Origin of the sequence: Chitinophaga terrae (ex Kim and Jung 2007), from assembly GCF_900107795.1 — a bacterium.
Taxonomy (GTDB): domain Bacteria; phylum Bacteroidota; class Bacteroidia; order Chitinophagales; family Chitinophagaceae; genus Chitinophaga; species Chitinophaga terrae.
The window spans coordinates 1-41,338 of record NZ_FNRL01000040.1; the positions used below are offsets into that span (position 1 = coordinate 1).

Below are 41,338 nucleotides of genomic sequence, written 5' to 3' on the forward strand. Positions count from 1 at the left end.
CAGAAAAGTCTACAATCGTCTGCGCATATGTATCTGGAAGCAATGGAAAACCATCCGTAACCGGTACCGTAATCTTATAAAACTTGGCTTATCAAAGTATTACGCAAGGATGTGGAGCAAAACGAGTATAGGTTACAGCCGTGCGGCTCGTAGTCCGATACTATGCAGAACCCTCACCAACGCATACTTTAGGAAAGAAGGCTATGTCGGATTTTACGAACGCTATTATCTGAAAACAGAAAGTCAGATTAAATTATTCTAACAAACCGCCGTATACCAGACCGGTACGTACGGTGGTGTGAGAGGACAGTGAGGGAAATAATCCCTCACTTCCTACTCGATTGCCTGCTGTTCCTCAACGCTATCGTGGTATCGATAGTGGTCCGGGAGCATTCCAGTTGTATATGTACGCTGTCTTTCCCGGTTTTCGACATATGCACGTTCCTGAACTGGCTGTAGGTCCTGAATACATCCGGTTTCTTTCTTTCAAACAACAATAGTTTGCTCTCTACGATATTATAATCATAAAAATAACTGAACAGGCCAGTGGATTGGGCTTCCAGGGAGAAACGGGAGTCGATTTTATGCCGTGTCACCTCGTCGGTGAACAGGAACCCAAGTATGAAAACCAGGGCAATGTACCTGGAAGGCGGCAGCAGGAGGGCTACCAGCAATAACACCGGGAACCCAAAAAAGCAGAGCAGGTAGGCGTACCTGGCGCTGGTATCAGGTTTAGACAACCCGTAGAGCATCATGCCGGTGCCGGCATACAGGGAAAAGATCACGCCTTCGGTATTGGAACCCCTGAATCCCCAGTTGTTGAGGAGCAGTAGTCCGCAAAGTGCCGAAAGGCAGGCAAATAAAAGGTGCGTATACCAAAGCAGTAACCTGGCTTCCGGCATATTGGTTTTTTTGATCTTGAAAGAAAGGGCTAATAAAAAGCAGATAGCCAGGATGTAAATGGTTATCATAACCGAAAAAGTTAGCGTTAGGCAGGGATGAATTTAAAAATATAAATATATAAATTTTTAATAATAAAAAATGGTTTATAAAGGCTTGATGTTGTTATAATAATTATTAATCCGTTCTTTCCTTTGCTTTTTCATTTACAAACAATATTTTTGCCCTGCCTTATTATAGGGCATTAAAACTTTTCAATAAGAATAGCATGCGTCAGATAGCTTTCAGACAAGCCTTAAGAGAAGCCCTGCAGGAGGAATTTCGTCGTGATGACAAAGTATTCCTTATGGGGGAGGAAGTAGCCGAATACAATGGTGCTTATAAAGTGAGCCAGGGAATGCTGGATGAGTTTGGTCCAAAACGTGTAATTGACACGCCGATCGCGGAGCTTGGATTTGCTGCCATTGGAGTGGGAGCCGCCCAGAATGGTTTGCGTCCCGTTGTTGAATTCATGACCTGGAACTTTGCTGTGTTAGCATTAGACCAAATACTTAATACAGCTTCTAAAATGCTGGCAATGAGTGGTGGCCAGATCGGTTGTCCTATTGTGTTCCGCGGACCAAACGGTTCCGCAGGCCAGTTAGGCGCTCAGCACTCGACTGCATTTGAAAGCTACTATGCCAATATCCCTGGTTTAAAAGTGATATCAGTATCTAACCCATACGATGCAAAAGGTTTGCTTAAAGCAGCCATCCGCGATGATGACCCGGTTATCTTCATGGAGAGCGAGTTAATGTATGGAGATATGGGTGAAGTTCCTGAAGAAGAATATATCATCCCTATCGGTAAAGCAGATATCAAACGCGCCGGTAAAGACGTGACTATCGTTTCTTTCAACAAAATGATGAAAGTAGCTTTGGGCGCGGCGGAAGAACTGGCAAAAGAAGGTATCGAAGCTGAGGTGATCGACTTACGGACAATCAGACCACTGGATTGGTTTACCATCCTGGAATCAGTGAAGAAAACCAACCGCCTGGTAATTGTAGAAGAACAATGGCCATTCTCCAGCGTTTCTTCCGAAATCACTTACCGTATCCAGAAAGAAGGTTTCGATTACCTGGACGCTCCTATCCGCCGTATCACTGCTGCGGATGCGCCAATGCACTATGCGCCAAACCTGGTAAAACTCTACCTGCCAGATATCGAGCGCACAGTAAAACTGGTGAAGGAAGTAATGTATATGAAGAAGTAGCTTCACGCGAACGTTTCACGCAAAGGGGCATAAGAAGCAAAGAAGCATAAGATATTATTTTAAGTGAAATAAGAAAGCAAAGGAAGGGAGATGGTGTTATATAACAAATAACACCATCTCCCTTCCTTTGTTTCTTAAAATCCGCTTAGGTCAAAAAAATCTTATGCTTCTTTGCTTCTTATGCCCCTTTGCGTGAAACATTCGCGTGAAAACCTCAGGAGAAGAGATCGCTCGATAAATACCTGTCGCCACGGTCGCAGATAATGCAAACAATTGTGCCCCTGCTCAGTTCCTTGGATAGTCTTAGTGCTGCCGCTACGGCGCCGCCGCTGCTCATACCGCAGAAAACAGCTTCCTCCCGGGCCAGTCTTTTACTCATGGCACGGGCTTCTTCTTCAGAAATATCCATTAGCCTGTCAACGCGCGACTTATCGAAGATCTTTGGAAGATAAGCTTCCGGCCATTTACGTATACCCGGTATACGTGAGCCTTCCGTAGGCTGGCAACCAACGATCTGGATACCCTGGTTTTGCTCTTTCAGGAATTTGGAAACCCCCATGATGGTGCCGGTAGTACCCATAGCGCTAACGAAGTGAGTGACCCTGCCGGCAGTATCCCGCCAGATTTCAGGACCGGTGGTTTTATAGTGCATGCCATAGTTATCAGGATTGGCAAACTGGTTAAGCATATAATAACCTCCCTGCGCTACTTTCTCGTTGGCATAATCGATAGATCCTTCCATCGATAATTCCTTAGGCGTAAGCGTTACTTTGGCGCCATAAACTTCCATGGTCAGCACCCGCTCGCGGGTAGCATCTGCAGGCATCACCAGTTCTATCTCCAAACCAAACAAACAGGCGATCATTGCCAGCGCTATACCCGTGTTTCCACTGGTTGCTTCGATCAGCTTCATACCCGGCTTGATATCACCGCGGTCTAAAGCTCCTTTGATCATACCATAGGCAGCCCTGTCTTTTACGCTTCCTGCCGGGTTGTTGCCTTCCAGTTTGGCGAAGATCTGTACGTTGGGATTAACGGATATCTTCCTTAATTCTACCATTGGCGTATTGCCAATGAGTTCTATAATCGATGCCATGTCTTTATATTTTATTCCTGGTACTTGTGTTCGGGCCTGTAATAGATCCTGGAGAAAGGAGCTACGCTCCTGATAAGCCATACGTTTCCGCCAATCACGCTGTGATGCCCGATCACCGTATCTCCGCCGAGGATCGTAGCACCTGCATATATCACCACATGTTCCTCAATGGTCGGGTGACGTTTGCTCCGCGCCATACTCTTTTCTATGCTGAGCGCTCCCAATGTTACGCCCTGGTATATTTTGACATGCGGACCAATCACAGTAGTTTCACCGATCACGATGCCTGTTCCGTGGTCTATGCAGCACCAGGGGGCAATAACGGCGCCGGGATGAATATCCACTCCGGTACGCGAATGCGCCAGTTCCGTGATCATGCGGGGCAATACCGGTATGCTCAACTGGTACAGTGCATGCGCGATCCTGTAAAATGCAATAGCGTAGAAGCCGGGATATGCACGGATGATCTCATAATTGCAGGAAGCTGCAGGGTCGCCCTGGTAAATAGCTTCCGCATCTTTCGTCAGTTCATCGTAGATCACAGGCACCCTGTTCATAAAGGCTTTACCCAGTTCTTCAGCAGAGGAGGGAAGCTGGGGAGCCATCGACTGCAACAACTGTTGCAACTGCGCTTCCAGATCTATGCTATATCGTTCCAGTGCTATCGGATCTTTGATTACCTGGCCGGTATGTTCGGGAAATAACCAATTGAGCAGGTTACTTACAAATTCGTCTACAGCCCCTGTTGCCGGATAAGCATTGGCTGCCGCCATTTGGTGACGCCGCTTCAGTGCTGCTAAAAAATCGTCGTTCATATAAGGAGCGAATTACAGGATCTCAACATTTATCCGTTGTGAAAGTAATGATTATCCTGTAAAATTAGTAGACTAATCGGTAATTAGCAAGCTAAAGGTCCTGCCGTTCTTTCCACAGGTATGCGCCTTCCATAATAAGGTCAAATACGGGGTCCTTTATATCGTAATACGCATCTACATCATCAGGAAAATACTTCGCCAACTGCTTTTTTATTTCTGCATACGCCTGGGCAGCATATTTGTTTGCCCGCAGGTAGTCGCGACACAAAATTGCGTATTCCTGGTTGAATGCTCCCTGCACCCGGACATGTAAATTGACGCGGGGTGTTTCAAGCATATACAAATGCTTTCTCAGCCCCGCCTCGGGGATGTCGTCCCGGCCTGGTGGCCGGTGGTCCTGGTAAATTCCTGTCTTTTTAAACCCCAGCTCTTCCAGCTTTTCCTGTATGGGAGCGTCCAGGGTTTCGACCGTAATCTGCATGTCAATCACATCTTTGGCGGGCATACCCGGCACGCTGGTAGAACCGATATGATCTACACGGATAATCCGGTCGCCCAACGAAGTCCTGACCTGTTCTGCAATTTGCCCGAATTTATCAACCCATTGCGGTTGATAAGGAATGATCTCAATTGTTGCTGACATGTTAAATGAGGTTGACTATACTGCAAGTTTAATTGATTATCTTTATTTTTGCCCGTTACGCAGCAGCAGCTAGCGGTTTTTATACATAACCTAAAACAATTATGGCTAATATTTTAATCATAGATGACGAGAAAAGCATTCGTAAAACCCTTTCAGAAATATTAAGTTATGAAGGATATAAAATTGAAGAAGCTGCAGATGGAATAGAAGGGTTTAAGATGTTTCAGGCTAAAACCTATGATGCCGTGCTGTGTGATATTAAGATGCCGAAGATGGATGGACTGGAATTCCTGGAAAAGGCGAAGGAAGTGAACGCTGATGTGCCTATTATCATGGTTTCAGGCCACGGAAATATAGATACTGCAGTAGATGCCGTAAAGAAAGGCGCTTATGATTATATTTCAAAACCGCCGGATCTGAACCGTTTGCTGATCACTTTGCGCAACGCGCTGGATAAGACCACATTGGTGACTGAAACGAAAACATTGCGTCGCAAGGTGCATAAAGTACCTGAAATGATAGGTCAGTCGGCCCCCATTATAAAGATCAAGGAAACAATTGATAAAGTAGCGCCTACGGATGCAAGGGTGTTGATCACCGGCGATAACGGGGCTGGTAAAGAGCTGGTAGCCCGCTGGCTTCATGAAAGAAGCAACCGCGCAAGCGGCCCGCTGGTAGAAGTGAACTGCGCTGCCATCCCAAGTGAACTGATAGAAAGTGAATTATTCGGTCACGAAAAAGGTTCTTTTACTTCTGCTGTAAAACAACGTATAGGCAAGTTTGAACAGGCCAACGGCGGAACCCTGTTCCTGGACGAGATCGGGGATATGAGCCTGAGCGCCCAGGCCAAGGTACTGAGAGCTTTACAGGAAGGAAAGATCACCAGGGTAGGGGGCGACAAAGAAATCAGTGTAGACGTTCGCGTTGTAGCGGCAACCAATAAAGACCTGTTGCAGGAAGTTGAAGCCAAAAACTTCAGGCTGGATCTTTATCACCGTTTAAGCGTTATCCTCATCCATGTACCATCATTGAACGACAGGAAAGAAGATATTCCTTTACTGGTAGATAGTTTCCTGGAAAGCGTTTGCAGTGAATACGGCATTCCCAAGAAAGGAATTGATAAGGATGCCATGAAAGCATTGCAGCAGCATAACTGGACAGGCAACATCAGGGAACTGCGCAATGTTGTAGAACGGTTGGTGATCCTGTCGGGCAAAACTATTTCTGCGGAAGATGTGAATGATTTCGTGGTACCGAACCGCGAGAGGAAAAAAGTAAGTTCGTAATAGCATGCAGAAACATCTGTATCTGATAAGCGGTTTAGGAGCGGATGAAAGAATTTTTGATAACCTGATCTTTCCTCCGGGCTATAAGGTGACTTATTTGCCCTGGTTCCAGCCGCAACCGGAAGAGCCCATCAGTCAGTATGCCGCCAGGATGGCGCAGCACATACAGGCTGATGGGCCTTGTGTTTTACTGGGTGTTTCATTTGGAGGCATTATGAGCCTGGAGATCGCCAGGCACCGGCCGGTCGATAAAATTATCCTGCTATCCAGCATCAAGAGCAGCAGGGAAAAGCCTTTTTATTATAACCTGATCAGGAAATTGAAGATACACCGTTTGCCAGATCAGCTGATCTACAAGCATAGGGGAGGGATAGTCAGGCGGTTCCTCAACACCGAAACGCCGTATGAGCAACAACTGGTGAACGAATACCTGCAGAAACAAGACCTGACATTTACCAAATGGGCAGTGAACGCAATCCTGCATTGGGAATACGATAACAAACCCGCGGAACTTATCCACATCCATGGGGCCAACGACCTGCCGTTCCCGGCCAGGTACCTGCAACCAACCCACCTGGTGCCCAATGCAGGGCATTTCATGGTTCTAAACCGGGCGGCCATCATCAACCAGATACTGACAGAGGTTTTATAGGCGACAACTTCCGCTTTTTTATTGCAAACCGGTATAAATCAGGGTTTAACCGGGTGAGAACGCCCTACATCTTTAAAAATATCAATATATTATCTTTAAACAGATTTTAAGAAAACTTTTGTTAAATAATAGCTTAAGGGTAACAACAGAATATTATATTTGCCTTTTTAAGCATCTAACAAGCACCTGAATGAATCTGGCATTTTGGAAAAAAAATAAGGACAATCAGCCAAAGAAAAAGAAATCTGTGGCTAGAGAATGGTTAGACGCTGGTATTTTCGCTATAGTAGCTGCCACGCTTATCCGCACTTTCATCTTCGAGGCCTATACCATCCCTACGCCATCTATGGAAAAGACCTTGCTCGTAAACGACTTCCTTTTTGTAAGCAAGATCAGCTACGGCCCGCGTATCCCGATGACACCACTGGCTGTTCCGTTCGTACATCATACCATGCCTTTCACTAAGTCTACCAAAGCTTATTCCGAGGCCATCAAATGGAAGTACAGGCGCTTGCCCGGATTCTCCGATATTAAACGTTATGATGTAGTAGTGTTCAACTTCCCGGAAGGCGATTCTGTGGCGCTAGGTACCGACGAACCAAGTTATTACAACCTGGTAAGGCATATGGGCTGGGAAGCTACTCATAACTCTTACAAGATCATTACACGGCCTGTCGACAAGCGCGAAAACTACATCAAACGCTGCATGGCCCAGGCAGGCGATACCATCAAGATCATCAATGGCGCTGTTTACGTAAATGGCCAGGCTGCACCGGTACCTCCGGGAAGCCAACATAAATACATCGTTGAAACCACCGGCGATCCTATCAATCCAAGCCGCCTGGAAGAACTGGGCGTAAGCTCTGTTGAATCGTTCGTTATGGGCAACAACAGGTATGTTTACAACATGACCCCCGAAGCTGCAGCCGCAGTTGCCGAGCTAAAGCCTGTTGTAAAAAGCGTTTCCGTATATGTAGATTCAGAGGCTTCAGCAATGTTCGATTCTGTGGCTGTATTCCCGCACGATACCGCTCATTTCAAATGGACAGAAGAGAACTTTGGTCCGCTCTATATACCTAAAAAAGGAGTTACTGTAAAGCTGGATGATAGCAATATTGCTCTGTATGAAAGAGTGATCAGGGTATATGAAGGCAATACACTGGAACGCAAAGATGGCAAGATCATCATCAACGGTCAACCTGCCGACAGTTATACTTTCAAAATGAATTATTACTGGATGATGGGTGATAACCGTAACAATTCACTGGATTCCCGTTTCTGGGGCTTTGTACCGGAAGATCATATTGTAGGTAAAGCATGGCTGATCTGGATGAGTTATGGAGAAGGCGGTATTCGCTGGAGCAGGATCTTCAAAAGCATTAAATAAACGTCTTTCAGGATATCAGGTAAAGGACTGGCTTTTGTGCCGGTCCTTTTTCTTTTGTATTTTGTACTCAAATAATAAACCCCGTTAGCGATGGAAAGACATCAGTTGCAGATAAATTTGCTCGTTTATGATTCGATCAGCGAGCTGGAAGACCGGGATGCCTGGTTGTTGCAGGAGGCCAGGGAAGTAACCGCGCAGGCTTACGCTCCTTATTCACAATTCCAGGTTGGCGCAGTGATACGGTTAGTGAACGGCGAGATCATTGCCGGAACGAACCAGGAAAATACCTCTTTCCCCGTTGGATTATGTGCAGAGCGTGTAGCCTTGTCCGCTGCCTCCGCCATTTATCCCAATGAACCCATCGATACCATTGCTGTAAGTTACCGCAGTTTGCACGGCGAAAATGACAGTCCTATTTCCCCATGCGGCATTTGCCGGCAAACCCTGGCAGAGTATGAGCTGCGCCAGGAAACGCCTATCCGTCTTATCATGGGTGGGTTGCAGGGAAAAGTCCTGGTAGTGGAGCGTTCCAACGATCTGTTACCTTTGGGCTTCAACCTGGACGCATTAAACCATTAAAATATATTATTGATTTTTTCTATTATTTCTGTATATATTTGTCGCGCATCTACGCCAGCGATTCATGAAACCCTGCCAATTTACGACCTACCTATGTTGTATTGTATTTTGTACTGCAATTTACAGTACACCGGTATCAGGTTACTTTGTTGAAAAAGAAGTTTCGGCAACAGGCTACCGGGGAAGGTTATACGTGAAAGAAGATTCACTGAAACTGGCATTAAAATATCAACAATTGGCACACGACTTGTATGACAGTGGACACTTTAAAAAAGCTATAGTTCAATGGAAAAAAGTATTACAATTGCAACCCGGTAATGCTTTTGCGATGTTTATGTTAGGAAAGTCGTATATCGGTGTAGGTGATAATAAAAAAGGAACTGCGCTATGTGACCAGGCAGTAAAATTAACAGCCAAATAAATCGTCGTTCCACCAGATAAATAAAATATTTGCCACAGTGTGGGAGATTTAAAAAACCAGCGCATTAAGGATAGGCAAGCTCCTTTTTCGCTGCGCTGCTTGCTGTGGTAGTTTTCTTCGGCAGTTTGGCCACGGTGGCTGAAAGCTGCTAACGCTGTGATCTTACGGGCACAGCGTTTTTTATTTCACGCAGGAGTTTCACGCAGAGGGGCATAAGAAGCAAAGAAGCATAAGATATATTTTTAAGGAAAATAAGAAAGCAAAGAGGAAGATTGTGTTATAATCTTACTTCTTTGCTTTCTTAATATTCGCTCTGGTCAAAAATTCTTATGCTTCTTTGCTTCTTATGCCCCTCTGCGTGAAACAAGCGCGTGAAACTACATGCGTTCGGGTACACGGATACCTAATAGTTTCATGCTTTGTTTGATGGTGTTCGCGGTGAGCATGATCAGTTGGGTACGCAGCAATTTCTTCTCTTCGCTGGATGCGCGTATGATAGAATAGGTTGGCACGCCGTCTACTTTCTCTGCATAGAAGGAGTTGAACAATTGCGCCAGTTGGAAGGCGTAATTCGCCACAATAGATGGACTTAATTCCTTGTATGCTTCGATAATAATATTAGAGAACTGTTCATTTAAAATTATCAGTTCCCTTTCCAGTGGCAGCAGCTCTTCTTTGAATTGAACAGCTTCCAGTGATGGCAGTTCTCCCAGGTCCCGGAGGATGGATTTAATACGTGCGTAAGCGTATTGAATGAACGGCCCCGTGAATCCCTGCAGCTCGATAGATTCGTGAGGGTTGAAGATCATCTTCTTCTTAGGGTCTACTCTCAACAGGAAAAATTTCATTGCGCCGATACCAACGGTATCAAACAATTCACGCAGTTCTTCTTCAGAGAAAGAATCCAGGTTCTTGCCTGATTCTTTTGTTTTCTCTTCAGCTGTTTTTACCATTTCATCTATCAGGTCGTCGGCGTCTACAACGGTACCTTCGCGGCTCTTCATTCTTCCTTCCGGCAATTCTACCATGCCGTAGCTCACGTGTACGATACCATCTGCAGATGGTTCGCCCAGTTTCTTCAGGATCAGTTGCAGTACCTTGAAGTGGTAGTTCTGTTCATCAGCCACTACGTACATGCTCTTTTCCATATGGTATTGGTCGTACTTCAGGCGTGCAGTTCCAAGGTCCTGTGTCATGTAAACGGACGTGCCGTCGCCTCTTAAAAGCAGCTTTTGATCAAGGCCGTCGGCTGTCAGGTCAATCCAGACAGAATTATCTTCTTTCTTAAATAATACGCCTTTTTCTAAACCATCAGCTACCAGGTCTTTACCCAGGAGATAGGTTTCACTTTCGAAGTACATCTGGTCAAAGTCAATGCCCAGGCGTTTATAGGTTTGTTCAAAACCTTCGTATACCCAGCTATTCATTTGGGCCCAGAGTTCCCTGACTTCGGGGTTTCCGGCTTCCCACTGCTGCAACATGATCTTTGCCTGTTGCATGATCTCAGTTTTATTACGGGACATTTCTTTAATGTCGGCCATAATTTTACTGGTTTTCTCTTCGTTTTCCTTTACTTCCGGCTTGTGAAGGGCAGTTACCAGCTTTTCCAGTTTCTCGGCTTCGGCGGCGTCAAAATCCTGGAAGTCTTTTTCCAGTACGCGATCGATGATCACTTCCGCCTGTTCTTTTACCACTGTTTCAAACTTCACGTAATAGTCGCCTACCAGGTGATCGCCTTTAATACCGGTAGATTGAGGCGTATCCCCATGTGCAAAAAGCTGCCAGGCCAGCATGGATTTACAGATATGTATCCCCCTGTCGTTTACCAGGTTGGCTTTTATCACCTCATAACCATTAGCCTTGATGATCTCTGCAATGGAATATCCAAGGAAGTTATTACGCAGATGCCCCAGGTGTAACGGTTTGTTGGTATTGGGAGAAGAATATTCTACCATGATCTTTTTACCGTTGGAAGGTAAAAAGCCTCTTTCCGCGTTTTTATATTGTTGCTGAAGGAAGTTGATCCAGTAAGCATCGTTGATGCTGAGGTTCAGGAATCCTTTAACTACATTGAATTTGGAGATCAGGTCAGGATTATTGGCCACTAAATATTCGCCTATGCTTTGAGCGGTTTCTTCAGGTTTTTGTCGGCTAACCTTAGTAAAAGAGAAAACAACAATGGTATATTCACCTTCAAACTCAGGTTTAGTGGTATTGATAGCAATATCTGCCTCTGAAACCTGCTGATTATACAGTGAATTAACGGCTACTACCGCCGCCTGTCTGATTGATTGTACAACACTCATGCTGAAATTAATTAATGCGAGCAACAAAGATAGGTAAAGAAGTTTTCACGCAAAGGGGGCATAAGATTTTTTATTAGAGCGGTTGTTTCACGCAGAGAGGCATAAGAAGCAAAGAAGCAAAGATTTTTGTTTTAAGGAAAATAAGAAAGCAAAGCAAAGGAGATTGCGTTATATATAACAAATAACGTAATCTCCCTTCTTTTGCTTCTTAAATTCGCTTCGATCCAAAAAATCTTTGCTTCTTTGCTTCTTATGCCTCTCTGCGTGAAACAACCGCTCTAATAAAAAATCTTATGTCCCCTTTGCGTGAAACAACCGCGTGAAACTAGAAGATGTAGAACAGGTCGATCTGGGCTACAGAGTTTTTGCGGTTGATCTTATCGGAGTCGTAAACGTTGGTCAGACCGAAATTGTACCTGGCGCCAATTCCGAGGCCCATATCGAATTTATAACCGAAACCGAAGTTCAGCCCGAAGTCTACGGTTTTCATATTGTCTTTTACATCTACGCTTACACCGCCGCTTTTAGCTTTTGCTGATGTTAAAAAGCCGATCTGCGGACCTCCTTCCAGGTAAAACTCGTCGATAATATGATATTGTGCCAGTACCGGTACATTGATATAATCCAGTTTCATGGTGCCTTCGGTGGTAACAGCGCCCCAAAGGATGTCATTTTTTACTTTGGTACCCTGGGTAGAGTATTGTACTTCCGGCTGGATAGCCCAGTTGTTGTCCAGTTTAAAGTTTACAAGCGCACCTGCATTGAAACCGGCTAACACTTTAGACCCGTTGGTGGAAGTGAGTTTAGAGAGATTTAATCCGCCTTTTACTCCAAATTTTACGTCCTGGGCCTTTACTGCCAGCATACTACCAATTAATAAAACGCCAGACAGAATAAATTTTTTCATGATATGATATTTTTATTGCCGGCAACCTGGCAACAAATGTGCCGGTTTTAAAAAATTGTGAAATATCAGAGCGCTTTCAGCATCCAGTTGTCACAGCCAAAATGACCGGTATTGCCCATAGGACCCGACAAATATTCAAACCCGAACTGTTCATATACTTTCCTTGCGCGGGCCAGTTCAGGGCTGGTTTCCAGGTAACAGTGCGTATAGCCCTGCTCTTTGGCGAATTGCAGGCATAAGGTGATGAGCTTTCCTGCCAGGCCTTTGCCCCGGGCCTCGGGAAGCAGGTACATTTTCTGCAGTTCGCAGATCTCTCCAGGTCCTCCATCCAGGGGATGTATCCCTGCCCCTCCAATTACCTGTCCGTCTATTTCCGCTACATAATAGATAGCCCTGGGTTTATCAAAAAGCGTAGAAAGATGGTCGGTGGCCGGATCCGCATAAGCGGTACCTGGTTTGTTCATCCCGAATTCTGTTAAGGTGGTTCTTACTATGTTGGCTATAATAGGGTCGTCGGCAGTTTGCAATACCCTGATGTTTACAGATTCCATGGGGCGAATGTAATAATTCCCGTTATAAAATAAGGGGTGCGCCTGAAAAGGCACACCCCTGTTATATTTATACTTTTTGCTGTCAGTTAATTAAAAGATATAGAACTCAACTCTCCTGTTCTTCTGGCGACCGGCTGCCGTTTTGTTGCTGGCAATCGGCTGTGTCATGCCATATCCTACTGCCTCGATTTTCGAAGCATTGGCGCCATGGCTTACCAGGTATGCTTTTACGGCTTCCGCGCGTTCTCTTGACAAGGCCAGGTTTCTTTCTTTACTACCTACGTTATCGGTATGACCGCTTAGTTTCAGGTTCAGGTTCTTGCGTTTCAGCAGGTCTGCAACCCTATCCAGCGCCGGGTAAGAAGATGGTTTGATAGTGGCTTTCGCGAAATCAAATTCCAGGTTCTGGATAGCTTCTTTTACTATCCGGTTATCTTCTTCCGTGATCACTACCTTTTCCTCTACTTTCTCCGGTACAGGTAATGGACAACCGGATCCGTCTACCTTGGTATTGGCAGGGGTGCCCGGGCATTTATCGAAGTAGTCGGAAACGCCGTCTCCATCGCTATCTTTTGTCAGTTTATCCACATCAGCCGTCAACCTGGCATTATTAGCGGCTGTAGCCTCCAGGCTGGCAGCCAGTGCGGCTTTCTGTGCCTGCAGTTCATCATATGTCTGTTTTGCAGGGTTATGCCACTGTAGCTGTTTTTTACCTTTCTTGCCCAGTGCAAACTCTAAACCTGCATAACCGTACGAAAATTTGTCTTTATTCGGTCCATGCCAATAGCCGTCGAGGTTATCGCCGTCTGTATAATACATCGTATAGCCCAGGTCGAGGTTTACATATTCAGAAAGCCTGAATTTCAAACCTGCGCCAACAGGGATTACCAGTTCCTGTATGCTTTTGTCGTTCGCCTTATATTTAAAGGTGCTTCCATCCTGGCGGGTTAATTCCGGTTTGTAACCGGCAATACCTCCACCTACGGAGGCGTAGAGCTGTACAAAATTCTCCCTGAACAGCCAGTTAACGGTGGTAATGTTGAAGACTGCATTCAGGGTAGCTGTCCAGTTAAGTTTAGTGTCAAAAGACTTGTAGGGACTGTTAGGAGCGGAACCGTTGCCCAGGTTCTTGCTGTTATCCCCTTTCAGGGTACCTCCCAGGTAGTCGGCCCTCAGGGCAAAAAAGTGCAGGAGCTGGTATTTAACATAAGCGCCATAGGCGCCGCCAGCTTTCCACTTGGTAAAATCGTTACTTCCGCCCGTTGCGGCAACCGGGGCTAACACACCGCCATTGACGCCAATAGACCATGTTTTGTAATCCTGCTGGCCACGAAACAACCGGGGAGTGGAGGTAGTGGTATTGGTTGCAGTTGGTTGATCCTGGGCCTGGCTGACTGCCGGGGTTATTGCTAAAAGCAAAAGGGCAGCGCTCCATAGAGTGGTTTTCTTCATGTGAATAAAAGGTTAATAGTTACAAATAGCTAGTACAGGAAATAAATAGTCAAGCAGGCAGGCGAGGTTATGAACAATTTGGGTTATTATTTATTTAGTTATAGATGGAATATATCCTGGCTGGTTAACACAAAAAAGCAGGTGTATAAATATCTAAGAACTAAATTGATAGGTCAAATATAAACTACCGGACTGACATAATTTCATATTTTTTTGCTTGGCATAATCATTGACAAACCAACGACAAATACATAGACAACTTACAACTAAAGGATAATCTTTTATACTATGGGAAAAATAATAGGCATTGACTTAGGAACTACCAACTCATGCGTTGCCGTTATGGAAGGTAACGAACCGGTAGTGATTGCCAATGATGAGGGAAGGAGAACAACCCCATCTGTAGTGGCGTTTTTAAAGAATGGAGAAAGAAAGGTGGGTGATCCGGCAAAACGGCAGGCTATTACAAACCCCGTAAATACGATCATGTCAGTGAAGCGTTTTATGGGTCGTCATTTCGATGAAGTGGCCAACGAGATCAGTCACGTTACCTATAAAGTAGTTAGAGGAGATAATAACACTACCCGTATAGATATTGACGGTAGATTATATACACCACAGGAAATCTCAGCAATGATCCTTCAGAAAATGAAGAAAACTGCTGAAGATTATTTAGGCCAGGAAGTTAACGAAGCGGTAATTACCGTTCCTGCTTACTTCAACGACGCTCAGCGTCAGGCTACCAAAGAAGCCGGTGAAATTGCAGGTCTGAACGTTCGCCGTATCATCAACGAACCTACCGCCGCTGCATTGGCTTACGGTTTGGATAAAAAACACGCCGACAGCAAAATAGCAGTATTTGACCTTGGTGGAGGTACCTTCGATATCTCTATCCTGGAACTGGGCGACGGCGTATTCGAAGTAAAATCTACCAACGGTGATACTCACCTGGGTGGTGACGATTTCGATAAAGTGATCATGGACTGGCTGGCAGACGAATTCAAGAAAGATGAAGCAGTTGACCTGCACAAAGATCCAATGGCATGGCAGCGTCTGAAAGAAGCAGCAGAAAAAGCAAAAATTGAACTGTCTTCTTCCCAGGAAACTGAAATCAACCTGCCATATATCACAGCAGTAGACGGTGTTCCTAAACACCTGGTTAAAAAACTGACCCGTGCTAAATTCGAACAACTGAGCGACAGCCTGGTTGAAAGAACACTGGAACCTTGCCGCAAAGCGCTGAAAGACGCAGGCCTGAACACCAGCGAGATCGACGAGATCATCCTGGTAGGTGGTTCTACCCGTATCCCTAAAATCCAGGAAGTGGTAGAAAAATTCTTCGGTAAAAAACCAAACAAAGGCGTAAACCCTGACGAAGTAGTTGCCGTAGGTGCTGCTATCCAGGGTGGCGTATTAACCGGTGAAGTAAAGGATGTATTGCTGCTCGACGTTACCCCGCTTTCTCTGGGTATCGAAACAATGGGCGGTGTAATGACCAAACTCATCGAAGCCAATACAACTATTCCTACCAAGAAATCTGAAACCTTCTCTACTGCTGCCGATAACCAGCCAAGCGTGGAAATCAACGTACTGCAAGGTGAAAGACCAATGGCTAACCAAAACAGGTCGCTGGGCCGCTTCATCCTGAACGATATTCCTCCTGCTCCGCGTGGTGTTCCTAAGATCGAAGTAACCTTCGATATCGACGCAAACGGTATCCTGCACGTTACAGCGAAAGACCAGGGAACCGGTAAAACTCAGAACATCCGTATCGAAGCAGGTAGCGGCTTAAGCAAGGAAGAAGTTGAAAAAATGAAAGCAGAAGCGAAAGCTAACGAAACTGCCGACAAAGAACAACGCGAAAAGATCGAAACCCTCAATAAAGCTGATAGCCTGATCTTCCAAACTGAAAAACAAGTGAAGGAATATGGCGATAAATTGCCTGCTGATAAAAAAGCTGCAATCGAATCAGCCCTCAACAAACTGAGAGAAGCACACAAAGCACAGGATGTTGCACAGGTAAATACAGCTATGCCTGAACTGGAAGCTGCATGGACCGCTGCATCTGAAGAGCTGTATAAAGCTTCCCAGGGTCAGCCAGGCGGCGCGGAAGGCGCACAAGCTAACGCAGGTGGCGCTCAGGGCCAGCAAGGCGGCGGTAACGACGGAGTAACCGACGCAGAATTTGAGGAAGTAAAATAATACGATTTCTCAGCATAAATAAAGCGAAAGCTATAAGGGCGTTTAATCCCCTTATAGCTTTCGCTTTTATTGTTTAAGCTTATTTTATTACTTTGGGCCCGGCGTTCAGCCGGAGATCCAGATGAATTATAGAATACGTTTCTACCTCCGCTATCATACCCACTACGGGCAAGATCTCTTCTTGCTGGGAAACCTTGCAGCCCTGGGTAACGACCTGCCGGAGAAGGCTATACCAATGAAATGGCTAAACGAAGAATGGTGGTATGCCGATGTACTGGTGGCCGCAACCGATCTTTCCCTTCTTCAATATCAATATCTTTTAAAACAACAATCAGATACCCATTTCGATGGTATTGTACGCCAGCTGAAATTGCCTGCAACAATAAAGGAACTGGTATTTATTGATAACTGGATGGATGCAGCCGATCCGCGTATTGCCGGTTTGTCGGCCCCTTTTGCAAAGGTGTTTTTTCAACGGCCGGTTGCCGAAACGGCCAATGGCTTTGCCGAAGCCACACATCTTTTCAGGGTACATGCCCCATTCCTGCCAACACGCCAGGTTGTTTGCCTGGTGGGCAACCAACTGCCCGGCGGTAACTGGAATACAAGGGAACCTGTACTCCTGCAATATGATCAGCAAGGCTGGTTTTCAGCGCCCCTCGATCTTAGCGCCGCAGCTATGCCTTTTGAATACAAATACGGGATCTACGACCTGGACCTGCAGCAGTTTGTAAAGTATGAAGAAGGAGAGAACAGGATATTGAACACCGCTGCTGCAAAAGATCGCCAAGTAGTATTGCACGATGGATATATAAGAGTAGAAACGCCGCAATGGAAAGGAGCAGGAGTAGCTATTCCCGTTTTCAGTATCCGAACCCCCGAAGGTTTTGGAACAGGCGAATTTTCTGATCTGCCGGCCCTGGGGCGATGGGCTAAAGCAAATGATCTTCAGCTGATCCAGTTGCTGCCTGTTAACGATACTACCCAAACCCACACCTGGACAGACTCCTATCCCTATGCCGCCATATCTTCCTTTGCCTTGCATCCCTTATATATCAGGCTGGAAGAAGTAGGCAGACTACCTGATAGTCATCCCCTGCAGAAACAATTCGACCGCCTACGTAAATGGCTAAACGAAAGAGAATTTGTGGAGTATGAAACGGTGACAGCCTTTAAGCAGGCGTACCTGAAAGCTTTGCACAGCCAGTTGGGAGCGCAGTTGCAGACGGAAACCTATTGGGAATGGTTTTCTTCCAATGAATCCTGGCTCTTGCCTTATGCAGTATTTTCTTTCCTGAGAGATAAATATAAGACAAACGATTTTCAACGATGGGAGGAACACCAGGTGTATGACGCGGATGCAATTCACCAGTTGATGATCACAAACGAAGCTGTTGCCAATACGGTACATTATCACTGCTTCGTTCAATATCATCTTCATCTTCAACTAAAGAAAGCCACAGAAACCCTTCACCAGATGGGCATTGCACTGAAAGGCGACCTACCTATCGGCGTTGCCAAAGGAAGTGCAGATGTATGGGTCAATCCATCTTCCTATCACCTTACCATGCAGGCGGGCGCTCCGCCAGACGGCTTTGCTGCGGAAGGGCAGAACTGGGGCTTTCCTACCTACAACTGGAAACAGATGCTGGGCGATGGTTTGAGCTGGTGGCAGCAACGCTTAAAGCACATGGCTGTATACTTCGATGCCTTCAGGATAGATCATATCCTGGGGTTTTTCCGGATATGGCAAATACCTGGCGGCGCAGTGAGCGGAATCCTCGGATATTTTGATCCTGCCATCCCGGTGGTAAAGGAAGAATTTATCCAGAGAGGGATTGACTGGAATGAAGACAGGTTTTGTGAACCATTTATTACAGAAGAGATACTGGAAGAACATTTCGGAAACTATGCAGGGATGATCAGGGCCGGACTGATGGAAATATCAGGCGGCCGGTACAGGTTATTGCCTGCTTATGCAACGCAACGGTTGGTACAACAATCATCGCTTCCCGCCGCTGTAAAAAACATCCTTCTGCAATTGCAAACAGACGTCCTTTTTATCAAGGCAATACAGGCGGGTAAAACAGTGTATCATCCACGTTACAGGATGGAAGAAACACGCTCGTTTGCCGCTTTAAAACCCTACGACCAGGCGCAGCTGAGAAGTTTGTACAACAACTATTTCCATAACAGGCAGGAAAATATCTGGCGTAAGGAAGCGTTGAAAAAATTGCCGGTTATCAGGCGGGCAACGAATATGCTGATCTGTGGAGAAGACCTCGGTCCTTTGCCGCATTGCCTGCCGGAAGTTTTGCGGTCGCTGGGTGTTTTAAGCCTGGAAGTGGAACGAATGCCCAAGAAAGCAGGGCAACAGTTTACAGATATCCGGCAGGCCAATTACCTGTCGGTGCTCACACCATCAACACATGATATGTCGACTCTCCGGGGCTGGTGGCAGGAAGATCCGGCAATAACAAATAATTATTACAGGAATATATTAGGCTTGCCGGGAAATGCTCCGCAACTGCCAGGCTACGGCCTGGTCAAAGAGATCATTCAACGTCACAGGGCTGCGCCGGCTATGTGGCGTATCTTCCAGGTGCAGGACTTGCTGGCGGCGTCAGGAAATCATACCTTGCAGGAACCCGACAGCGAACGGATAAATATACCTGCAAACACACAGCATTACTGGCGGTACCGTGTTCCGCATACTTTCACCCTTTATGAACAGACTGTATGAAACTAACGTTATATCCATACGAATTGAAGTTCAGGCATACTTTTACCATCTCCCGTAAATCGAAAGACGTGCAACCTTTGCTGGTGGCTAAATTGGAACAGGATGGAGAACATGGATTGGGAGAAACAGCCGACAATGCCTACTATAACATGACGGTTCCCCGCCTGGTAGCAGATATCGAAGAACACAGGTCATTCATCGAAAATTATCATCTTACCACTCCGCAACAACTATGGGAGGACCTGTATCCACGGTTGAAAAATAACCTGTTCGCACTGTGCGCGCTTGATATCGCGGCCTGGGACCTCTATGCCAAATTGCAGCATAAAAAGCTGTATGAAGTCTGGCAACTGGATATTTCGCATAACCCGCTTACCGACTATACGATCGGGATCGATACGATCCCTAATATGGTAAAAAAACTGAAAGATTTTCCCTGGCCTATTTACAAGATCAAGTTGGGCACCAGGGAGGATATCGCCATTATAAAAGCCCTGAGAGAGCATACCAACGCGGTTTTCAGGGTAGATGCCAACTGTGCCTGGCAGGTAGATGAAACGTTGAACAATGCGCTTGAATTGAAAGAGCTGGGAGTGGAGTTTATAGAACAACCCATGCCGGCGAGCGATACAGAAGGCATGAAAGTTATTTATGAGCAATCAGTTCTTCCTGTGATCGCCGATGAAAGTTGCATCCTGGAATCGGATGTAGCTGCCTGCAGGGGCCTGTTTCACGGTATTAACATTAAGCTGACCAAATGCGGTGGGATCACCCCGGCATTGCGAATGATAAAGGAAGCGAGGAAGTATGGAATGAAAGTAATGACGGGCAGCATGAACGAAAGTACCGTAGGTACTTCAGCAGTGGCGCACTTGCTTCCGTTGCTCGATTACGTAGATATGGACGGGCCATTGCTGCTGGCGGAAGACACAGCATCCGGCATCACTATGAAAGATGGCAGGGTCTTTTACGCTGATCGTAACGGCACCGGCGCCGAGTTGTGGTAAGGCTATACTTCCGGCTCGTACCACGATTCCGCAAGAAAAACATAATCTTCTATTGTGCCCGTTGCAACGATGGTTTTGCCTGCCAGCGGCATCAGTTCGTTAGGCATAAAAGGATTCCCGTCGGCCTGCCTGATAAGGTATTCGCCCTGGTCGGTAACGATATAAACAGCCAGGTGTTCGCTTTTGCTCTTGATAGCAAAAGGACGTAAAACAAGGCGGCCTGTAAGGGTGATGGTATTATTTGCTGACATACTCCCGGTAACCTAAGATTTGATTATTTTTCTCTTTAACAACTAACACCTTCCTGATGGGTGTTCCTTCATGTTCTGCCGGCTCCGAAAATACATGAAATTTAACAGAATGCGCCTGCTGATGATATTTCTTTTTCCTGTTGATAAATACTTTAGGAAGCGTTTTATCTGTGAATTGTTTTTCCTGCAATAATTGACTGATCGCTGAATGCACAGAGGGGTCCACTTCGTCAGTATCTGCCGGGTGTGGAACATGAATAAAATCGTCCAGCATTTTTCCTCTTGCTTCCAGGTTGTCTCTCCTGTTTTGTAATGTATTGATAAATATTTCGCGGGTTTCAGCGACGCCGGGGTCCATATTGTTCACCACGGGTTGCCAGGATGGATCGCCCAGGAGGTTGAACTGTGCTGCTGTTTTCAGTTCGAAGGGGTCCAGGGTCGGCCCCATTTCATTCAGGAACTTCTGGCGGGCTTCCAGGAGCGCTCGGCCTGTAGACGCGCCATTCAGCACATTTTGAAGGAAGAACTGCGTTAGCAGGTCTGCCAGTCCCTGGCCGGTTGATGGTCCATACGCGATGTTGGAGCTTCCCAGGAATCCCAGGGCTTTATTAAGCAGGTAGCTATTGGCAATACTCATTCTTTTTGCCCCGTTCTTCTTTGGATCAAATAACTGGCCGCCATAACAGCATTCGGCGGCAACTACGGTGCCGGGCGAGATCTTGTCTGCGAGGACATCCGACCGGAGAATTAAAGGGAAATCTGTCAGTTTTTGCCCATAATATCCCGGGTTGTTAATGGCGCCATGACAATTAATAAAATGCGTTTTAGGAAAAAGTTCTGTTGTCCAGTTGGTACCGGTAAGTTCATTGTCGCCCGGGGAGATCAGCATTTTATCGTGGTTGCCGAAGATGCCCAGCAGGCTATGGCGGGTTGATTCCTGCCAGTCGTAGGTGCTGATAGAAAAATAGGATTGGTATTCTTCTTTCGCTACCGGGCGGGCATTGATAATATTACTGAGAAGGGTACGCAGGTAATTGACATCAGCAACTGCGGGAATATCCGGGATACGGCCTACTACGCGGGTTGGAGAGATGAATTTGCCCGGATCAGTGTCATACGGCGTATCGCAGGCATACGGCAGATCGCTGGGGATGAAAGCATCCGGATCATGGTCGCCGGGCAGCAGGTTTTTCAGTTTTTGAAGCGGCACTATGTCCTGGGAACCGAGGATCACGATGTAGCCGGGTGTATAGAACCGGTAAAGCTGGTCGATAGCCTGTTTGCATTGTGCTTCATCATTATACACAGTTACCGGGGTGGCATTGGCCGACTGCATTTGAGCGGCATCGTCAAGAAAAATGATCCTGGTATCGAGAAGTTTTTCATTGTCGCGGGCCTGCAGGGCTTTCAGATCATCAAGGATAAGCTGGTAAGGTTCTCCGTATTTCTGCTCAAGTGCAGATCTGTTGGTGATAATAAGTTTCGTCGTCAGCATACGTATAAAAGGGGTAGCCATTACGCTGGATTTAATAGCCAAAAATATTAAATAAACTAATATTTTACGGAAGTTACAGGAGTATTTGCAAACTGTGAAAGTAAAGCGTATTTTTCTGGAAATCGATTTCCATAGTTATGAGAAAAATGATCCTGTTGCCGGTTTTGTTCATTTTAAGCAGTATTATGTCACAAGCCCAGACAATCGCCGTTTTTACAGTGAAAGCGGGGAAGTATGATCGATATAACAGTATAGTATATACGACAATGCCTGACCTTGCTCAGGGGGCTGTGGTGTTGGAAGAAGAAGTGAACGGAAAGAGGCATGCGGTAGCAGGGTACGTGCAGGGTACCCAGTTAAGCTGGATACTGGAAGGAGCAACGCCCGCGGGAAGTGAAAGGAAATTTGTACTGAGCAAGGAAAAAGCGGCTGCGAACGTTTATATGAAGGCGAGAACTGTAAATAACCAGTTGCTGTTGGAGGAAGGCAACCAACCGGTCTTGCAGTATAATTATAACACGGTACCGGCGCCCGGGGGAGTGGATACGCTTTACAACCGTTCAGCTTTTATACATCCTTTATGGGCTCCTAACGGGGTAGTATTAACGAATATTTTCCCTAACGCATCGCATATGCATCATATGGGCATCTGGAATCCATGGACGCATACTTCTTTCGAAGGAAGGGAAACAGACTTCTGGAATATCCAGAAAAAAGAAGGCAAGGTAATTTATGCAGGCGGACTGGAAACATTTTCAGGACCTGTATGGTGCGGTTTCAGATCATCGCAGGATCATATTGCTTTCCTGAAAGATGGGAGTAAAAAAACGGCGATACATGAGACCTGGATGGTAAAGGTCTATCCCGTTTATAAGGAAGGCACCCGGCGGTTATGGGATTTTTCCAGCACCTTCACGCCAGCGACCCCGAGCGGTATTACGTTGCTGCAATACCGTTATGGCGGCGGATTCGGATTACGAACAACGGCATACTTCACACCGGCAACCAGCCAGGTGTCGACATCCGAAGGAAAGACGAGGAAAGATGCAGACAGCACCCGTGCCAGGTGGGTAAAGATTTCGGGCGCCACTCCTGATGGGAAGGCAGGAATGCTGATAATGAATTTCCCGGATAATTACGATTCGCCGGAACCGGTGAGGGTTTGGCCTGAGAATATGGAAGGAGGGGAATTGATGTTTAATTATTCGCCTACCAAAATGAAGAGCTGGCAGCTGACGCCCGGCGCGCGTTACCAGTTAAAGTATCGTGTTATGGTATATTCGGGTGATATTACGGCAGAAGAAGCGGAAGCCGCGTATAACGATTATGCATACCCGGTGGAAGTAAAAGTAGAAATGAAGCAATAAGATGGGGGATATTTGTGAATTACCCCATTTTAATTTATTTTAGTAAGGTGAATGACCCGGGTTTGATTCGGTTAACCTCGAGAGAACCTGTAGATGCGGACATGCAAAACCCTATAGTAATAACCATTTCCTTTTTATGAGTGAACACCTCAATAAGCGTGGACCGGAAACTGATGATCCGCCTTCCTGGGGCAACGTTGTTGCAGGATTGCTGTTAGGTATTGGAGGTGCCATATTGTTTTATTCCAGATACACCCTTTTTCAACATACGGAAAACGCGACGGCAGCTATTACCAGAATAGAGAGTTTGGTTTACCAGGCTAGTGGTAAAAAGGCGATAGTGTTGCTGGCAGTTTATGCGGTTATTTCACTATCCGGTTTCTATCTGGCAATCAGCAATATAGTCAGATTATATAAAGTAAGATCTAAAAGAGATACTTAATGGATAACCTTCCTGAACTGAAAGCCCAATTGTTTGAAGTACACATGAGAGATAAGAAACAGGCGATGCAAGCGTTCCTTATCGTTGAAGTTACTTCTTTACTGATCTTTGCACTGGTTGGCTATGTCCTGCTGGCAGGCCGTCATGGCGCCGTTCCGCCGCCCGTTTTCTGGGTATTGCTGATGCTCCCGGCAGGAGCGGCCATACCTTATCTCATCCGGTTGAATGAAATTGCAAAAAGACCATACAGGATCGTTGAATTGATCGAGTTGCTGGATAGAGGAGAAGTGATCTGCCAACTCATCAACTATACAGATTACAAGATCTTTATCCCGCTGCGATCCGTACGCCTGAAATTTTTTCCTATGGAATATGTACAGATCGTTTTATCCGATCATCCTTCCTTGTTCAAATTGCCTGTTTCGGCTGAAAACGTAGAGTCGATAAAAACTTTATTAAGCAGGCCTGTAGCCCGCCGGTATGGAATTGGTGGAACTACTATACACTGGTCTGCCAACTGAAGGGAAGCAGTTGCGCTTATGATTGATCTTTCGTTAAAAGACTTTTCTCTAAAATGAATGAAAAATAACTGTTAAGAATTAAGGACACATTGCATTTCATAGTTTAAATTCGCCCCATTGTTAACCCGTTAGCAGTTAGTTGAACTGCTAGTTAATTTTCATCGTTTGTTAGCCATGAATAAAAGTATAGGTATTGGTGGAATTGAAGTAACTCCCACCGCCAGTGAGGCAATTGTTGATATTGCACATAACCGGACATTGTTTATTGAACAGTTAACCAGTGACCCACCCGAACAGCCGGTAATAGTTCAGGGGTTGACCAATATTTCCCAGGTATTTGAATATTTCCATCCTGCCGTCCATATCCGCTTCCAGGGGGAGGATGGGCAAGCGGTAGAAGAAAAACTGGCATTTACCCAACTGTCGGGGTTTAGCATAAAAGGGCTTTCCCAGCAAAGTGTTTTCCTGAAAGATCTTTCCTCGGAAAGAGAACAATATGTAAAAATGATGCAGCAATTAGCAGGGAATAAACGGCTGATAGCCGCCCTGGAAGATCCTGCAGCCAGGAGGGCGCTTCTTTCCACTATTCAATCTATGATCTCCACGTTGGAAAATATTAATGTTATTAACCCTTGACTTATTATGGCCAGAACACAACTGCAAAAGGAAGTACCCGCATTTGACATAACCATGCAGGCCGAGCAATTGGTTAAGTTCGGCGGGTTTGACCTGCTTGAAAATACAATTGAAGGAGCCCAGAATTTAAACCCTGAACGGAAAGCAAGAAAGGAGATCTTTCTATCAGAAACTTCCAGGCAAGCGGATAGGGAGGCATTAAAGAAGGCGCTTTATTTGTGGCAGCAACTATTGATGAATTCTGGAACAGTGGATGAAATGAGGAATTATTGCGATAACAAGGTCCAGTCTTTGTCGGGTGTGTTGCTTGCCAACATTAAACAGGCGCTCGACACAATAAAAGAATTAGAAAAAAGCTACCGGAACGTCGCATTATTCTTTGCAAACACCGGCCAGGATAAGGTGAAAAATATTTCTTTTGTCAACGCTTCGTTAGCCCAACTGAAAGATCTGGATAACACCCAGTTCATTGATGCCGTGGAAACAGAGCTGGTAAAACATTACGACAGGTTAGACCTTAAAGAGAATTATAGTTTGTTGGTAATACCTGGTTACCTGGGGGCAAACAAGATCATAGAAAAGTGGGCGCAGATCGCGCACCGGAACAAAGTAATGCTGATAACGGATTTTGCCCACCTGGATGCGCCCGATGATGTGATGGAGATGTTTGATTCAGCTAACCTGACGGGAGGAGAAATACATCGCTCGAATGTGATCATGCTCTGCAACTGGATCATTGGCAGGGAAAAGTACCTGTCTGTAAACGAAGAAGACCATTTATATATACCTCCCTCAGGAGCTTATGCAGGTAAAATATACCAGACATTAATGTCGCAGGTGGCGGCTGGTAAGAAGTTTGGATCATTGGAAGAAGTGGATGCAGTAAAGTTTGCATTGAAGAAAAGCGAGGTAGCGGTTCTGGAGAAAATGGGATTGATCCCGCTGGTGAAAGAGTACGGGAAGGTGATGGCATTCAGTGCGAAAACATTGTTTAACGGCGATAACCTGGGTCTTCAAACCTATTCCGTAGTAAGGGTATTTGATTTTGTTACAAAAGTATTGATGGATTTCCTTAACAGGAGGGCTTTTGAGAACTTTAATGCCAACACAAGAAAGGATGTAGTAAGACAAATAGTCCGCTTCCTGGACGGAATTACAGGGCCCGACAAACTAATAGAAGATTTCAGTATCCAGCGGTTTGAACAGGATCCCCGGCAGAAGGATCGGGTGTACCTGGATGTTCATTTGAAACCTTACTTCCCTGCAAAAAACTTTCTGATCAGGATGGATGGGCAGAAAGGAGATGAAGGAACAGACTGGGATACGGCGTATGAGGAAGATCATAAAAAATAGCATTTATGAGAAAGCATTGGTGTTGTTTGTTAGCTGTTTGTTTGGCAATCCAGGCTCAGTGCCAGGTAAAGCAGGATAGTATTTTTACTGCAAAGGGAACCGTAACGATCATTACATCTGCGCAACCGGTGATCACTTTCCAGTTGGGAGATGGAAAGAATGCAGACTATGACTACCGTATTATAGATGGAAACATAATACTTATCAGGGCAATCAATTCCAATCCTAAGCCTACCAATATTGTTATCAGGGAGGGAAAGGCGCTGCATTATTTTGTCCTGTCGTATAAGGAACACCCGGGGATCGAAGGACTTAAATATTCAATATCAGACGAACAGGAAATACATCCGGTAGCCCGGCCGGATCTTTTCCTGGCTAAAACCATTAAAAGGACAGACCTTGTTCCCATTAATAACCTGTTGAGCAGGCTGGCAGAAAATGAGCAACCTTCAAATGTGGATACTTCAACGGTACAAAAGATTGCAGAGGATTTTGGCAAATACCACAAAGCGAGCAGGAAATACAAAGTGACCGAAGATGGTGTACAGGTGCGTTTCGTTACGACGCTGACCTTGAATGGCTTTACTTATTTCAGTTTGAGGGTTTTTAACAGGCAATCCGCAACCCTGGAGATAGACAGGCCTATCCTCCTGCACAAGCCCCAAGAGCACCCTGCCTTTATGAAATCGCTTCCTGTTATCTTTCAGAGAGCAGGCAGGATTGCCCCGGGGATGCAATCTGATCTGGTATTTGTTGTCAGTTCATGGCAGCACATGAAAAAAGAGCAATTGATCTTTTTATTAAAAGCAAAAAACACGGGTTGGAAGACAGCGATTTATTTACCGGTTAAAGCATTGCGCTAAGTAAAAACTGTATTTAATATTTAGAGATGAAAAGGTATTTAGTATTGTTGATATTTGTACATGTCTTAGATAGGACGTGTGCCCAGGATATCTCTTTTGCAGGCGAGGAATTACCGTTAACAAACCAGTTGGCGCTTCATTACTTCCTGGATATTAGTAATGATAAATTATTTTCTGAACCGCAGCTTAAGGTAATAAGAACCAGGGCCCGGTTGTACTTTCCTATAATTGAGTCGATCCTGGATAAGTACCAAATACCGGAAGATTTCAAATACCTGACCGTAGCGGAGAGTGCTCTACTCAATGTACAATCGGGTAAAAAGGCCAGGGGGATCTGGCAAATTATGCCCGGAACGGCAAAGGAGTTGGGGCTTGCTGTCACTAACGTTGTAGATGAAAGAGAACAGGTTATAAAGTCTACCGTTGCGGCATGCAAACTGCTTAACAAGTTGTATGGCAGGTTTAAGAATTGGACATTAGCGGCCGCAGCTTATAACGCCGGGATGGGGAAGATAAGTAAGGCGGTGAATCAGCAGGGTGTAAATAACTTTTACCAGTTACGAGTGAACAAAGAGACGAACGATTATATTTATAGGATCATCGTTTATAAGTTGTTTTTGCAGGGAAGAATAACAAATAATTCGGTTGTTGACAATGTATTTGATGATGTGTTCAGTGACTGGTCTGTTTTTGCAGGCAACAGTGGTGTGAGGGATTTTAAGTAATGATCGTCTCTCGCTATATCATGGAATATAGCCATATTGATACAACGGGAATAACTACTACTTACGGGCGAAATTGATGCGCCGAAGGAGGTCATTACTTTCTTTGCCATTTCGACGGCGATTTTTTTTGTGCAGCGATGCTACATTGGGAGCAGTGGTGTAGGTAATTTTAGGTAAATGTGCACAAGTTACTCTACCCCCCCGATGAATCTTACATTATACGGAAATACGCCGCATGCTTTTTCTTCAAGTTCAAACCGGATTTCTTCTTCCATTAATTTAATCCTGTCTTTATTAACCTCCCTCGCTATATTATAGTGTATATCAATATTAATACAACGGGAATAACCACTATTCCCCGGCAAGATTGATGTACCGATGGACACAATTACTTTTTTCGCTATTTCGCCGGCGATTTTTTTGCACAGCAATTCTACATCGGAAATAGTGACAATCCGATCTCTCGAAAGCAATTGAAACCTGAAATGGTCGACCTTCCTGGATGGAGAAAGTTGCGCTCTTCCGCCGGTAAGATTACTGAATAGCATTATACTTGAAGATTGGAAATGGCTAGTATTGTATTCCCGGAACCTGCTTCCTTTTTTGGTATTCGTGACCTGGGCGCCGTCAGTTGAACAATATTTTACTGTCAGGTATTTTGCATGAGGCGGGCTTTTAGCAATTAAATGCACACTTGGAACTTTGTTATTTGCCTCGCTGATCTGTTTTTCGATTGCGGAGATGGTTTGTTGCAATGTTTCCAATTGTGATAGGATGTTTTCCCGCCTGCCTAATGTAAAAATGATCTGCTCCGATTTAATTATATCAATCAGCCTGTCGATTTGCGTTATCACCGACCGCTCGTTATGATGAACGATGTTTGATCTAAGCGTCATTTCATGAGCATCAAGGCTTAGGTAACTCTTTTGTGTAATTTCTTTGAACGCTTTATTCTGATCATCCTGCAGGCTGATTACGGCGAAGAATTGGCTATTGGACTCAAGCGGGATAATATTCATTAAAGGATTTGTTTTTATTACTTGTTCTTCCAGCTTCACATTGATTACGGGTATACAATTGATATTGCAAACCATATTTTCTACAAGATCAGGTTCGATGTTCTCAGGAAAGTGCAGTTTTAACCAGAAAGCAGGTTGCTGCAAATTGGGAATATCTAAATGCTCTGCTTCCCTGGTATCGGCGTTTATAAGCCCCGCTAACGGCCGCTCATCGGTGATCGTAATATAATGTTTATTGACCCGCTTGATTGTTCGGTCTATGTATTTATTGTAATGACAGCTGTTCTGCGGAAGGTGGTTGCTTCCTTCGTGAATGTAGTTGCTGTTTTCGGGTTGTAGTTCCCGCTTATGCGAAATGATGTCGTTGTTTCCTTCTCGAACGTAGTTGCTGTTTTCGAAGTGTAATCCCCGTTTATACGAAATATTTTCCTTACCAATGGAAACCTGTAACCAGGACAGGTATTCGTACAGCTTTTCATTGCTGGAATTAAAGCAGATAGTTAGCCCTTTGAGCGAGCGGTTGCTGTGCAAAAAGGAATCTTTATTGCATACCCCCACGCCCAGATAAACAATGTTATGGCCCAGGGACATAGGTTGCAGGCGTGTATAAGTCTCATATTGCCAATGCTTATTGAGTTGCAGGACCATACCGCTGTTTATAAGTACTTGTAATTTCAGCGGGTAAACTGGTTGATTGATTATGGTTGAAACGAAAAGTGGTTGATTGGTTCCTGGTGGGTTATCCACAGCAACAAACTGTTGATAAGGTGTTATTTCCAATATTTCATCTGTTGGCGTCACATGCATTACCCCGTAAGCTGGGAGTGCACCTAATTCCTGTTCTGGTAGCAGCAAAGCGGCTATTTCTTCGGTTATCCGGTTGTCAGCGTTTTTATAGGAGAATGAAAGCTGCGCTAATTCTGAAGCCAATACATCCAATAATAGCTGCACAATTGGATCATATGAAACAGCACTATCTGAAGCAGGATGGTTCCATACCTGGTTGACATGCTTCAACATCCTGTTTTTAATACTTTCTTTGTTATCAAAAGTCATATGCTTTTCTTTTCAGGAAAGGGGAGAGATAAAAAATGAAATATTGCACTGGAAAGGTTGCCGGGTTTCGACAATATGACCAGCTATATAGATGTAAATTCTTTTTTTTACGAATTGGCTGTTAATAGTAGATTGTTCTTCCCGGATATCGGTGATTATCCTGTCAACCTCCACTCTCTTTTCATACTGCCGGATTGCCATTTTGATAGAATATTCTATTCGCATGATCAGGCAATACTTTTCAATTGATATATCAAATTCATCCTTCCACCAGTCGCAGCCATAGCTATCCCTGATTTCCGTGCAGGCTGTTGTTATTATCAGGCGTATATGCTGTTCTATGGACTCTTCCAACGTAATCCTGCTGACGGGCCTTTGTTGCATGATCTCCATGCAGGGGAAGGGGATTGGGTAAAACGTTCCATCCATTTTCTATCATTTAAAAGATCCCCAATACCTTTTTCCGGTTGTTAATGATCGTTATCTCTCTGATGCAGCCGTTCTGATCTTTATTCAGGTTCAGTTGCTCTATTTGCAATTTTCTTTTACCATAGATCCGGTGGCAGAAGGAGTTGAAGTCTATGCTTTCGTTTCCGTTTATGATAACATTGATGGAGGGATCGCAGAGGTATGGCTGGAAGTCGCTTGCTTTCCGTGTTTTATTTGCTACCTGGGAGAGCAGATACTTGAACTCTTCCGTGGTAATTGGGATGAAAGATTTTTTTGGCGGCGGAGAGTTGACTGGCGCCGGCAGTATCTCTACCTGTTTTACTGGCTTGATATCCGGCGCTGTTGGCCGCATGGGAAGTACGAGTATCCGTTTAGTGACCAGGTGGTTGCTGTCATTGTTTACGATCAGGGATAGTACCTGTTCGCCGGGATTATCAAATACAAGTGTGATATTAGACTGTGTATATTTCGCTTCTGGTTGATCAATAAGGCTCCACAACCAGCTCTTCGCCTGTGGAGTATTGTTGGAATACCGGGTTGCTCTTCCCACGTAGGTAGTTGCCGGACCTTCAATTACAGGAAATATTTCTTCTGCGATTTTAGGAATGACCGGAATCAATGCTGGCCGTATCATTACCTCTTTATTCCATCGGCATTTGCCGGCGGTAACACTCACCAGGAAGGTGCCCGGTTTATGGTAGGTATGGTATACCTGTTTGCCTGAGGAACCTTGCCGGTCGCCAAATTCCCAGGTATAGACATATTCAGCCCGCGCGCCTTTTATATCGAAGGCGATCACTTCTCCGGTATGCAGTGTTTTCTGACTGTTAATGATATAAATGCCTATAGCATTACAAATTGGCCGCAGGTTCCATTGAATGTATAACAGAATTAGTGCTAAAATAAATATACTGGCAAACATACGGATGATCATAACATCCAAAAACAGGGGCGCCTTGAATCTGTACTGGCGGTTAACAAACAACATGGTTGGGATTTTGTGATCTGGCAGCAATCTTAAGACAAATTTTTTGATTCAACCTTAATTCTTAACAGAAATTTTTTTACTTTTTTTTTATTAAGAATTAAATGAGCAATTGAATCTCGCGTTATTTTTGTGTCTCACATTTTGAATTTGTTTGTTAACCAATACCGCAGATATGTTTGCCCAGGATACCGGAATTGATTTAATTCAAGCCCTAAAAGAACTGTTAAGATCTGAACAATACATTCGTGCTGAAGTCCTTGTTTTATTGTTTGTCAATGCTGGCGTTCCGCTGTCGCTGATCCATTTTAACACGATTGGTACATTACACAAACCCTATTTGTCGGATACCGTTAAAGTAGATAATAAAGGCGCATTACATTTTTTACTTCCGAGGGCTGGTATATATGATCAGCTGCCTGCCGGGGTATTCCATCACCTCCTGAACGAAACGGATACACTCGCCAAAGCCGTTCGGCAATACCGGCAACACAGGACAGAGGAGATAAATGCAAGACTATTCTTCGGTCCATGCGAAAGGGAGCTTTTTTATCAGCGGTTACTCGTTGAGCAATACGAAGAGGTAATGAGTAATAATTTATCAATGGTCCTGGCGCCCGGGGGTGATATTGAAAATCTTCCGGCTCCTGCTTTGCTGAAAATACGTTTATTGTTGCCATACCTCCATAAAATCGGCGGCCGCAGAAACGAAGTATCCAGGTACCTGGAATGGATACTGGATGAAAGAGTGGAACTTAGTCGCCAACGCTGCGCCGGCAGAACGACTGCGGATGTTGAAAGCAGGCTGAATGCCAGTTGCCTGGGGATAACTACGATAACAGGTCCTGCTTACTATTCAGATATGGAAAGATGGGAGATCTCTATAGGTCCACTCACCAAACCAATACTGGAATTCATGCCGGGGCAAGCATACTGGAGAGTATTGAACCTCTGTTATAAATACTTGCTGCCTTGTGATATAGAAGCAACAACTCAATATTTGTTTCCTGCATCGGAACAAAGTGCATGGTTATCCGACAATGCCACGCAGTCAAGGATTGGGTTGAATTTAGCCATTTAAGCAGAACGGTTGGAGCGTTAAAAAGTCAGACTATGTTTTTCTTTTTCCAGGTTATTAGGGCGGCTCCGCTGATCGGTGCAGGTATTTTACTATGGATCATTTTTCTTAGATCATACAAAGAATTAAAGTACCGGGGCCAGATCTATGTCTATTTAATTTTCCTGTTATTCTTCTGTTTGGCGGTAGCTTCTTATGGTTTCATATACCAGCTTGGAACCTGGCCATTATATACGCTTTTTCAATGCATGTTTGCCTTTATGGGAGGTCTGCATGTCTATTTTGCTTTTACCCGCTGGCAGCTATTGGAAGAGCAGCGAAGTACTATAATATCATTTACGATGATTCCTGTAACAATAGGTCTTACTGCCTTGACAGTTCTTAATGTTCTCCGGATGTCAAATGCCTTTATGTCTGTATTTACCTTATCCAGCGGTCTGGCTTTCGGAGGACCGATTGCATTACACAGGCTTGGCCGATTGGCCGATATACCAACCAGGACCTATCAATGGTGGTTATATCCGCAAAACAGGGAGGTAAAGGAAATGTCGGAAACTGAATTGCGGGATCCGGTTCTCATTGGCTTTTGGATTCAAAAAGATGTGGATGATTATTTTACTTTCTTCAGGGCCAAAGCTCCTATAAAAATGGACCTGGGCGACCTGTTCTATCATTTCGTGGTGGATTATAACGAACGGCATCCCGATACTCCCATAACCTGTTCGGCAGGTAATGGATCATCGTCGGCCTGGTGCTTTTACCAGAAACGTAAATGGTGGTTTAAACCCAGGCTTCTGGATCCGGATAAAGCCGTTTTTATGAACAGGCTGAAAGAGAATGATATAATTATCTGCAGACGTATGACTGAATAATGAATAAAAGTCAACATGCTTTTTCGGATCTAAATCATTACTAATGAATAAATAAAGCAGAATAGCTGAGAGACAGGAAGATTGCTTTGGCATGTGAACAAGGAGTACTACTTTGCTTCAATTCAATGATTGCATGAATGATTCAATGATTGCATGAATGATTCAATGATTGCATGATTGCATGCATGCATGCATGCATGAATGAATGAATGAATGAATGAAGGAAGGAAGGAAGGAGGGAAGGAAGGAAGTGGGGTAGTGGCTTCACCAGGAAGAGTGACCTTATTATTGTAGACGCATGAATTAATCATTGAAACAATGAACTCTATTTCTTTTTTTTCAACCAATTGGGTTGACGGAATGAAAATAAGAAAGCAGCATTTCATCGATTCAGAAAACGCGCTTCTGGATCAGATACGGGATTCCAATACCCTGGATATGAACGGGTACAATTACGGATTATTAGCCATTCCTGGACCTGAAGCTCCGATAAGTTGCTGGTTGAATGCAGACAACCAGGGGGAGTGGAATATCAAGACCACGTATTGCAAGGCAATTACCCCTTCAGGCGCCAGGATTGAAATAAATAACGGGATACTTCAACAATTGTCAGATGACCGGCTCTTTATTGAACTGAACCATAAACCAGAGGAAGTTATTCCCGGGGAGGTATATTTCATCATAATCGGCGTACAGCCATTTAATCGCCGGCCGGTAGGGAAACCCTTATTAGACGAAATTCCTCCCCGGTTTCCATATAGCATTCCAACTTATTACTTAACGGTAATTCATGCCACAGCACTGAATGAGATCAGTGATTTCCAGGTACCGGTTGCAAGGATACAATTTAACAACGGGGCGCCGGCAATCAGCCAGGATTATATTCCGCCTTGCCGGACACTAAAGGCGCATCCAAGATTGGTAGCGATGTTTGAATACTTGCTGGCAATACTGTCTCAAGCTGAACTTCATCTTATTGGAATCATTCAGAAAATACATTTCAAACAGCAATACCACGAATTGGGAGAAGCTATTTTACAACTCTCTACACAATTGATTCATTACCTCAATACAAAACTGGGATTGTTTAAAAACCTGTTGCTTGATCAACCACCAGTTTATATGCTTGAAATAATAGCCGGGATGGCAAGGACATTTAAAAATGCCATTGATCAACGGGCATATTCTACCCGGGAAGAATTGGTCGCTTATTTGTCGGAATGGAGCAGGATTAACGCAAAGGAGATGGAAACTATTTTGACCCAATGTGCGAACCTGCATTATCAACATACCGATATCCAAAATAGTGCGGCCCCGGCTATACGGTTTGCCGAATTTATCAGCAGGTTGTTTCAGAACCTCTGCCAGTTAGACTTTATAGGAAGAAAGCAGGAGGCGAATATTTTCGTGAAGGAAGAATCGCATGATGACGCAAGTTACCTGAGTAAACACAGGATACGTTCCCCGTTTTTTACCGATTAATAACGATAAGTAATTAGGCTGGCATTGAGTTTCTAAACAATAAACCAACACTATGCAACCACTTAATAAACGGGAACGGGTCGCCGCCTTTTTATGGTTCCTGCTATTTTATGTTGTCACAACTACATTGATCATCGCAGCTGTTTTCCTGAACTACCAGGTCCCCGTTCAGGAGAACAAAGACCTTTTAAAGGAATTGCAGAAATGGAGAAAGGACTTTGAGCAGCAGCAGGCCATACACCTTAAATTTAACAGCATAAAGGGAAACCTGGATATTGTTAATGCACCTGAACAGAATGCCGGATATATAGATCAGGTAGTTACAGGCGCCTTAGTTGATATCCGGAATCATATCCCGAAAGAATCGAGCTATTTCAGTTTCTATGATAATATTATCCAGGTTTTCCTGTCGTTGCAGCAAAGCAAACAGCAGTTGAGGAACCTTTTGCGGGCCCAGGAAGAAATAATTTCGTTAAAGGAGAAATTACAACTTCTGAATGATCAGTTGGAAATAAAAAGCAGAGACCTGGATAATTGCAGGCAAATGCTTCTATTGCATAGCAGGAGTAATTAGCTGGTACATGTTGAGATGAAAAATGGACGTTTTGATCAATATCTCGTTGCGGCTGCTGGAGCTATCGCAACCGCGGCTGTTGAGTTGTATCGTTTGAAGAAAAGGCTCCAATCTGTAGCTGTTAGAAGAGCTCTAATCTGTTGCTAAAAGAAAAGTTCTAAGTTGTTGCTGAGGGAGAGGCTCTAGGTTGTTGCTGAGGGAGAGGCTCTAAGCTGTTGCTAAGAAGGAAGCTTTAAGCTGTTGCTAAGAGAGAAGCTCTAAGCTGTTGCTAAGAGAGAAGCTCCAATCTGTTCCTAAGAGAAAAGCTCTAAGTTGTTGCTGAGGGAGAGGCTTTAAGCTGTTGCAGGAACAAAATAAATTACCAGGGAATCGTAAAGATTATCCCAGGTATCGAGGTCCCACGATCATCTGTTAAACCCAAAAAATATACATTATGTCATTTAAAGCAAAGTTAGAGGTAAGCGGACAACAATATAATATCCAGCACGTTACCTATGAGCTATCCCAGGAAATTGATGCTACCGGCAGGCCCTCGGCAATTACAAGAGGAGGGCGGATCCGGATTACAGTGGAGTCGACAGGGCAAACGGAACTTTTCGAATGGATGGTTAACAACTTTGAAAGAAAGGATGGTACAATTACTTTCTTTAAAAGGGATAACGATTCCAAATTAAAAACTCTTGAATTCAAAGAAGGCTACCTCGTGAGGTTCCAGGAATCTTTCGATTATGAAAATGAATATCCCATGTTGATCTCGTTTACCATTTCCGCAAGAGAAATAGTAATGGGAAATGCTACGCACGTTAATGAATGGGTGTAATGCGGCAACCCTAATTTTACACTCCCCATATGATAAGGACTTCGGCCTTCAGCGCATTTACATCCACTGAAAGGCGAAGTCCTCTATCTCCATAGTATTTATATTTTAAAGTTTTCAGGAAAAAGCCCTATTAGTTGAATACAAGGCTCTTATGTGGATAATCAAAGATACAAGGTAACGATTTGGTAACGGTGCTTATTGCTTTGCTTTTCAACGTGTTTCCGTTAGCTCATAGCAAATATACGAATAATAGTAATTACTTAAACTTGATAAATCGTTATTCATCGACTTTCAATGTTATCTCACTAAATTTTGGTATTTCCGCTGTCTCTAAATATTGGCTGGTAATCTTATCAAGAAAAGATTCTGTCATTATATCTTCTTCCAAGAATTGCTCAATATGAGGATAAACGGATAAAATATTTTCATCACTTATCTTTAGTCGATGGCGAATGTTTTTGAAAAATTTTATTTCCGAATATTCAACTTGCTCGTCTGCGTAAATTGTCTGAATAGCAAAGTCAATTAAAATAAGTTCCTCGTCTTCGGTTAGGTTAGCATTGTTTAATAAGTCGAAGTAATTTTTGATGAATTGTTTTCCGTCTATATTAATTCTGTTTACCAATTTGTTTATCTCATCTTGAAAATCAAAATCTTTAAACAAGTCCAATTTTTGACATAAAGATTGTAGCGTTGCAATTCTCTTTTGTCAATATTTCCGTCTGAAGCCATACAGCAAAAAGCTGTTTTCAATAATAGCTTATCAAATGTTATTATGTCCATACTTTTTGATTTTTAAGTTTTAAATCCTATTCTTGGTCTTTCGCCTTTGTTTTCGGTATTTTCTCCGTCCATTTTTGCTTTTATCACTTCGTATTTTTTTAATTCCTGCAAGGAAACAGATGCTTTTGTTTTCTTGATTACTTCTTCTAAAATCTTCATTGAAATTCTTTTTTTTGTTTTCAAAGCTAATCTTGATGCTTCATTAACTAATAATTCAATATCTGCCGAAACATAATGCTCTGTCAGATTTGAAAGTTTCTCGTAATCCATTCCAAAATCCAACGGACGATTTTTCAAATACATTTCAAACATTGCTTTTCTTGCTTCAAAATCAGGTGGCGGTAAATAGAATTTTTTGTCCAACCTTCCTGCTCTCAAAATTGCAGGGTCAATCATATTCGGATAATTGGTTGCTCCAATAATGAAAATTCCTTTTTCTCCTGTTCTGTCCATTTGTGCAAGCATTTCATTAACCGCACTTTTACTCATTTCGTGAACTTCCGAATCTCTGTTAGGTACTAACTCGTTGATTTCGTCAATAAAAATAATAGTGGGTGCGTCTTTCTCTGCTTCTTGAAACATTTTTGCTATGTTTTCTTGTGTAGCATTCACGTATCTACTTTTTAAAGTAGATGGTGTGACCAACATAAAATTAAATCCGACTTCTTCTGCAAAATGTTTTGCAAAAAAAGTTTTACCACAACCTGGCGGACCATAAAGTAACATCCCGTTTGGAATGGTAACTCCGTATTTTGCATATTCTTGGGGATTGTGCAAAGCATCAATCACATCTAACTGTAATTGTTCTTTGAGTTCGTACATTCCTGCTATGGCAGAAAACCCTTTGCCTTTTGCTTTCCTACTTTGAATTTTCTTTTCAGGTTTATCTTCTGATGTTACTTGCTGAACTCTGTCAATATCTTCAATCGCTATTTCCCCATTTAAAGCCTGAATAAATTCACTGACATTTTGAAAGCGATTTTCTACATCTTGATTCAATGCTTTCTTCAAAATAAGATTTACATTTTCAGAATAGCCGATTATTTCATTTGTCAGTTTTGGAAAAGACAAAGACTTTTTCCGTTCATCAATAAGTAATTCTTCTGTTTTATTTCTATCGGATTGAAATTTTGAAATATCTTTAAACCAAGGCGGTAAACCAAAAAGCATTTGATACATTACAGCTCCAACAGAATAAATATCGCTTTGTGGCGAATACAAACTGTTTAAACATTCCGAAGCAACATAGTTTAAGTTTAGATTTTCTTTGTTGTATGCTTTTGTTGACTGATGAAATGACCTTGCATAACCAAAATCAATAATTTTGGCTTTCGGAATATCTTCTGACAAATCCAACATTATATTTTGGGGTGTGATTTCGTTGTGAATAATAGGTTCGGGTAATTTGTGCAAATAATTTAAACCTTTCAAAACGTCTGTAATAATTTGTTGAATATCGTAATAATTGGTAAAAGCTTCTCGGCTTATTCTTTCTGATAATGTTTCTCCTGCAATGAAGTTCAATACCAAAAAGATAAACTTTTTATTTTCAAAGATGAGCTCTCCACTGTCTTTGTACTCAATAATATTATCGTGTTGAATATTTTTCAAAAACTCAATCTCCAACAAATTACTTTCACTATCAAAGGCTGAACGGTGTAATTTTGAATAATTGAATAGTTTCAGGAAATATAATTTTCCGTCTTTCCCTTTTACTCGATAGGTTTCGGCATTAGTTCCCTGTTTGATGAAAAGCATAATATTATACTTTTCATCAATAGAAAACCCTTTTGGTAATATGCCTTTGTATTTTGTCATTTATTTTTTCCTTTTAAACTAATCATCAATCCAACCGCTACTATTACATCCAAAATATTCCATATTTCTCTCCCTAAAGCAATTTTGATAAACGGTTGAAATAATAAAGCTAAAGCACCGTAAATAATCATTTCGGTTTGCTGTCCCTCTTTGTTTGATTGATAAGCTAATAATGCAAAACCTATCAATGCACCGAAACGAACTAATTGGTAATAGCCATAGGGCATATCTAACAAGCACCCGATTAAAAGAACGGCTAATGCTATTTTTATTACTTTAATCATCTATAAGGCTTCTTCGGGATTGCTTGGTCTGGTACTGAAATTTCCGTTTTGTTGCATAATCAGCTCATATTCCAATACATTATTGCTTAAATATTGTGGGTCATCTTTTCCAAAATCTTCATTAGCAATAAACCCTCCTTTTAATTCTCCTCCTTTCATTTCCTTTTCGGGATTCCAACCTTTTCCGTAATAGAAAAAAGCCTGATATGTTCCATTTGGAAATGAGAAAGTATAACTATCGCCAGCCTGAATAAATGCGTGTCTTACAACCTTATCATTCTTCTTAATGGTGACCAAAACATCAGAGTTGCTTGTTCTGACCTTTATTTGTGAGCATCCATAATCATTACAAGACGAATTTCCTCCATAGTATCTTGCGTAGGGAGTTGCTCCTGTGTTTAGCGAATTAGAGATATACCTATTGTAATTCTCCTGTTCTATTCGTTCTTTTTCTAATTGGATTTCTCTTTCTATACGGTCTGCTTCTGCTTGTTTAGCCTGCTCAATTCTCACTTGCTCCAGACGGATATTTTTAGCTCTTTCTTCTTCGGCACGCTGTTGTTCATACTCAATACGTTGTTGCTCTTCACGTGCTAATCGTTCTTTTTTAGCCTGTTCAGATTCACAAGAAGCTAACAGTAATACAGATACCAAAGTTGGAATGATAATTTTTCTCATAGCTTCAAGTTTAGCCTAATGTTTCTTTAGGTTTTTCGTTTTCAGGCATCAAAGAAATCAGTTCAACAAGTATCTGTCGGATCCCCGAAGTTCTACCATTAGTAGCCATTTGTAATCCTTGATTTATTAGTTGGCGAGCTTTAGTTGCATCTTTCCAATGGTAAGTTTCAAAGCTATCATTTAGATGGCGTAAAAATTGAACGTCCATAGCATTCCCTGTAACAGCATTACGAAGTTCAAAATCTAATTGCCCGATTTCTCTTGTAAGTTCTTTAGCATCTTTAGTATTTTTCTCTCTAAGGATATGTTCGATTTTTGTTCTGTACTCCTGAATATGGGCGTTTACACTTTCCATATTCAAATCTCCGTCATCACTATTGTTTCTGATTTTTTCAATTAAATCTTCCAACTCATAAAACGCATCTTTCAGGTCTTGTTCTACTTTAGGCCACTCTGTGGCTTTTTCTGCTCCGTCTAATTTCAGAAGTTCTTTACGTAATCCGTCGAGAATTTTCATTTTTCCGTCTGCACTTCCTTTTTCGTTTTCAAGTTGTTCCTCTAATGTTTCTAAATTTTGAGAAACATCATCAGCATTTACTCTTTGTGCTGTTCGTTTGGCTTTTGTTATTTCGTTTGTTAAAAAAGTTTCTTCGGGTGCTTCGGTGTTTTTGATTTCTACTTCCAATTCTTCAACGTGTTCAATAGTCGGAAATTCTGCACTAAATTTCATCAAAGATGAACCGTCAACTCTAATCGTAATATTTACAGGACTTCCTTTTGGTAAAACTTTTGGCAAGGTTTCTCCTGTGATAACAACTTCGTTTACAAAATTATTCAATAGCGGATTTGTTCCCTCTGCATTATAATCTCCTTGATATATTGGTATTCTTATAATGTCTGTTCGCATTCCTGCTCTTATATCGCTACGTGTATAGAGGTTATCAATAACCCCCACAATTCCCTTTCCGATTTGCTTGTTTTTCTCCAAGCCTTTTGCTGGTTGGAATAAATCCTTTTGTTCGGTTTCAAACCATTTTCCAATACCAATATGATAAGGCAGAACCTGCATTTTGTCCAAACCTCCAATTCCTTGTATAATTGTAAATTGGTTCGGTTGACAATCTAATTTGTTTCCTGTTTCATCATAAACATTGATTTCAAAAGCATTTGATTTTCCCTCTATTAACAAAACGTCAAGAATTGTTGCTTTTTCTCCAATCAGCTTTTTACCACTGCTCCAAGCTCCGTGTAAGCTTCCCTTAAAAAAAGACTGTTAGAGAATAGAAAAATGATTGATAACTTTAACAGTGTATTATGAAAGGTAAACGATTCAACCCGGAGCAGATCAGTAAGATTCTTAAGGAATTCGAGGCGGGTAAAAGTGTTCAGGAGATTACGCGCGAACACGGAGTTAGTCCGGCCTCATTTTACAAATGGCGGCAGCGATACGGTGGCCTTGAGGGCAGCGAGCTGAAACGCGTAAAGGAACTGGAGGAAGAGAACCGCAAGCTTAAGCGGATGTACGCTGATCTTGCCCTTGATTTGGAGGCCGCAAAGGAGGTCATTGCAAAAAAGCTTTGAAGCCCT

At 43.4% G+C, this 41,338-nt stretch carries 39 protein-coding genes and 1 pseudogene; 22 read left to right on the forward strand and 18 right to left on the reverse strand.

Annotation, left to right across the window (positions count from 1 at the left end):
• Window positions 1-326 precede the first annotated feature (326 nt).
• On the reverse strand, window positions 327-971 hold the full coding sequence (locus BLV62_RS26185) for a hypothetical protein (RefSeq protein WP_089765805.1): 645 nt from the start codon (window positions 969-971) through the stop codon (window positions 327-329).
• A 197-nt stretch (window positions 972-1,168) separates the two neighbouring features.
• Here BLV62_RS26185 and BLV62_RS26190 point away from each other — a divergent pair, with 197 nt between their 5' ends.
• Entirely contained in the window at window positions 1,169-2,152 is a 984-nt protein-coding gene (locus tag BLV62_RS26190; protein ID WP_089765807.1) for a pyruvate dehydrogenase complex E1 component subunit beta, read from the forward strand.
• Between the two features lie 214 nt (window positions 2,153-2,366).
• Here BLV62_RS26190 and cysM read toward each other — a convergent pair whose 3' ends face one another.
• The 3 genes from cysM to BLV62_RS26205 form a co-directional block, all read right to left on the reverse strand.
• The gene (gene cysM, locus BLV62_RS26195; RefSeq protein ID WP_089765809.1) at window positions 2,367-3,248 is read right to left on the reverse strand and encodes a cysteine synthase CysM; all 882 of its coding nucleotides are present in this window, start codon (window positions 3,246-3,248) and stop codon (window positions 2,367-2,369) included.
• Between the two features lie 11 nt (window positions 3,249-3,259).
• Complete coding sequence (locus BLV62_RS26200; protein ID WP_089765811.1) at window positions 3,260-4,063, reverse strand: serine O-acetyltransferase; 804 nt, start codon at window positions 4,061-4,063, stop codon at window positions 3,260-3,262.
• A 91-nt stretch (window positions 4,064-4,154) separates the two neighbouring features.
• Window positions 4,155-4,706, reverse strand: coding sequence for a GrpB family protein (locus tag BLV62_RS26205; protein ID WP_089765813.1), 552 nt, complete (start codon window positions 4,704-4,706; stop codon window positions 4,155-4,157).
• Between the two features lie 101 nt (window positions 4,707-4,807).
• Between BLV62_RS26205 and BLV62_RS26210 the strand changes: the two genes are divergently transcribed.
• The 5 genes from BLV62_RS26210 to BLV62_RS28210 all read left to right on the forward strand — a co-directional run bounded on the left by BLV62_RS26210 (window position 4,808) and on the right by BLV62_RS28210 (window position 9,031).
• The gene (locus BLV62_RS26210; RefSeq protein WP_089765815.1) at window positions 4,808-5,992 is read left to right on the forward strand and encodes a sigma-54-dependent transcriptional regulator; all 1,185 of its coding nucleotides are present in this window, start codon (window positions 4,808-4,810) and stop codon (window positions 5,990-5,992) included.
• Between the two features lie 4 nt (window positions 5,993-5,996).
• The gene (locus BLV62_RS26215) at window positions 5,997-6,644 is read left to right on the forward strand and encodes an alpha/beta fold hydrolase (protein ID WP_089765817.1); all 648 of its coding nucleotides are present in this window, start codon (window positions 5,997-5,999) and stop codon (window positions 6,642-6,644) included.
• 190 nt (window positions 6,645-6,834) lie between these two features.
• Window positions 6,835-8,031, forward strand: coding sequence for a signal peptidase I (lepB, locus tag BLV62_RS26220; RefSeq protein ID WP_089765819.1), 1,197 nt, complete (start codon window positions 6,835-6,837; stop codon window positions 8,029-8,031).
• Between the two features lie 90 nt (window positions 8,032-8,121).
• Window positions 8,122-8,610: a cytidine deaminase gene (locus BLV62_RS26225; RefSeq protein WP_089765820.1), complete on the forward strand. Its 489-nt coding sequence runs from the start codon at window positions 8,122-8,124 to the stop codon at window positions 8,608-8,610.
• A gap of 193 nt (window positions 8,611-8,803) precedes the next feature.
• The gene (locus BLV62_RS28210; protein ID WP_139170404.1) at window positions 8,804-9,031 is read left to right on the forward strand and encodes a hypothetical protein; all 228 of its coding nucleotides are present in this window, start codon (window positions 8,804-8,806) and stop codon (window positions 9,029-9,031) included.
• A 377-nt stretch (window positions 9,032-9,408) separates the two neighbouring features.
• Here BLV62_RS28210 and argS read toward each other — a convergent pair whose 3' ends face one another.
• From argS to BLV62_RS26250, 4 genes are all read right to left on the reverse strand, one after another.
• The gene (argS, locus tag BLV62_RS26235; protein ID WP_089765824.1) at window positions 9,409-11,337 is read right to left on the reverse strand and encodes an arginine--tRNA ligase; all 1,929 of its coding nucleotides are present in this window, start codon (window positions 11,335-11,337) and stop codon (window positions 9,409-9,411) included.
• Between the two features lie 325 nt (window positions 11,338-11,662).
• The gene (locus BLV62_RS26240; RefSeq protein WP_089765826.1) at window positions 11,663-12,244 is read right to left on the reverse strand and encodes a porin family protein; all 582 of its coding nucleotides are present in this window, start codon (window positions 12,242-12,244) and stop codon (window positions 11,663-11,665) included.
• 65 nt (window positions 12,245-12,309) lie between these two features.
• A complete protein-coding gene (locus BLV62_RS26245) occupies window positions 12,310-12,795 on the reverse strand; it encodes a GNAT family N-acetyltransferase (RefSeq protein ID WP_089765828.1) in 486 nt (161 codons plus the stop codon).
• 90 nt (window positions 12,796-12,885) lie between these two features.
• Window positions 12,886-14,247: an OmpA family protein gene (locus BLV62_RS26250; RefSeq protein ID WP_089765830.1), complete on the reverse strand. Its 1,362-nt coding sequence runs from the start codon at window positions 14,245-14,247 to the stop codon at window positions 12,886-12,888.
• Between the two features lie 288 nt (window positions 14,248-14,535).
• Here BLV62_RS26250 and dnaK point away from each other — a divergent pair, with 288 nt between their 5' ends.
• The 3 genes from dnaK (at window position 14,536) to BLV62_RS26265 (ending at window position 20,199) form a co-directional block, all read left to right on the forward strand.
• Entirely contained in the window at window positions 14,536-16,449 is a 1,914-nt protein-coding gene (gene dnaK, locus BLV62_RS26255) for a molecular chaperone DnaK (protein WP_089765832.1), read from the forward strand.
• A 121-nt stretch (window positions 16,450-16,570) separates the two neighbouring features.
• The gene (locus tag BLV62_RS26260) at window positions 16,571-19,192 is read left to right on the forward strand and encodes a 4-alpha-glucanotransferase (protein ID WP_089765834.1); all 2,622 of its coding nucleotides are present in this window, start codon (window positions 16,571-16,573) and stop codon (window positions 19,190-19,192) included.
• A complete protein-coding gene (locus BLV62_RS26265; RefSeq protein WP_089765835.1) occupies window positions 19,189-20,199 on the forward strand; it encodes a dipeptide epimerase in 1,011 nt (336 codons plus the stop codon). The genes BLV62_RS26260 and BLV62_RS26265 overlap by 4 nt, the downstream gene beginning before the upstream one ends.
• A gap of 2 nt (window positions 20,200-20,201) precedes the next feature.
• On the opposite strand, the gene BLV62_RS26270 is transcribed toward BLV62_RS26265, so the two are convergent.
• The gene (locus BLV62_RS26270; RefSeq protein WP_089765837.1) at window positions 20,202-20,450 is read right to left on the reverse strand and encodes a hypothetical protein; all 249 of its coding nucleotides are present in this window, start codon (window positions 20,448-20,450) and stop codon (window positions 20,202-20,204) included.
• Complete coding sequence (locus tag BLV62_RS26275; RefSeq protein WP_089765839.1) at window positions 20,437-21,966, reverse strand: C25 family cysteine peptidase; 1,530 nt, start codon at window positions 21,964-21,966, stop codon at window positions 20,437-20,439. The genes BLV62_RS26270 and BLV62_RS26275 overlap by 14 nt, the downstream gene beginning before the upstream one ends.
• A gap of 116 nt (window positions 21,967-22,082) precedes the next feature.
• Here BLV62_RS26275 and BLV62_RS26280 point away from each other — a divergent pair, with 116 nt between their 5' ends.
• From BLV62_RS26280 to BLV62_RS26310, 7 genes are all read left to right on the forward strand, one after another.
• A complete protein-coding gene (locus BLV62_RS26280) occupies window positions 22,083-23,312 on the forward strand; it encodes a DUF6807 domain-containing protein (protein ID WP_089765841.1) in 1,230 nt (409 codons plus the stop codon).
• 136 nt (window positions 23,313-23,448) lie between these two features.
• Window positions 23,449-23,754, forward strand: a complete 306-nt coding sequence (locus BLV62_RS26285; RefSeq protein WP_089765843.1) for a hypothetical protein — start codon at window positions 23,449-23,451, stop codon at window positions 23,752-23,754.
• Window positions 23,754-24,275, forward strand: a complete 522-nt coding sequence (locus BLV62_RS26290) for a hypothetical protein (RefSeq protein ID WP_089765845.1) — start codon at window positions 23,754-23,756, stop codon at window positions 24,273-24,275. Before BLV62_RS26285 ends, BLV62_RS26290 begins: the two co-directional genes overlap by 1 nt.
• Before the next feature lie 174 nt (window positions 24,276-24,449).
• Window positions 24,450-24,911 (forward strand): hypothetical protein, encoded by a 462-nt coding sequence (locus BLV62_RS26295; RefSeq protein WP_089765847.1) that lies wholly within the window; start codon window positions 24,450-24,452, stop codon window positions 24,909-24,911.
• 6 nt (window positions 24,912-24,917) lie between these two features.
• Window positions 24,918-26,264, forward strand: a complete 1,347-nt coding sequence (locus BLV62_RS26300; protein WP_089765848.1) for a DUF5458 family protein — start codon at window positions 24,918-24,920, stop codon at window positions 26,262-26,264.
• Between the two features lie 5 nt (window positions 26,265-26,269).
• The gene (locus tag BLV62_RS26305; protein ID WP_139170405.1) at window positions 26,270-27,127 is read left to right on the forward strand and encodes a hypothetical protein; all 858 of its coding nucleotides are present in this window, start codon (window positions 26,270-26,272) and stop codon (window positions 27,125-27,127) included.
• Between the two features lie 26 nt (window positions 27,128-27,153).
• Window positions 27,154-27,852: a lytic transglycosylase domain-containing protein gene (locus BLV62_RS26310; protein ID WP_089765852.1), complete on the forward strand. Its 699-nt coding sequence runs from the start codon at window positions 27,154-27,156 to the stop codon at window positions 27,850-27,852.
• Window positions 27,853-28,040: 188 nt separating this feature from the next.
• Here BLV62_RS26310 and BLV62_RS26315 read toward each other — a convergent pair whose 3' ends face one another.
• Genes BLV62_RS26315 through BLV62_RS26325 form a run of 3 tightly spaced genes read right to left on the reverse strand, consistent with a single transcriptional unit; the run spans window position 28,041 to window position 31,365 of the window.
• Window positions 28,041-29,927, reverse strand: a complete 1,887-nt coding sequence (locus BLV62_RS26315) for a hypothetical protein (RefSeq protein WP_089765854.1) — start codon at window positions 29,925-29,927, stop codon at window positions 28,041-28,043.
• Window positions 29,928-29,939: 12 nt separating this feature from the next.
• Window positions 29,940-30,356: a GPW/gp25 family protein gene (locus BLV62_RS26320; protein ID WP_089765855.1), complete on the reverse strand. Its 417-nt coding sequence runs from the start codon at window positions 30,354-30,356 to the stop codon at window positions 29,940-29,942.
• A 10-nt stretch (window positions 30,357-30,366) separates the two neighbouring features.
• Window positions 30,367-31,365, reverse strand: coding sequence for a PKD domain-containing protein (locus BLV62_RS26325; protein WP_089765857.1), 999 nt, complete (start codon window positions 31,363-31,365; stop codon window positions 30,367-30,369).
• A 265-nt stretch (window positions 31,366-31,630) separates the two neighbouring features.
• Between BLV62_RS26325 and BLV62_RS26330 the strand changes: the two genes are divergently transcribed.
• The 5 genes from BLV62_RS26330 (at window position 31,631) to tssD (ending at window position 36,188) form a co-directional block, all read left to right on the forward strand.
• Window positions 31,631-32,443, forward strand: coding sequence for a hypothetical protein (locus tag BLV62_RS26330; protein WP_139170406.1), 813 nt, complete (start codon window positions 31,631-31,633; stop codon window positions 32,441-32,443).
• A 32-nt stretch (window positions 32,444-32,475) separates the two neighbouring features.
• The gene (locus BLV62_RS26335; RefSeq protein ID WP_089765861.1) at window positions 32,476-33,312 is read left to right on the forward strand and encodes a TssN family type VI secretion system protein; all 837 of its coding nucleotides are present in this window, start codon (window positions 32,476-32,478) and stop codon (window positions 33,310-33,312) included.
• 360 nt (window positions 33,313-33,672) lie between these two features.
• On the forward strand, window positions 33,673-34,794 hold the full coding sequence (locus BLV62_RS26340; RefSeq protein WP_139170407.1) for a hypothetical protein: 1,122 nt from the start codon (window positions 33,673-33,675) through the stop codon (window positions 34,792-34,794).
• 52 nt (window positions 34,795-34,846) lie between these two features.
• Complete coding sequence (gene tssO, locus BLV62_RS26345; protein ID WP_089765865.1) at window positions 34,847-35,368, forward strand: type VI secretion system TssO; 522 nt, start codon at window positions 34,847-34,849, stop codon at window positions 35,366-35,368.
• Between the two features lie 433 nt (window positions 35,369-35,801).
• The gene (gene tssD, locus BLV62_RS26350; RefSeq protein ID WP_089765867.1) at window positions 35,802-36,188 is read left to right on the forward strand and encodes a type VI secretion system tube protein TssD; all 387 of its coding nucleotides are present in this window, start codon (window positions 35,802-35,804) and stop codon (window positions 36,186-36,188) included.
• Between the two features lie 277 nt (window positions 36,189-36,465).
• Here tssD and BLV62_RS26355 read toward each other — a convergent pair whose 3' ends face one another.
• The 5 genes from BLV62_RS26355 to BLV62_RS26375 form a co-directional block, all read right to left on the reverse strand.
• On the reverse strand, window positions 36,466-36,852 hold the full coding sequence (locus BLV62_RS26355) for a TerB family tellurite resistance protein (protein ID WP_139170408.1): 387 nt from the start codon (window positions 36,850-36,852) through the stop codon (window positions 36,466-36,468).
• A gap of 131 nt (window positions 36,853-36,983) precedes the next feature.
• Window positions 36,984-38,789 (reverse strand): protein kinase domain-containing protein, encoded by a 1,806-nt coding sequence (locus BLV62_RS26360; RefSeq protein WP_089765871.1) that lies wholly within the window; start codon window positions 38,787-38,789, stop codon window positions 36,984-36,986.
• The gene (locus BLV62_RS26365; protein WP_089765873.1) at window positions 38,786-39,073 is read right to left on the reverse strand and encodes a DUF6804 family protein; all 288 of its coding nucleotides are present in this window, start codon (window positions 39,071-39,073) and stop codon (window positions 38,786-38,788) included. The genes BLV62_RS26360 and BLV62_RS26365 overlap by 4 nt, the downstream gene beginning before the upstream one ends.
• On the reverse strand, window positions 39,074-39,751 hold the full coding sequence (locus BLV62_RS26370; protein ID WP_089765875.1) for a hypothetical protein: 678 nt from the start codon (window positions 39,749-39,751) through the stop codon (window positions 39,074-39,076).
• A 10-nt stretch (window positions 39,752-39,761) separates the two neighbouring features.
• Window positions 39,762-40,940 (reverse strand): hypothetical protein, encoded by a 1,179-nt coding sequence (locus tag BLV62_RS26375; protein ID WP_211118340.1) that lies wholly within the window; start codon window positions 40,938-40,940, stop codon window positions 39,762-39,764.
• A gap of 125 nt (window positions 40,941-41,065) precedes the next feature.
• Here BLV62_RS26375 and BLV62_RS26380 point away from each other — a divergent pair.
• Window positions 41,066-41,326 (forward strand): annotated as a pseudogene (locus BLV62_RS26380) (transposase); the annotation flags it as partial.
• Between the last annotated feature and the right edge of the window lie 12 nt (window positions 41,327-41,338).

Excerpts from the sequence above, each read along its gene's own strand:
- BLV62_RS26185 (WP_089765805.1), bottom strand. The coding sequence starts at position 971 with ATGATAACCATTTACATCCTGGCTATCTGCTTTTTATTAGCCCTTTCT.
- BLV62_RS26190 (WP_089765807.1), top strand. The coding sequence starts at position 1,169 with ATGCGTCAGATAGCTTTCAGACAAGCCTTAAGAGAAGCCCTGCAGGAG.
- cysM (WP_089765809.1), bottom strand. The coding sequence starts at position 3,248 with ATGGCATCGATTATAGAACTCATTGGCAATACGCCAATGGTAGAATTA.
- BLV62_RS26200 (WP_089765811.1), bottom strand. The coding sequence starts at position 4,063 with ATGAACGACGATTTTTTAGCAGCACTGAAGCGGCGTCACCAAATGGCG.
- BLV62_RS26205 (WP_089765813.1), bottom strand. The coding sequence starts at position 4,706 with ATGTCAGCAACAATTGAGATCATTCCTTATCAACCGCAATGGGTTGAT.
- BLV62_RS26210 (WP_089765815.1), top strand. The coding sequence starts at position 4,808 with ATGGCTAATATTTTAATCATAGATGACGAGAAAAGCATTCGTAAAACC.
- BLV62_RS26215 (WP_089765817.1), top strand. The coding sequence starts at position 5,997 with ATGCAGAAACATCTGTATCTGATAAGCGGTTTAGGAGCGGATGAAAGA.
- lepB (WP_089765819.1), top strand. The coding sequence starts at position 6,835 with ATGAATCTGGCATTTTGGAAAAAAAATAAGGACAATCAGCCAAAGAAA.
- BLV62_RS26225 (WP_089765820.1), top strand. The coding sequence starts at position 8,122 with ATGGAAAGACATCAGTTGCAGATAAATTTGCTCGTTTATGATTCGATC.
- argS (WP_089765824.1), bottom strand. The coding sequence starts at position 11,337 with ATGAGTGTTGTACAATCAATCAGACAGGCGGCGGTAGTAGCCGTTAAT.
- BLV62_RS26240 (WP_089765826.1), bottom strand. The coding sequence starts at position 12,244 with ATGAAAAAATTTATTCTGTCTGGCGTTTTATTAATTGGTAGTATGCTG.
- BLV62_RS26245 (WP_089765828.1), bottom strand. The coding sequence starts at position 12,795 with ATGGAATCTGTAAACATCAGGGTATTGCAAACTGCCGACGACCCTATT.
- BLV62_RS26250 (WP_089765830.1), bottom strand. The coding sequence starts at position 14,247 with ATGAAGAAAACCACTCTATGGAGCGCTGCCCTTTTGCTTTTAGCAATA.
- dnaK (WP_089765832.1), top strand. The coding sequence starts at position 14,536 with ATGGGAAAAATAATAGGCATTGACTTAGGAACTACCAACTCATGCGTT.
- BLV62_RS26260 (WP_089765834.1), top strand. The coding sequence starts at position 16,571 with ATGAATTATAGAATACGTTTCTACCTCCGCTATCATACCCACTACGGG.
- BLV62_RS26265 (WP_089765835.1), top strand. The coding sequence starts at position 19,189 with ATGAAACTAACGTTATATCCATACGAATTGAAGTTCAGGCATACTTTT.
- BLV62_RS26270 (WP_089765837.1), bottom strand. The coding sequence starts at position 20,450 with ATGTCAGCAAATAATACCATCACCCTTACAGGCCGCCTTGTTTTACGT.
- BLV62_RS26275 (WP_089765839.1), bottom strand. The coding sequence starts at position 21,966 with ATGGCTACCCCTTTTATACGTATGCTGACGACGAAACTTATTATCACC.
- BLV62_RS26280 (WP_089765841.1), top strand. The coding sequence starts at position 22,083 with ATGAGAAAAATGATCCTGTTGCCGGTTTTGTTCATTTTAAGCAGTATT.
- BLV62_RS26285 (WP_089765843.1), top strand. The coding sequence starts at position 23,449 with ATGAGTGAACACCTCAATAAGCGTGGACCGGAAACTGATGATCCGCCT.
- BLV62_RS26290 (WP_089765845.1), top strand. The coding sequence starts at position 23,754 with ATGGATAACCTTCCTGAACTGAAAGCCCAATTGTTTGAAGTACACATG.
- BLV62_RS26295 (WP_089765847.1), top strand. The coding sequence starts at position 24,450 with ATGAATAAAAGTATAGGTATTGGTGGAATTGAAGTAACTCCCACCGCC.
- BLV62_RS26300 (WP_089765848.1), top strand. The coding sequence starts at position 24,918 with ATGGCCAGAACACAACTGCAAAAGGAAGTACCCGCATTTGACATAACC.
- BLV62_RS26305 (WP_139170405.1), top strand. The coding sequence starts at position 26,270 with ATGAGAAAGCATTGGTGTTGTTTGTTAGCTGTTTGTTTGGCAATCCAG.
- BLV62_RS26310 (WP_089765852.1), top strand. The coding sequence starts at position 27,154 with ATGAAAAGGTATTTAGTATTGTTGATATTTGTACATGTCTTAGATAGG.
- BLV62_RS26315 (WP_089765854.1), bottom strand. The coding sequence starts at position 29,927 with ATGACTTTTGATAACAAAGAAAGTATTAAAAACAGGATGTTGAAGCAT.
- BLV62_RS26320 (WP_089765855.1), bottom strand. The coding sequence starts at position 30,356 with ATGGATGGAACGTTTTACCCAATCCCCTTCCCCTGCATGGAGATCATG.
- BLV62_RS26325 (WP_089765857.1), bottom strand. The coding sequence starts at position 31,365 with ATGTTGTTTGTTAACCGCCAGTACAGATTCAAGGCGCCCCTGTTTTTG.
- BLV62_RS26335 (WP_089765861.1), top strand. The coding sequence starts at position 32,476 with ATGTTTTTCTTTTTCCAGGTTATTAGGGCGGCTCCGCTGATCGGTGCA.
- BLV62_RS26340 (WP_139170407.1), top strand. The coding sequence starts at position 33,673 with ATGAAAATAAGAAAGCAGCATTTCATCGATTCAGAAAACGCGCTTCTG.
- tssO (WP_089765865.1), top strand. The coding sequence starts at position 34,847 with ATGCAACCACTTAATAAACGGGAACGGGTCGCCGCCTTTTTATGGTTC.
- tssD (WP_089765867.1), top strand. The coding sequence starts at position 35,802 with ATGTCATTTAAAGCAAAGTTAGAGGTAAGCGGACAACAATATAATATC.
- BLV62_RS26360 (WP_089765871.1), bottom strand. The coding sequence starts at position 38,789 with ATGACAAAATACAAAGGCATATTACCAAAAGGGTTTTCTATTGATGAA.
- BLV62_RS26365 (WP_089765873.1), bottom strand. The coding sequence starts at position 39,073 with ATGATTAAAGTAATAAAAATAGCATTAGCCGTTCTTTTAATCGGGTGC.
- BLV62_RS26370 (WP_089765875.1), bottom strand. The coding sequence starts at position 39,751 with ATGAGAAAAATTATCATTCCAACTTTGGTATCTGTATTACTGTTAGCT.